This is a genomic window from Pectobacterium atrosepticum, from assembly GCA_019056595.1.
In the GTDB taxonomy this organism is placed as follows: Bacteria; Pseudomonadota; Gammaproteobacteria; order Enterobacterales; family Enterobacteriaceae; genus Pectobacterium; species Pectobacterium atrosepticum.
On the sequence record CP036163.1, the window covers coordinates 4,094,678 to 4,152,348 of the forward strand.

At 50.0% G+C, this 57,671-nt stretch carries 57 protein-coding genes and 1 other RNA gene (2 of these 58 running past the window's edge); 32 read left to right on the top strand and 26 right to left on the bottom strand.

All coding sequences use genetic code 11. The annotated features are described in order from the left end of the window. The 4 genes from DCX48_19240 to secF all read left to right on the top strand — a co-directional run. Positions 1-66, top strand: partial view of a tRNA guanosine(34) transglycosylase Tgt gene (locus tag DCX48_19240; GenBank protein ID QXE16456.1) — the 3' portion only. Its footprint begins 1,080 nt before the window's first position; the window shows 66 of its 1,146 coding nt (coding positions 1,081-1,146); the start codon falls outside the window, past its left edge; it ends in the stop codon at positions 64-66. Positions 67-175: 109 nt separating this feature from the next. Next, positions 176-508 carry a preprotein translocase subunit YajC gene (gene yajC, locus DCX48_19245; protein QXE16457.1) on the top strand — a complete coding sequence of 111 codons (333 nt, stop codon included), beginning with the start codon at positions 176-178 and terminating at the stop codon, positions 506-508. A 27-nt stretch (positions 509-535) separates the two neighbouring features. Continuing rightward, on the top strand, positions 536-2,383 hold the full coding sequence (gene secD, locus DCX48_19250) for a protein translocase subunit SecD (protein ID QXE16458.1): 1,848 nt from the start codon (positions 536-538) through the stop codon (positions 2,381-2,383). 10 nt (positions 2,384-2,393) lie between these two features. Further along, positions 2,394-3,362 carry a protein translocase subunit SecF gene (gene secF, locus DCX48_19255; protein ID QXE16459.1) on the top strand — a complete coding sequence of 323 codons (969 nt, stop codon included), beginning with the start codon at positions 2,394-2,396 and terminating at the stop codon, positions 3,360-3,362. A 197-nt stretch (positions 3,363-3,559) separates the two neighbouring features. Here secF and DCX48_19260 read toward each other — a convergent pair whose 3' ends face one another. Further along, positions 3,560-4,129 carry a DUF3251 domain-containing protein gene (locus DCX48_19260; GenBank protein QXE16460.1) on the bottom strand — a complete coding sequence of 190 codons (570 nt, stop codon included), beginning with the start codon at positions 4,127-4,129 and terminating at the stop codon, positions 3,560-3,562. A 342-nt stretch (positions 4,130-4,471) separates the two neighbouring features. On the opposite strand from DCX48_19260, the gene nrdR reads away from it, so the two are divergent. The 6 genes from nrdR (at position 4,472) to DCX48_19290 (ending at position 8,683) form a co-directional block, all read left to right on the top strand. Continuing rightward, positions 4,472-4,921, top strand: coding sequence for a transcriptional regulator NrdR (gene nrdR / locus DCX48_19265; GenBank protein ID QXE16461.1), 450 nt, complete (start codon positions 4,472-4,474; stop codon positions 4,919-4,921). Positions 4,922-4,983: 62 nt separating this feature from the next. Next, positions 4,984-6,093, top strand: a complete 1,110-nt coding sequence (gene ribD, locus DCX48_19270; GenBank protein ID QXE17315.1) for a bifunctional diaminohydroxyphosphoribosylaminopyrimidine deaminase/5-amino-6-(5-phosphoribosylamino)uracil reductase RibD — start codon at positions 4,984-4,986, stop codon at positions 6,091-6,093. A 109-nt stretch (positions 6,094-6,202) separates the two neighbouring features. Continuing rightward, positions 6,203-6,679 (top strand): 6,7-dimethyl-8-ribityllumazine synthase, encoded by a 477-nt coding sequence (locus DCX48_19275; GenBank protein ID QXE16462.1) that lies wholly within the window; start codon positions 6,203-6,205, stop codon positions 6,677-6,679. 24 nt (positions 6,680-6,703) lie between these two features. Beyond that, on the top strand, positions 6,704-7,123 hold the full coding sequence (gene nusB / locus DCX48_19280; GenBank protein ID QXE16463.1) for a transcription antitermination factor NusB: 420 nt from the start codon (positions 6,704-6,706) through the stop codon (positions 7,121-7,123). A gap of 68 nt (positions 7,124-7,191) precedes the next feature. Then, a complete protein-coding gene (locus DCX48_19285; GenBank protein ID QXE16464.1) occupies positions 7,192-8,172 on the top strand; it encodes a thiamine-phosphate kinase in 981 nt (326 codons plus the stop codon). Continuing rightward, positions 8,147-8,683, top strand: a complete 537-nt coding sequence (locus tag DCX48_19290) for a phosphatidylglycerophosphatase A (GenBank protein ID QXE16465.1) — start codon at positions 8,147-8,149, stop codon at positions 8,681-8,683. Before DCX48_19285 ends, DCX48_19290 begins: the two co-directional genes overlap by 26 nt. Before the next feature lie 51 nt (positions 8,684-8,734). On the opposite strand, the gene DCX48_19295 is transcribed toward DCX48_19290, so the two are convergent. The 3 genes from DCX48_19295 to xseB are packed head-to-tail and all read right to left on the bottom strand — an operon-like array spanning position 8,735 to position 11,775. Beyond that, positions 8,735-10,600, bottom strand: coding sequence for a 1-deoxy-D-xylulose-5-phosphate synthase (locus tag DCX48_19295; protein ID QXE16466.1), 1,866 nt, complete (start codon positions 10,598-10,600; stop codon positions 8,735-8,737). 18 nt (positions 10,601-10,618) lie between these two features. Further along, positions 10,619-11,530 carry a (2E,6E)-farnesyl diphosphate synthase gene (gene ispA / locus DCX48_19300; protein ID QXE16467.1) on the bottom strand — a complete coding sequence of 304 codons (912 nt, stop codon included), beginning with the start codon at positions 11,528-11,530 and terminating at the stop codon, positions 10,619-10,621. Continuing rightward, the gene (xseB, locus tag DCX48_19305) at positions 11,527-11,775 is read right to left on the bottom strand and encodes an exodeoxyribonuclease VII small subunit (protein ID QXE16468.1); all 249 of its coding nucleotides are present in this window, start codon (positions 11,773-11,775) and stop codon (positions 11,527-11,529) included. The genes ispA and xseB overlap by 4 nt, the downstream gene beginning before the upstream one ends. Positions 11,776-12,028: 253 nt before the next feature. Between xseB and thiI the strand changes: the two genes are divergently transcribed. After that, positions 12,029-13,477, top strand: a complete 1,449-nt coding sequence (gene thiI, locus DCX48_19310) for a tRNA 4-thiouridine(8) synthase ThiI (GenBank protein ID QXE16469.1) — start codon at positions 12,029-12,031, stop codon at positions 13,475-13,477. Positions 13,478-13,512: 35 nt separating this feature from the next. Here the strand turns inward: thiI and yajL are convergent, their stop codons facing one another. Both yajL and DCX48_19320 read right to left on the bottom strand, forming a co-directional pair. After that, positions 13,513-14,103 carry a protein deglycase YajL gene (gene yajL, locus DCX48_19315; GenBank protein ID QXE16470.1) on the bottom strand — a complete coding sequence of 197 codons (591 nt, stop codon included), beginning with the start codon at positions 14,101-14,103 and terminating at the stop codon, positions 13,513-13,515. Beyond that, positions 14,066-14,974 carry a 2-dehydropantoate 2-reductase gene (locus DCX48_19320; GenBank protein ID QXE16471.1) on the bottom strand — a complete coding sequence of 303 codons (909 nt, stop codon included), beginning with the start codon at positions 14,972-14,974 and terminating at the stop codon, positions 14,066-14,068. Before DCX48_19320 ends, yajL begins: the two co-directional genes overlap by 38 nt. Positions 14,975-15,162: 188 nt before the next feature. Between DCX48_19320 and DCX48_19325 the strand changes: the two genes are divergently transcribed. Further along, complete coding sequence (locus DCX48_19325; GenBank protein ID QXE16472.1) at positions 15,163-15,654, top strand: YajQ family cyclic di-GMP-binding protein; 492 nt, start codon at positions 15,163-15,165, stop codon at positions 15,652-15,654. A gap of 61 nt (positions 15,655-15,715) precedes the next feature. On the opposite strand, the gene DCX48_19330 is transcribed toward DCX48_19325, so the two are convergent. From DCX48_19330 to DCX48_19365, 8 genes are all read right to left on the bottom strand, one after another. Then, on the bottom strand, positions 15,716-17,080 hold the full coding sequence (locus DCX48_19330; protein ID QXE16473.1) for an MFS transporter: 1,365 nt from the start codon (positions 17,078-17,080) through the stop codon (positions 15,716-15,718). Positions 17,081-17,268: 188 nt separating this feature from the next. After that, on the bottom strand, positions 17,269-18,159 hold the full coding sequence (cyoE, locus tag DCX48_19335) for a protoheme IX farnesyltransferase (protein ID QXE16474.1): 891 nt from the start codon (positions 18,157-18,159) through the stop codon (positions 17,269-17,271). 14 nt (positions 18,160-18,173) lie between these two features. Then, positions 18,174-18,506, bottom strand: coding sequence for a cytochrome o ubiquinol oxidase subunit IV (locus tag DCX48_19340; GenBank protein QXE16475.1), 333 nt, complete (start codon positions 18,504-18,506; stop codon positions 18,174-18,176). Next, on the bottom strand, positions 18,507-19,121 hold the full coding sequence (locus tag DCX48_19345; protein ID QXE16476.1) for a cytochrome o ubiquinol oxidase subunit III: 615 nt from the start codon (positions 19,119-19,121) through the stop codon (positions 18,507-18,509). It abuts the gene before it with no gap. Next, positions 19,111-21,102: a cytochrome o ubiquinol oxidase subunit I gene (locus DCX48_19350; protein QXE16477.1), complete on the bottom strand. Its 1,992-nt coding sequence runs from the start codon at positions 21,100-21,102 to the stop codon at positions 19,111-19,113. Before DCX48_19350 ends, DCX48_19345 begins: the two co-directional genes overlap by 11 nt. A gap of 4 nt (positions 21,103-21,106) precedes the next feature. After that, positions 21,107-22,069 (bottom strand): cytochrome o ubiquinol oxidase subunit II, encoded by a 963-nt coding sequence (locus tag DCX48_19355; protein ID QXE16478.1) that lies wholly within the window; start codon positions 22,067-22,069, stop codon positions 21,107-21,109. Between the two features lie 424 nt (positions 22,070-22,493). Then, positions 22,494-23,981, bottom strand: a complete 1,488-nt coding sequence (gene ampG, locus DCX48_19360; GenBank protein ID QXE16479.1) for a muropeptide MFS transporter AmpG — start codon at positions 23,979-23,981, stop codon at positions 22,494-22,496. 59 nt (positions 23,982-24,040) lie between these two features. Further along, positions 24,041-24,619: a hypothetical protein gene (locus DCX48_19365; GenBank protein QXE16480.1), complete on the bottom strand. Its 579-nt coding sequence runs from the start codon at positions 24,617-24,619 to the stop codon at positions 24,041-24,043. Positions 24,620-24,920: 301 nt separating this feature from the next. On the opposite strand from DCX48_19365, the gene bolA reads away from it, so the two are divergent. The 9 genes from bolA (at position 24,921) to DCX48_19410 (ending at position 35,774) form a co-directional block, all read left to right on the top strand. After that, positions 24,921-25,235, top strand: coding sequence for a transcriptional regulator BolA (gene bolA / locus DCX48_19370; protein ID QXE16481.1), 315 nt, complete (start codon positions 24,921-24,923; stop codon positions 25,233-25,235). 302 nt (positions 25,236-25,537) lie between these two features. After that, entirely contained in the window at positions 25,538-26,842 is a 1,305-nt protein-coding gene (locus DCX48_19375) for a trigger factor (protein QXE16482.1), read from the top strand. Positions 26,843-27,368: 526 nt separating this feature from the next. Further along, a complete protein-coding gene (locus DCX48_19380) occupies positions 27,369-27,992 on the top strand; it encodes an ATP-dependent Clp protease proteolytic subunit (GenBank protein QXE16483.1) in 624 nt (207 codons plus the stop codon). 163 nt (positions 27,993-28,155) lie between these two features. Beyond that, positions 28,156-29,430 carry an ATP-dependent Clp protease ATP-binding subunit ClpX gene (locus tag DCX48_19385; GenBank protein QXE16484.1) on the top strand — a complete coding sequence of 425 codons (1,275 nt, stop codon included), beginning with the start codon at positions 28,156-28,158 and terminating at the stop codon, positions 29,428-29,430. Positions 29,431-29,621: 191 nt separating this feature from the next. Next, positions 29,622-32,003 carry an endopeptidase La gene (locus tag DCX48_19390; GenBank protein QXE16485.1) on the top strand — a complete coding sequence of 794 codons (2,382 nt, stop codon included), beginning with the start codon at positions 29,622-29,624 and terminating at the stop codon, positions 32,001-32,003. 198 nt (positions 32,004-32,201) lie between these two features. Next, positions 32,202-32,474, top strand: a complete 273-nt coding sequence (locus DCX48_19395) for a DNA-binding protein HU-beta (GenBank protein QXE16486.1) — start codon at positions 32,202-32,204, stop codon at positions 32,472-32,474. Between the two features lie 396 nt (positions 32,475-32,870). Next, positions 32,871-34,751, top strand: coding sequence for a peptidylprolyl isomerase (locus DCX48_19400; protein ID QXE16487.1), 1,881 nt, complete (start codon positions 32,871-32,873; stop codon positions 34,749-34,751). 138 nt (positions 34,752-34,889) lie between these two features. Continuing rightward, positions 34,890-35,255: a competence protein ComEA gene (locus DCX48_19405; GenBank protein ID QXE16488.1), complete on the top strand. Its 366-nt coding sequence runs from the start codon at positions 34,890-34,892 to the stop codon at positions 35,253-35,255. 120 nt (positions 35,256-35,375) lie between these two features. Beyond that, positions 35,376-35,774 (top strand): YbgC/FadM family acyl-CoA thioesterase, encoded by a 399-nt coding sequence (locus tag DCX48_19410; protein ID QXE16489.1) that lies wholly within the window; start codon positions 35,376-35,378, stop codon positions 35,772-35,774. A gap of 76 nt (positions 35,775-35,850) precedes the next feature. Here the strand turns inward: DCX48_19410 and queC are convergent, their stop codons facing one another. Then, positions 35,851-36,546, bottom strand: a complete 696-nt coding sequence (gene queC / locus DCX48_19415) for a 7-cyano-7-deazaguanine synthase QueC (GenBank protein ID QXE16490.1) — start codon at positions 36,544-36,546, stop codon at positions 35,851-35,853. A gap of 140 nt (positions 36,547-36,686) precedes the next feature. Next, on the bottom strand, positions 36,687-37,763 hold the full coding sequence (locus tag DCX48_19420; GenBank protein ID QXE17316.1) for a PLP-dependent cysteine synthase family protein: 1,077 nt from the start codon (positions 37,761-37,763) through the stop codon (positions 36,687-36,689). A 337-nt stretch (positions 37,764-38,100) separates the two neighbouring features. Here DCX48_19420 and DCX48_19425 point away from each other — a divergent pair, with 337 nt between their 5' ends. The 5 genes from DCX48_19425 to amtB all read left to right on the top strand — a co-directional run bounded on the left by DCX48_19425 (position 38,101) and on the right by amtB (position 44,203). Next, a complete protein-coding gene (locus DCX48_19425) occupies positions 38,101-38,562 on the top strand; it encodes an Lrp/AsnC family transcriptional regulator (GenBank protein ID QXE17317.1) in 462 nt (153 codons plus the stop codon). A gap of 78 nt (positions 38,563-38,640) precedes the next feature. Further along, positions 38,641-40,410, top strand: a complete 1,770-nt coding sequence (locus tag DCX48_19430) for a SmdA family multidrug ABC transporter permease/ATP-binding protein (protein ID QXE16491.1) — start codon at positions 38,641-38,643, stop codon at positions 40,408-40,410. Then, the gene (locus DCX48_19435; GenBank protein ID QXE16492.1) at positions 40,403-42,178 is read left to right on the top strand and encodes a SmdB family multidrug efflux ABC transporter permease/ATP-binding protein; all 1,776 of its coding nucleotides are present in this window, start codon (positions 40,403-40,405) and stop codon (positions 42,176-42,178) included. Before DCX48_19430 ends, DCX48_19435 begins: the two co-directional genes overlap by 8 nt. Positions 42,179-42,538: 360 nt before the next feature. After that, positions 42,539-42,877: a P-II family nitrogen regulator gene (glnK, locus tag DCX48_19440; protein ID QXE16493.1), complete on the top strand. Its 339-nt coding sequence runs from the start codon at positions 42,539-42,541 to the stop codon at positions 42,875-42,877. Between the two features lie 33 nt (positions 42,878-42,910). Beyond that, complete coding sequence (gene amtB / locus DCX48_19445) at positions 42,911-44,203, top strand: ammonium transporter AmtB (protein ID QXE16494.1); 1,293 nt, start codon at positions 42,911-42,913, stop codon at positions 44,201-44,203. A 117-nt stretch (positions 44,204-44,320) separates the two neighbouring features. Here the strand turns inward: amtB and DCX48_19450 are convergent, their stop codons facing one another. Continuing rightward, positions 44,321-45,184 (bottom strand): acyl-CoA thioesterase II, encoded by an 864-nt coding sequence (locus DCX48_19450; GenBank protein QXE16495.1) that lies wholly within the window; start codon positions 45,182-45,184, stop codon positions 44,321-44,323. Between the two features lie 212 nt (positions 45,185-45,396). On the opposite strand from DCX48_19450, the gene DCX48_19455 reads away from it, so the two are divergent. Next, positions 45,397-45,978: a hypothetical protein gene (locus DCX48_19455; GenBank protein QXE16496.1), complete on the top strand. Its 582-nt coding sequence runs from the start codon at positions 45,397-45,399 to the stop codon at positions 45,976-45,978. A gap of 19 nt (positions 45,979-45,997) precedes the next feature. Here DCX48_19455 and DCX48_19460 read toward each other — a convergent pair whose 3' ends face one another. Next, entirely contained in the window at positions 45,998-46,318 is a 321-nt protein-coding gene (locus DCX48_19460; GenBank protein QXE16497.1) for an MGMT family protein, read from the bottom strand. Positions 46,319-46,501: 183 nt separating this feature from the next. On the opposite strand from DCX48_19460, the gene ffs reads away from it, so the two are divergent. Continuing rightward, an RNA gene (gene ffs, locus DCX48_19465) (signal recognition particle sRNA small type) lies at positions 46,502-46,598 on the top strand. A gap of 463 nt (positions 46,599-47,061) precedes the next feature. Here ffs and hha read toward each other — a convergent pair. From hha to DCX48_19495, 6 genes are all read right to left on the bottom strand, one after another. Continuing rightward, positions 47,062-47,265: a hemolysin expression modulator Hha gene (hha, locus tag DCX48_19470; protein ID QXE16498.1), complete on the bottom strand. Its 204-nt coding sequence runs from the start codon at positions 47,263-47,265 to the stop codon at positions 47,062-47,064. 53 nt (positions 47,266-47,318) lie between these two features. Continuing rightward, entirely contained in the window at positions 47,319-47,687 is a 369-nt protein-coding gene (tomB, locus tag DCX48_19475; GenBank protein ID QXE16499.1) for an Hha toxicity modulator TomB, read from the bottom strand. Between the two features lie 598 nt (positions 47,688-48,285). Continuing rightward, complete coding sequence (locus DCX48_19480) at positions 48,286-48,429, bottom strand: 50S ribosomal protein L36 (GenBank protein ID QXE16500.1); 144 nt, start codon at positions 48,427-48,429, stop codon at positions 48,286-48,288. A 17-nt stretch (positions 48,430-48,446) separates the two neighbouring features. Further along, on the bottom strand, positions 48,447-48,695 hold the full coding sequence (locus tag DCX48_19485) for a type B 50S ribosomal protein L31 (protein ID QXE16501.1): 249 nt from the start codon (positions 48,693-48,695) through the stop codon (positions 48,447-48,449). A gap of 205 nt (positions 48,696-48,900) precedes the next feature. Beyond that, positions 48,901-52,029 carry a multidrug efflux RND transporter permease subunit gene (locus tag DCX48_19490; protein ID QXE16502.1) on the bottom strand — a complete coding sequence of 1,043 codons (3,129 nt, stop codon included), beginning with the start codon at positions 52,027-52,029 and terminating at the stop codon, positions 48,901-48,903. Between the two features lie 28 nt (positions 52,030-52,057). Further along, positions 52,058-53,251 (bottom strand): efflux RND transporter periplasmic adaptor subunit, encoded by a 1,194-nt coding sequence (locus DCX48_19495; protein ID QXE16503.1) that lies wholly within the window; start codon positions 53,249-53,251, stop codon positions 52,058-52,060. Between the two features lie 165 nt (positions 53,252-53,416). On the opposite strand from DCX48_19495, the gene acrR reads away from it, so the two are divergent. Next, a complete protein-coding gene (acrR, locus tag DCX48_19500) occupies positions 53,417-54,058 on the top strand; it encodes a DNA-binding transcriptional repressor AcrR (GenBank protein ID QXE16504.1) in 642 nt (213 codons plus the stop codon). A gap of 54 nt (positions 54,059-54,112) precedes the next feature. Here the strand turns inward: acrR and DCX48_19505 are convergent, their stop codons facing one another. After that, positions 54,113-54,283 (bottom strand): DUF2496 domain-containing protein, encoded by a 171-nt coding sequence (locus tag DCX48_19505; protein QXE16505.1) that lies wholly within the window; start codon positions 54,281-54,283, stop codon positions 54,113-54,115. A gap of 37 nt (positions 54,284-54,320) precedes the next feature. Continuing rightward, complete coding sequence (locus DCX48_19510) at positions 54,321-54,857, bottom strand: prephenate dehydrogenase (protein QXE16506.1); 537 nt, start codon at positions 54,855-54,857, stop codon at positions 54,321-54,323. Between the two features lie 189 nt (positions 54,858-55,046). Between DCX48_19510 and DCX48_19515 the strand changes: the two genes are divergently transcribed. From DCX48_19515 to DCX48_19525, 3 genes are all read left to right on the top strand, one after another. Next, complete coding sequence (locus tag DCX48_19515) at positions 55,047-55,442, top strand: DUF454 family protein (GenBank protein ID QXE16507.1); 396 nt, start codon at positions 55,047-55,049, stop codon at positions 55,440-55,442. Positions 55,443-55,656: 214 nt separating this feature from the next. Then, positions 55,657-56,214 (top strand): adenine phosphoribosyltransferase, encoded by a 558-nt coding sequence (locus tag DCX48_19520; GenBank protein QXE16508.1) that lies wholly within the window; start codon positions 55,657-55,659, stop codon positions 56,212-56,214. 74 nt (positions 56,215-56,288) lie between these two features. Next, positions 56,289-57,671: the 5' portion of a DNA polymerase III subunit gamma/tau gene (locus DCX48_19525; GenBank protein ID QXE16509.1), read on the top strand. It continues 693 nt past the right edge of the window; 1,383 of the gene's 2,076 nt are visible here — the first part of the coding sequence; its start codon is at positions 56,289-56,291; its stop codon lies off the right edge, out of view.

Here is a 57,671-nt window from a genome sequence, read left to right on the forward strand (position 1 = left end):
TTTTACCAACGGATAGGCAAACCCATTCCGCCGCTTGCTGAAAAAGACGTTGCCGCAAGCAACTGAAAACCCATTCGCTATGAATAGCATTGTGCTGTGAAGCGTTTTTACTATTGTAATGTTGATAATTTATCTTTTTGATAGCTTATCTTTTGACAAAAAAGAGGATATTTAAATGAGTCTTTTCATCTCCGATGCTGTAGCTGCGACTGGCGCTTCGGCTCAGGGAAGCCCTTACTCTCTGGTTATTATGCTGGCCGTTTTTGGTCTGATTTTCTACTTTATGATCCTGCGTCCTCAGCAAAAACGCGGCAAGGAACACAAAAAGTTAATGGATTCCATCGGTAAGGGTGATGAAGTCTTAACGACTGGCGGTCTGGTTGGTCGCGTGACCAAAGTGTCCGACACTGGCTATATTGCGATTGCGTTGAACGAAACCAATGAAGTGGTTATCAAACGTGATTTCGTGGCTGCCGTGCTGCCAAAGGGCACGATTAAGGCCCTGTAATTTTTGATTTTCCCGAAGGGAACTGCCGTGTTAAACCGTTATCCTTTGTGGAAGTACCTGATGCTGGTCGTGGTGTTGTTTGTCGGCCTGCTCTATGCGCTTCCTAACCTATATGGTGAGGATCCGGCGGTACAAGTTACTGGCGCGCGGGGAACCGCCGCCAGCGAAACGACGCTGATCCAAGTCCAGAATGTCTTAAAAGAACAAAATATCACCAGTAAGTCGATTGCATTGGAAAACGGTGCGATTCTTGCTCGCTTCTCTAACCCTGACATTCAGCTCCGCGCGCGTGAAGCGCTCGTTAATGAGCTGGGCGAAAAATTCGTCGTTGCACTTAACCTTGCACCTGCCACGCCAACCTGGCTGCGAGTGTTGGGTGCTGAGCCGATGAAATTGGGGCTTGACCTGCGCGGCGGCGTTCACTTCCTGATGGAAGTGGATATGGATACGGCGCTGGGCAAACTGCAAGAACAAACAATGGACTCTTTGCGCAGCGATCTGCGTGAGAAGAACATTCCTTATGCCGCCGTGCGTAAGGTTGATAATTACGGCGTCGAAATTCGTTTCCGTGATGCTCAAACGCGTGATGACGGCCTCAACTATTTGACGTCCCGTCATCGCAATCTGGTTCTCAGCAGCAGCGGCAGCAACCTGCTACGTGCAGCGATGTCTGACGAACGTCTGCGTGAAGCGCGTGAATACGCAGTACAGCAGAACATCAATATCCTGCGTAACCGTGTGAACCAACTTGGCGTTGCCGAACCACTGGTACAGCGTCAGGGGGCTGACCGTATCGTCGTTGAATTACCGGGTATTCAGGACACAGCACGCGCGAAAGAAATTCTTGGTGCAACCGCTACGCTGGAATTCCGTCTGGTCAACAGTGATGCTGATGCGACAGCGGCGGCGAATGGCCGCGTGCCGGGTGATTCTGAAGTGAAGAACATGCGTGACGGTTCACCCGTTGTGTTGTTCAAACGCGTCATTCTGACGGGCGACCACATCACTGACTCCACATCAAGCAATGACGAATACAATCGTCCTCAGGTGAATATTTCTCTGGACAGCGCAGGTGGCAACACCATGTCCAACTTCACCAAAGACAGTATCGGCAAGCTGATGGCAACGCTGTTTGTGGAATACAAAGACAGTGGCAAGAAAGATGCTACGGGTCGTTCGATACTGGAAAAACACGAAGAAGTGATCAATGTGGCGACGATTCAGTCGCGACTGGGTAACAGCTTCCGTATTACCGGTATTGATAATCCGAACGAAGCGCGTCAACTTTCTCTGCTGTTACGTGCGGGTGCGCTGATTGCTCCAATCCAGATCGTGGAAGAACGTACCATTGGGCCAACGCTGGGGATGCAGAACATCACCCAAGGACTGGAAGCCTGTTTGTGGGGGTTGATCGCATCAATTCTCTTTATGGTCTTCTTTTACAAGAAGTTTGGTGTCATCGCGACCAGTGCGTTGGTCGCTAACCTGGTATTGATTGTCGGCGTGATGTCGTTGTTACCTGGGGCTACGCTGACCATGCCGGGTATCGCCGGTATCGTGCTTACCCTGGCGGTCGCCGTGGATGCTAACGTATTAATTAACGAACGTATCAAGGAAGAACTCAGTAATGGCCGTTCTGTTCAACAGGCTATTCATGAGGGCTACAAAGGTGCATTCAGTTCCATTGTTGATGCGAACGTCACGACGTTGATTAAAGTCATCATCCTGTATGCGGTTGGTACCGGTTCTATTAAAGGGTTTGCTATCACCACTGCTATTGGGATTGCGACCTCAATGTTTACGGCGATCGTCGGTACTCGTGCCATCGTTAACCTGCTTTACGGCGGTAAACGCATCAACAAGCTGTCTATCTGAGGAGTGCGTTGTGGCACAGGAATACAACATTGAACAACTAAACCATGGGCGTAAAGTCTATGATTTCATGCGCTGGGACACATTGGCATTTGTGATTTCCGGTCTGCTGATCATTATCTCTATCGCGATTATGGGCGTGCGTGGTTTCAACTGGGGGCTCGACTTTACCGGTGGTACGGTCATTGAGATTAACCTTGAGAAACCTATCGATCTCGATGTACTGCGTAGCTCATTGGAAACCTCTGGGTTTTCCGAGCCGCAGGTGCAGAATTTCGGTAGCAGCCGTGACGTGATGGTGCGTATGCCACCCGTTTCTGGCAGCGAAAACGAAGCGCTCGGTAACAAAGTGCTGACGGTGGTGAATGATACCTTCCAGCAGCATGCAACGGTAAAACGTATTGAGTTCGTCGGGCCGAGCGTGGGTAGCGATTTAGCACAGGCTGGCGCACTGGCGCTATTTTCTGCGCTGGTTGCTATCCTCATTTATATCGGCCTTCGCTTTGAATGGCGTCTGGCTCTGGGGGCTGTGTTGGCGCTAGGGCATGATGTGATCATCACGATGGGTCTGCTATCTCTGTTCTACGTTGAGGTTGATCTAACGATAATTGCATCACTGATGTCGGTAATTGGTTATTCGCTTAACGATAAAATCGTTGTGTCTGACCGTATTCGTGAGAATTTCCGCAAGATTCGTCGTGGAACACCTTACGAAATTACCAACATTTCCCTGACGCAGACGCTGCACCGTACCATTATCACGTCAGCAACCACGCTGGCGATGATTTTGATTTTGATGGTCTTCGGTGGCGCGTTATTGCATGGCTTCTCGCTGACGATGTTTATCGGTGTCATCATCGGTACTATCTCTTCTATCTATGTTTCTTCCGCTCTGGCTCTGAAACTGGGTATGACGCGCGAACACCTGCTGATTCAGAAAGTGGAAAAAGAAGGGGCGGATCAACCGTCTATCCTGCCTTAATCTACTGGCTGTAAACATAAAAAACCCCGCGTTGCGGGGTTTTTTGCATTTTAGCGCTAGGAAATGTGTTTATATCCTAAATAATTCGAGTTGCATGCAGGCGGCGACACAGTGAATCCCCAGGAGCTTACATAAGTAAGTGACTGGGGTGAGCGAGGAAAGCCAACGCACATGCGGCTTGAAGTATGACGGATATATTAGGGGGACTCGGTTGCGGCAACAGGCGGAGGACTTTGTATTTCCTGAACCTGATGCACACGAACAAAACCAAGCTCTTCCGGTGACAGGCTGCTCAGACGTAATTCAATAATGGCTTCTGTTTTCGGGAGAAGCGTAGGCGAGACGACAAAGGACTGTGTTTGCGTGTCTCCAGCCAAAGGTTTCCCGCTCACGGGATCGAGTCTTCCCCAATCAAGCTGTGCGCCAAAGGCTGGCAGCCCTTTCGCATCAAGCGTGCGAATGTGCAGTAATGCACTTGTTCCATTCGCTTCTGTCTCGATATTGCGTAGCGATACGCTGAGCCTGCCAATACTGCTTTCCAGCATGGTGCTGGTTTGCGCAGCAGGCAATAAATAAACGCCGGAGGCAGATTGAGCGTTCAACGCATTTTGTCGTTCTAACGCCGTGGCCTGATCGGTCAGCGTTTGTAATTGCTGATTTAGCTGACCTATCTGATTCTGTAATTTTGGCATCTGGCGCTGTTCGGCGCACCCTGCAAGCAAAAGCAGTGCTGGCAGGAAGGTCAGTACGCGATATCGGGTTCTCATATCTGTGTTTCCCCTTTCGATGTTTTATACCCGTCATACTTCAAGCCGCATGTGCGTTGGCTTCGTTCAGTCACCCGAATCACTTACTCAAGTAAGCTCATCGGGATTCCCTCGCTTGCCGCCTTCCTGCAACTCGAATTATTTAGGGTATATTCATTGATCCGTTAATCCCTGTTGCTGAGTTTAGCTGTGATTAAGCCTAAGTCATAGGTGAGGCAGCTTTTTTCATCCTGCTACCGGAAGAGATGCGAAACCCTTCGCAACGCGGATCAGGAGTTTTGGTTAGTCCGTTAATTCAGGGTAAACTGTCTCTACGTTAAGGATTACTGGTCAGGACACATCATGCATTGCCCGTTTTGTTCCGCTGTTGATACCAAAGTGATTGATTCCCGTCTGGTCGGCGAAGGTTCACAAGTCCGTCGTCGTCGGCAGTGTCTGGTTTGTCATGAACGTTTCACCACGTTTGAAGTGGCTGAACTGGTGCTGCCGCGAGTCATCAAAAGCAATGAAGTGCGCGAGCCTTTTAATGAAGATAAATTGCGTAGTGGCATGCTGAAGGCGCTGGAAAAGAGGCCTGTGAGTTCTGATGACGTCGAAATGGCGATTAATCACATTAAATCTCATCTTCGCGCTACCGGAGAGCGTGAGGTTACTACCAAGATGGTAGGAAATTTGGTGATGGAAGCCTTGAGAAAGCTGGATAAAGTCGCTTATATCCGGTTTGCATCGGTGTATCGCAGCTTTGAAGATATTCGTGAATTTGGCGAAGAGATTGCGCGTTTGCAGGATTAAGTCGTGTCTATTCGACAGAGATAAGAGGGGCGGGAATGAGTGTTTTTCAGGAAAACGGCCAATTGCCGCAGGATGAATTATACATGGCGCGTGCGTTCGAGCTGGCGCGCCGTGGCCGTTTTACGACGGCACCCAACCCCAATGTCGGCTGCGTGATCGTGCGTGATGGCGAAATTGTCGGTGAAGGCTACCATTTCCGAGCTGGTGAACCTCACGCAGAGGTACATGCGCTGAGAATGGCCGGGGAACGCGCTCGTGGCGCGACTGCCTATGTCACGCTGGAGCCGTGCAGCCACCATGGCCGAACGCCGCCTTGCGCCGATGCGCTGATTACTGCTGGCGTTTCTCGTGTGGTTGCGGCGATGCAGGATCCAAATCCGCAGGTTGCTGGTCGTGGTTTACATCGCTTACAGCAAGCAGGGATTACCGTTAGCCATGGCTTGATGATGGCCGAAGCTGAGAAAGTCAATGTAGGCTTCCTGAAACGCATGCGGACGGGTTTTCCTTACGTGCAACTCAAAATGGCGGCGTCTTTGGATGGTCGTACTGCGATGGCGTCGGGAGAAAGCCAGTGGATAACTTCACCGCAGGCGCGGCAGGATGTGCAGCGTTTTCGCGCTGAGAGCGCGGCGATTTTGAGCAGCAGTGCGACGGTATTGGCCGATGACCCTTCTCTCACTGTACGGTGGTCAGAACTGGATGCTGATGTCCAGAAACACTACTCAGAAGCAGATCTCAGGCAACCAGTCAGAGTGATTGTGGATAGCCAGCAGCGCGTAACACCGCAGCATCGGATTATTAGCCAACCGGGTGAGACCTGGCTGGCGCGCGTGCAGGCCGATGAGCAAGCATGGCCACAGAACGTTGAGCACCTCATGCTACCGCAGCACAATGGTGGTGTTGATTTGGTGGCGCTGATGATGGTGCTGGGGAGACGCCAGATTAACTCCGTCTGGATTGAAGCGGGTGCCAGTCTGGCGGGAGCATTGCTCAATGCTTGTGTGGTTGATGAGCTTATTGTTTATCTTGCCCCCAAACTATTGGGTGAAAATGCCCGTTCGCTGTGCCTCTTGCCAGGGCTGAATCAGCTGTCTCAGGCACCGGAATTTGACATCGTAGAGGTTCGCCAAGTTGGCCCCGATTTGCGATTACGCCTGAAACCCAAATTCTGATGTGTATGTAAATACGTGGTGCGGGTTCGACGAAACCGGATACGTGCCAACAAAAATTATGATAGAATCCGCCCCCCTACGGGGCATAAAGACCAGATAAAGGAAAGCTATGAACGTTATCGAAGGTGTTGTTGCTACTCCTGATGCCCGTGTGGCGATTGCGATTGCGCGCTTTAACCATTTTATTAACGACAGCCTGCTGCAAGGTGCGATTGATGCTTTGAAACGCATCGGTCAGGTTAAAGACGAAAACATCACCGTTGTCTGGGTGCCGGGTGCTTACGAACTGCCATTAGCGGTTCGTGCGCTGACCAAAAGCGCGAAAAATGGCGGGTATGATGCCGTTATTGCTCTCGGAACGGTCATCCGTGGTGGAACAGCGCATTTTGAATTTGTTGCTGGTGAGTGTAGCTCAGGTTTGTCCTCTGTTGCGATGGACAGCGAAATCCCTGTCGCTTTCGGCGTTCTGACGACGGAAAGCATTGAACAGGCGATTGAGCGTGCTGGCACGAAAGCGGGGAACAAAGGTGCAGAAGCTGCTTTGACCGCGCTAGAAATGATTAATGTATTGAAAGCGATTAAGTAAGCCTGATTAAGTAAGGGGAATTCCGTGAAACCTGCTGCTCGTCGCCGCGCTCGTGAATGTGCGGTTCAAGCGCTTTACTCCTGGCAATTATCTAAAAATGATATTGCCGATGTTGAACACCAATTCCTGAGCGAGCAGGATGTCAAAGATGTCGACATTACCTATTTTCGTGAATTGCTAGCGGGTGTTGCCACTCAGGCTGAGAAGCTGGATCAACTAATGGCACCTTTCCTGTCTCGCCGGATTGATGAATTGGGACAGGTTGAAAAAGCGATCCTGCGTTTGGCGATGTTTGAGCTGAGCAAGCGCGAAGATGTTCCTTACAAGGTGGCGATTAACGAGGCCATCGAACTGGCTAAAATCTTCGGTGCTGAAGATAGCCATAAGTTTGTGAATGGCGTGCTGGACAAAGCTGCTCCGAGTGTACGGAAAGGCAAAAAGTAAAATGAATCGAATCAGGGCCGGATATCCGGCCCTGATCGCTTTTGAATGATAGGTTGGCTGGAAAGGTTATGGTTGAAGGTGAGTTTGACCTTATTGCCCGCTATTTTAATCGGGTTCGAAGTTCACGTCGCGATGTTGAATTAGGCATCGGTGACGACTGTGCGTTACTGACAGTGGCAGATAAGCAGATGTTGGCGGTGAGTACCGACACGCTGGTATCTGGTGTTCACTTCCTACCTGATATCGATCCCGCCGATCTGGGTTACAAATCTCTGGCGGTCAATTTAAGCGATCTGGCTGCAATGGGCGCCGATCCTGCCTGGCTTTCTCTAGCGATTACCCTACCTCAAAGCGACAGCCAGTGGCTGTCCGCATACAGTGACAGCCTATTTGAACTGCTTGATTATTATGGCATGCAGTTGGTCGGCGGTGATACGACGCGCGGCCCGCTGAGCCTGACGCTGACTATCCACGGTCTGGTGCCTGCTGGCCGCGCGTTAACGCGTCGTGGAGCCAGAATTGGCGACTGGATTTATGTTACCGGCTCATTAGGCGATAGCGCTGCTGGTCTGGCTATCCTCCAGAATACATTGCACGTTGATGATGATGAAGCGCGGCAGGGGTTACTTCAGCGTCACCTTCGTCCTCAGCCCAGAATCCTGCAAGGGCAGGCGCTGCGCGATCTAGCCAGTTCGACTATCGATCTTTCTGACGGCCTCATCTCCGATTTACAGCATATACTTAAAGCCAGCGAATGTGGTGCGCGTATTCATCTGGACGCGATTCCACAATCTCCTTGGCTACGGAACTGTACTGACGAAGAACAGGCCTTGCGCTGGGCATTATCTGGTGGTGAAGACTATGAGTTGTGCTTTACCGTGCCGGAAATTAACCGCGGTGCACTGGAACTTGCCTTGGGGCATCTCGGCGCAGCCTATACCTGTATCGGGCAAATCGGGCCTTCATCCGAAGGGTTGCGCTTTTTCAGGGATAATAAAGCGACCGAGCTGAACTGGAAGGGGTATGACCATTTTAGCGAGCAAAACTGATTCCGTGAATAAGGCGAAAGGCGCTGAAGTTGCAAAACGCCGCTTACGGCTGAGCAACGTGTGGCACTTGCTGGCGACAGGGTTTGGTAGCGGATTATCTCCCTGGATGCCAGGTACGGTAGGATCGCTGGCGGCGATTCCACTGTGGTATCTGATGTCGTTCCTGCCGCTTGAATTGTATTCGCTGTTGGTGATGCTGAGTATTTGTATCGGTGTTTACCTGTGTCACCAGACGGCAAAAGATATGGGTGTTCACGATCACGGCAGCATCGTCTGGGACGAATTTGTCGGTATGTGGATTACCCTGATGGCGATTCCAGTGGATAGCTGGCAATGGGTAGCTGCGGGATTTATCGTCTTCCGCTGTCTGGATATTTGGAAGCCTTGGCCGATTCGCTGGTTCGATCGCAACGTGCATGGCGGCATGGGGATCATGATCGATGATATCGTCGCGGGGGTGATCTCTGCGGGAATTATCTATTTTATCGGCCATCACTGGCCGATATTCTGACGTTACTGCGTTATTGAACCGGGGCCATGAGCCCCAGTTTACGTTAGTCGCTTATTCCATCCACTGTGTGATTCTGCGCTCAATGCCAGCGGCATCCAGCCCCAGGTCTACACGGATTTCTTCCTGCGAACCTTGCGGGATAAATACGTCCGGTAGCCCAATGTTTAGTACCGAGACAGCAAGGCGTTTCGCCATCAGGAATTCATTCACACCGCTTCCGGCGCCGCCCATAACCGCATTCTCTTCCAGCGTCACAAACGTGCTATGAGATTGTGCCAGCTCTTCAAGCAACGCCTCATCCAGCGGTTTCACAAAACGCATGTCTACGAGCGTGGCGTTTAATTTTTCTGCCACAGCCTGTGCTTCTGGCAATAGCGTACCGAAGTTCAGAATAGCGACCGTTTTGCCCTGACGGCGCACTACACCTTTACCGATTGGCAGCTCTGATAGTGGTGTCAGCTCAGTACCCGTACCGTTTCCACGTGGATAGCGTACCGCCGTAGGGCCTTTCTGGTAGTGATAGCCCGTGTGCAGCATCTGACGACACTCATTTTCATCGCTGGGCGTCATGATGATCATATTCGGGATGCAGCGTAAGAAAGAGAGATCGAATGCACCCTGATGCGTTTGCCCATCGGCACCGACAATACCGCCACGATCGATAGCAAACAGAACCGGTAGACTCTGGATTGCCACGTCGTGGATAACCTGATCGTAGGCACGTTGCAGGAAAGTAGAGTAAATGGCGACGATCGGATGATAGCCACCGACAGCCAGACCCGCAGCAAACGTTACGGCGTGCTGTTCGGCAATAGCCACGTCAAAGTATTGCTGCGGATAGTCGCGTGAGAACTGCAACATGCCGGAACCTTCGCGCATCGCAGGCGTGATCGCCATAAGTTTACTGTCTTTGGCGGCCGTTTCCTGTAGCCATTGACCGAAGATTTTGGAATAGGTGGGTTGCGCGCCTTCTTTGCTTTTTGGCAATGTACCGCTGGCTGGATCGAATTTTGGCACCGCGTGCCAGCTGATCGGATCTTGTTCGGCGGGGGCGTAACCCTTGCCTTTCTTCGTCATGATGTGCAGAAGCTGCGGGCCTTTCAGACTGCGCATGTTCTTCAACGTATGCGACAGCGCCTGAACGTCATGACCATCGACCGGACCAATATAATTAAAGCCCAGTTCTTCAAATAGTGTACCCGGTACAACCATACCTTTAAGGTGCTCTTCGGTACGTTTCACCAGCTCTTTGATGGGAGGCAGGCCAGATAAGACTTTTTTACCGCCTTCGCGCAGGCTGGCGTAGAGCTTGCCGGATAACAGCTGTGCTAGATGGTTGTTCAATGCGCCGACGTTTTCCGAAATCGACATTTCATTGTCGTTCAACACCACCAGCAGATCGGATTTGATGTCGCCTGCGTGGTTCATCGCCTCAAAGGCCATACCTGCGGTAATCGCGCCGTCGCCGATCACACAAACCGTACGGCGACCTTTGCCTTCACGCTCGGCCGCAACGGCCATACCCAGACCGGCACTGATTGAGGTGGACGAATGTCCGACGCTTAATACGTCATATTCGCTTTCATCGCGCCACGGAAAAGGGTGCAAACCACCTTTTTGGCGGATCGTTGAAATACGATCGCGACGGCCTGTGAGGATCTTGTGCGGGTAAGCCTGATGGCCGACATCCCACACCAGATGATCAAAAGGCGTGTTATAGACATAGTGCAGCGCAACCGTTAATTCAACCGTCCCTAACCCTGAAGCAAAATGTCCGCTTGAACGGCTGACGCTGTCCAGCAGATATTGGCGCAGCTCATCGCAGAGCTTTGGCAGGCTCTCTTTCGGTAACAACCGAAGTTCATCCGGTGTTTCCACTAACGCCAATGTAGGGTACTTCGCGGTATCAAAACTCATTAGAGACTCATTAAGTAATTACTTATCGCGTTCAACGATGAAATTCGCCAGCGCTTGTAGTGGCGCAATATTCAGGGGGATCGGGCTGGATGCGACGAGATCGTCCAGCGATGCCAGTGATTCCTGATAGAGCTCCTGTGCTTTTTTTCGTGCATTATCTAACCCCAGTAAACTGGGATAGGTGCTTTTACCTAACTGCTGGTCTGCACCCTGACGTTTGCCTGTTGTCGCGCTGTCGCCAACAACATCGAGAATATCGTCCTGAACCTGGAAGGCGAGCCCAATCGCGTTAGCGTAGCGATCCAGATAAGGTAAGGCGTCGCGGCCAGCGTCACCGGCTGCCAGTGCGCCCAGTCGAACGGCGGCGCGGATCAAGGCACCTGTTTTGTGGCGATGAATTCGCTCTAATGCAGCCAGATTGACCTGATGGCCTTCTGCTTCCAGATCGAAAGCCTGACCGCCGCACATACCTGCTACGCCACTTGCCTGCGCTAATTCTGAGATCATTGCCAGCCGATCGCGGTCAGAGACCTGCGTCATCGGTGCGTCGGCCAGAATAGAGAATGCCAGCGTTTGCAATGCATCGCCCGCGAGAATGGCAGTGGCTTCACCAAATTTGATGTGGCAGGTCGGCTGTCCACGGCGTAAATCGTCGTCGTCCATCGCCGGCAGATCGTCATGAATCAATGAATAGGCATGGATACATTCTACAGCAGCAGCAGGGGCGTCCAGGCTCTCTAGCGGCATATCAAACAGTTCGCCTGTAGTATAAACCAGAAACGGACGCAGGCGTTTGCCCCCTAAGAGTGAGCCATACTCCATCGCATTGACTAGTGGACTACTCTGAAAGGGGAGGCTGGTGATGAAATGCCCCAACATACGGTTAGTGCGTTGATAATGCGCATTCAGTTGCGCGCTGAAATCGGTCATAGCGTGTCATTATCCGGCGTAAACGGTGACAGCGGCGCATCGGGATCGTCGCTCAGCAGGATTTGTACGCGCTGTTCGGCCTGTTGCAGTTTTTGCTGCCCTTGACGAGCGAGCTGGATGCCATGCTCAAACTCATTTAGCGCATCGTCCAGCGGCAGTTCACCTGATTCGAGGCGGGTAACGATTTTTTCCAGTTCGTTCAGTGAGCTTTCAAAGCTGACTGGCTGCTCGGTCTTCTTAGGCATAGTAGTTTCGGAATCCTGGTGTTATACGCCGTTGGCTTGTGGCGGCAAAGCGTGGTGTTGCGTTTGGTCATCCGTGGATGACGCGACGATTATACGGTTAAAACGCACAGTATATCTTCATATAATGATATACTCCGCGCCCTGGATGCTATTGGTAAAATCATCTCTGTTCTTGCTGATTTTACCGATAACGTGATTTTAGTGCTCAGGGTAAATTTATTTACACCTTTCTGACCAAGTAACGACAGCCACCATGAAGTTTATCATTAAATTGTTCCCGGAAATCACCATCAAGAGCCAATCTGTTCGGTTGCGCTTTATCAAGATTCTAACCGGAAACATTCGCAACGTATTAAAACACTATGATGAAACGCTGGCGGTTGTCCGTCACTGGGATCATATCGAAGTTCGGGCTAAAGACGAAAATCAGCGTGAAGCGATTCGTGATGCGCTGACGAGAATTCCGGGTATTCACCATATTCTGGAAGTTGAGGACCATGCCTATACCGACATGCATAACATCTTTGAACAGGCGTTGGCGTTGTATCGTGAACGGTTGGAAGGCAAGACGTTTTGTGTGCGGGTAAAACGCCGCGGTAAGCACGAGTTTAGCTCACAGGACGTAGAGCGCTATGTTGGTGGCGGTTTGAACCAGCATATTGAGACTGCGCGAGTCAACCTCACTGCGCCGCAGATCACCGTGCATCTGGAAATCGAACAGGATCGCCTGCTGCTGATTAAAAGCCGCAATGAGGGGATCGGCGGCTATCCGATTGGCACGCAGGAAGATGTGTTATCACTCATTTCCGGTGGTTTCGATTCCGGTGTATCCAGCTATATGTTGATGCGCCGCGGCTGTCGCGTGCATTACTGCTTCTTCAATCTTGGCGGTGCTGCACACGAAATTGGTGTGAAACAGGTGGCACATTATTTGTGGAACCGTTTTGGTAGTTCGCATCGTGTTCGTTTTGTTGCTATCGATTTCGATCCCGTTGTCGGTGAAATTCTGGAGAAGGTCGATGACGGCCAGATGGGCGTCGTATTGAAGCGCATGATGGTGCGTGCCGCCTCCAAAATTGCCGAGCGTTACGGTGTTCAGGCGTTGGTGACCGGTGAAGCGTTAGGGCAGGTTTCCAGCCAAACGCTGACTAACCTGCGCTTAATCGACAATGCCTCCGATACCCTGATTTTGCGCCCGCTGATTTCTCATGATAAAGAACACATTATCAAACAGGCACGCGAACTAGGGACGGAAGATTTCGCCAAAACGATGCCGGAATACTGCGGTGTGATCTCCAAAAGCCCGACGGTGAAGGCAGTGAAAGCGAAGATTGAGGCCGAAGAAGGCCACTTTGATTTCTCTATCTTGGATCGTGTGGTGAGTGAAGCGCGGAATATTGATATTCGTGAGATCGCCGAGCAGACGAGTCAAGAAGTGGTTGAAGTCGAAACGGTTGCATCATTTGTACCAACCGATGTACTGCTGGATATCCGTGCGCCAGATGAGCAGGATGACAAGCCGCTTGCGCTGGATCAGGTCGAAATCAAATCCTTACCGTTCTATAAGCTGGGTACGCAGTTTGGCGATTTGGATCAGAGTAAAACCTATCTGCTTTACTGCGAGCGTGGCGTGATGAGCCGTTTGCAGGCGCTATACCTACGTGAGCAAGGTTTCAGCAACGTAAAAGTATATCGTCCGTAATATAGAAAGGCGCGCAAGCGCCTTTCTCGTTGGTCTTAATCGTGATAGTTATAAATCCCCGGCGGCAGGATGATCTGCGCGGCGACCTCGGCGGCTTTTTCTTTCCCCAGCAGCAAATCAATGATCTTCAGAGCGAAATCCATACTGGTGCCAGGCCCTTGTGTGGTTAGCAAATTCACGCGTGGATCGTAGACGACGCGCTTTTCCATCCATTTCTCTGGCGCGATGCTATCTTTGAATGTTGGATAGCCCGTCATGTTTCCCACGGGGAACAACTGATGATATTCAAGCACCAGTGCAGGCGTTGCACACATCGCGGCGACAATTTTTCCTTCCAGATGCGTTTGTCGAACGCACTCCACCAGAATTGGGCTATCGCGAAAGCATTCGGCGCCTTTTAGCCCACCCGGTAACACCAGCACATCGAAAGACCGATCGGCGACCATAGCTAGTGGCGCATCGGCCAGCAGCCTTACCCCACGTGAGCAGACGATTTCAAGATTGCCATCGCTAGCTACGCTGGCGAGTGTCACTGTTATGCCCGCACGGACAAGCAGATCTATGGTGGTGACGGCTTCAATTTCTTCACTACCAGGCGCCAGACACACCAGTGCTGATGCGGTCATAATCACTTTCCTTTTGCTTAATGTAGTCAAACAGACGAGCATTTTCGGGGAGTGTCAGGCCGTGGAGACGCGCACGGCGCAGTAAATACCCGGTAATGTAGTCAATCTCGGTATGTCGCTGAGCGATGATGTCTTGCAACATTGATGAGGTGTTTGCCGCAGTGTTCTGAATAATTTGATTAACGTAGATAAGCAGGCTATCTCGCGATGTATGGAAGCCTTCCCGTTCCATGACGCTGACCACTTCCTGGCAAAGTGAGGCAATAAGCCCCGGGTAGGCAGAAAGCTCGCCATTGGTGCAGTGATATTTCACCGTTAGCGGATTAATGACGCAGTTAGCGGCCAGCTTCAACCAACAGGTGGCGCTAATGTTGGTATGCCAGGCAACATCAGGCAAAGCCTGATGCAGCATTTCAGCTAAATGGCTTTGACTGCTGTCGCCGTTAAACGTACCGATGTGTGTCGTGCCTGCGGCAACGTGCACAACGTTGGTTGTGTCGCGCCGTGCTGCATGGGTGGTGATACCGAGCACCAACGGCTGTTGTAGCGACGGTAATTCTTCCCGCGTGCCCATCCCGTTATGTAACAGTAGAATTGTGCAATGCGGGTTGAGTTGGGGCAACAGTACCGTAACGGCATCGGAAACTTGCCAGGCTTTTAGCGTGACCAGCAGCAGCTCGCTCTGGGCAAGATGATCGGGATCGTTAGCTGTCAGGTTGAGATTGCAGTGCTGGCCGTCCAGCTGGGTGACATTGACCGAACAATACGGTTGCGGAATGCGCAGCCATCCTTGGACATCATGCCCTTGTTGATGCAACGCGGCGAGCCAAAGTTGGCCCAGCGCGCCACAGCCAAGAACGGTGATTTTCATGTGCGTCTCCCTTGTTTGATGCGGGCGCTGTCGATCTCTTATCTTAGGCTATCATTCACATCGTGATCTTGTGCTATTCGGCCTGTTTACCTGATGCAGAGTAAAAATCGGGATCGTGTCTGGCATCTTGCTTATCGCAGAAGAGCGGTTATTATGCTCGCCAGCCAAATTTGTCAGGAGAGCGAATTATGCCATCTTTCGATATTGTTTCGGAAATTGATATGCAGGAAGTCCGTAACGCGGTAGAAAATGCGACGCGCGATCTGAGTACCCGCTGGGATTTCCGTAATGTTCCGGCCAGTTTTGAACTGAATGAAAAATCACAGAGTATCAAAGTGGCCAGCGAATCTGATTTTCAGGTACAGCAGCTAGTTGATATTCTGCGTGAAAAGCTGGTTAAGCGGGGTATTGAAGGCGGTGCGTTGGAGATCCCTGAAGAGATGGAACACAGCGGTAAAACGTACAGTGTGGAAGCGAAGCTGAAGCAAGGTATTGAAACTACGCTGGCGAAGCAACTCATCAAGCTGATTAAAGACAGTAAGCTGAAAGTGCAGGCGCAGATTCAGGGTGAACAGGTACGCGTCACCGGCAAAGCACGTGATGATTTGCAAGGTGTGATGGCGTTAATTCGTGGTGGTAATTTGGGGCAGCCGTTCCAGTTTACCAACTTCCGCGATTGATGCTTTTTAGCCATCCGCCGATGAATAGAAAAGGCCAGCGAAAGCTGGCCTTTTGCTTAATTTAGGCTTGACTTACTACTTGTTCTAGCTGCTGTCGATTGGTTTTTTTGTTGTCGATCTTCACATAGACGCTGAATTCATCCGGCACGATAACCACTTCGGCAACGCCGGGCTGGGTGCGAATTTTCTGTTCCAGCTCACTATCCTGTAATGCTAAATCGGACAGTGCGATTCTCAGGCTGCTCAGGTAGGGCGGTTCCTGCATGGTGAAGCTGACAAACAGCCAGATTGCTGCAATGGCTGCGCCAGCCATAAACACGGTTGATGCGCCATAAAGCTCAAACAGCCCGCCGCCGAGACTTCCTCCAATTGCTACACCGATAAACTGTGTGGTGGAGTAAACGCCCATCGCTGTGCCTTTATATCCCGCAGGTGATTCTTTGCTAATCAGCGATGGCAACAGCGCCTCCATGACGTTGAAAGCTAGGAAGAACAGCTGTACGCCGATGATAATTTGCCAGAGGTGATTATCTGATGCCCACAGAACAATCTCTCCCGCTATCAGTACCACGATGCAGCCGATGAAGACCTGCTTCATCCGTCTTTTCACTTCAGCATAAATGATGAAGGGCACGACGCCGGCAAAGGAGACCAACATCGTAACCAGATAGACTTTCCAGTGTTCCTGCGGTGCCAGCCCTGCTGATTCCATTGCGCGGGGTAGGGCAACGAAACTCGACATTAATAAAATATGCAGACACATGATGCCGATATTCAGTTTCAGCAGACGGCTATTGCCGAGTACTTTGCGGAAACTGCCACGCACCATCGCTGATTCTCGGTTTAGGACGTGTTCAGGAGCGGAAGGAATCAGGGTCAGCGTGATGGCAATGCCCGCGAGTGACAGAACGGCGATGCCCCAGAAGAGCGCTTGCAAACCGAAGGCGTGAGTAACGATAGGGCCAACGACCATAGCGATGGCAAAGGTGACGCCAAAGCTCACGCCGATAAATGCCATAGCTTTGGTTCGGTTCTGTTCACGAGTGAGATCGGAAAGCAGCGCCATGACGGCGGCGGAGATGGCCCCTGCGCCTTGCAATGCCCGGCCAAGGATAATGCCCCAAATAGAATCACTCAGTGCAGCAATGGCACTGCCGAATGCAAAAATCAGCAGCCCCCCGACGATCAGCGGCTTTCTGCCGATACGATCGGAGACTAAGCCGAAGGGGATCTGGAAAATAGCCTGCATCAGGCCATAGATACCAATCGCAATCCCGATCAGTGCTTCACTGGCACCTTGTAATGCCATACCGTAGGTGGTTAGAACGGGTAACACCATGAACATGCCAAGCATGCGTAGTGAAAAAACAGCGCCCAAGCCCCATGTGGCGCGTAATTCGCCTGAGGTCATTTTATTATCGTTCATTCATTACCTCTGAAAACAATTGGCGCTATTTTAGTGTGTTATTGGCCAGACAGTAAACGATAGGTTTGTTACGTGATTTGGCGGTGGAGGAAATAGGGGAGCGAAAAAGAAAAAACACAGGGCGCAGTCATAAAAAAACAGGCGGACGAGCCGCCTGTTTTTCTTAATGCATAGAACGCAGCTTATAATTAACGCAGGTAGGTCAGCAGAACTTCATGCGCTGGAGCCATTGAATCCACAGACATCATCACGCTTAGTGAGGTAATCGCGACGATGGAGAAAACAAACAGCTTTCTTGCCCATACACGGTCATCGATCGCATTTTTATAGCCTGACAACGCCATACCCAACCACCACACGCTGACTGCTGCGGCAACGATCAGGTATTTGTAACCTGCATAACCGCCGAGAGACAGCATCAACGTTGCTATCGCAAACGCTACGATATAGAGCGTGATGTGGTTTTTCGCAACGGAGATACCTTTCACAACGGGCAGAACCGGGATGTTGGCTGCCTGATAATCCTTGAAGCGGAAAATCGCAATCGCGTAGGAATGCGGCATCTGCCACAGGCTAAAGATTAACAGCAAAATCAACGCACCAGCATCAAACTGGTTGCTGACGGCACAGTAACCGATAACCGGTGGTGCTGCGCCGGACAGGCTGCCAATTAGCGTGCCATAAACAGAATGTCGCTTCATGTACAGGCTATACACACCGACATACACGACGAAGCCCATCACCGCCAGCCACATAGCCAGCGGGTTGGCTGCGACGTACAGCAGAGCAAAGCCCGCAATACCTAACAGCGATGCGTAAACCAGCGTTACCTTCAGCGAAATCAGTCCTTTTACCAGAACCCGATTTTTGGTTCTCTCCATTTTCTTGTCGATGTCGCGGTCAATGACGTTGTTAAACACGCAGCCAGACGCAACGACTAACGACACACCCACGAGGGTGGCGAGAAACAAGGGATAATCAATGCGGCCTTGTGCCGCAAGGAGAAACCCACCGATAACGGAAATCAGATTTCCGAAAATAATTCCTGGTTTAGTAACTTGCAGGTATTGCTTAATCATCTTTTACGGCTCTGTTACTGGATCATCATGTTGTGGTGTGCGCTCATCATAATCCAGATGGAGCCCACGACAACAATCGCGATAATCAGGACGGCAAACACAAGAGCCACTACGTTCCAGCGCTCTTCTGAGGACGTATTCAGGTGCAGGAAGTACACCAGATGCACCAGAATTTGAACCACTGCACATCCCACCACCGTGAAAAGAATGGCGTTATGCGAGGCCGTGCCGCTCATGACCATACTGAAAGGAATGACTGTCAAAATAACGGACAGAACAAAACCTATCACATATGACTTAACGCTACCGTGGCTGGCACCTGCATGATCGGTTGTTGAATGACTCATTTAGATTGCCCCCAGCAGATAAACAACGGTGAAGACACAAATCCACACCACGTCAAGGAAGTGCCAGAACAGGCTCAGGCACATCAGACGCGTTTTGTTGGTTGCAGTCAGGCCACGTTTGGACACCTGAATCATCATGATGACCAACCAGATCAGACCGCCCGTTACGTGGAGCCCGTGGGTGCCGACTAGCGCGAAGAAGGCAGACAGGAACGCACTGCGATCCGGGCCATAGCCTTCAACGATCAGGTGATGGAATTCATAGATTTCCATCCCGATAAACACCAGACCGAACAAGAAGGTCACACCCAACCAGGTATTAACCTGAGATTTGTTGCCCTTGTTCATGGCGATCATCGCCATGCCGTAGGTAATACTACTGAACAACAGCGCGAAGGTTTCTACCAGCACGAAGGGCAGTTGGAAAATGTCCTTCCCGCTTGGGCCGCCTGCAGTACCGTTAACCAGTACGGCATACGTTGCGAACAGCGACCCGAAAATGATCAGGTCGCTCATCAGGTAGACCCAGAAGCCGAATACCTTATTGGCTCCTGTGTCGTGGTGCCCATGCTCAGCATGGGCAGTATTGTGGTTAGTCAGAGTTTCAGTTGACATGTTTCACGCCTGCCTTACTGAGTTGATCAAAATTCTGATTCTCAATTTGCTCAATTTCTTTAACCGGCACGTAGTAATCCACGTCCTGATTAAAGCTGTGCACAATCCAGGTCACAATTATGCCGGCGAAGCCAGCGATGGCCAGCCACCAGATATGCCAGATCATCGCAAAACCGAATACCAGACTGAATGCAGAGATAATCACACCTGCGCCGGTATTCTTCGGCATGTGAATCTCTTCATAGCTGGCAGGACGTTTGTAAGCTTCACCTTTCTCTTTCGCTTCCCAGAAAGCATCACGCTCGTCAACATGCGGCACGATAGCGAAGTTGTAGAACGGCGCAGGAGAAGAGGTTGCCCACTCCAGCGTGCGTCCACCCCACGGGTCGCCCGTCAGATCGCGGTTCTGGTCACGGTCACGGATACTGACGTAGAACTGGATAACCTGACACAGTACACCGATACCGATCAATACTGCACCGATGGATGCCACAACCAGCAAGGCGTGGAATTCAGGGTTGATTTGCTGGCTCAAACGACGCGTCATGCCCATGAAGCCGAGGACGTACAGCGGCATAAAGGCAACGAAGAAGCCGATAATCCAGAACCAGAACGCGCGTTTACCCCAGGTTTCGTTCAGGGTGAAACCAAAGGCTTTCGGGAACCAGTAAGTAATTCCCGCGAAGCAACCAAACACCACGCCACCGATGATCACGTTATGGAAGTGAGCAATCAGGAACAGACTGTTGTGCAGGACAAAGTTTGCGCCCGGTACGGCCAGCAGTACGCCTGTCATCCCACCGATGGTGAAGGTGATGATGAAGCCTGTGGTCCACAGCATCGTGGAGTGAGGCTGAATACGACCTTGGTACATGGTGAACAGCCAGTTGAAGATTTTAACCCCGGTTGGGATTGAAATAATCATAGTGGCTATACCAAAGAAGGCGTTGACGTTTGCGCCGGACCCCATGGTAAAGAAGTGGTGCAGCCAAACGATGAACGACAGAACCGTAATCGCAATGGTTGCCCATACCAGTGAGGTGTAGCCAAACAGACGCTTTCTACAGAATGTGGCAACCACTTCGGAATAAACACCGAATATCGGCAGTACCAGAATGTAAACCTCAGGATGACCCCATGCCCAAATCAGGTTGATGTACATCATCATGTTGCCACCCATATCATTGGTAAAGAAATGGGTGCCGAGGTAACGGTCAAGCGTCAGCAGCGCAATGGTAACGGTTAATATAGGGAATGCGGCAATGATCAGCACATTGGTACACAGTGCTGTCCAGGTAAATACCGGCATTTTCATCAGCGACATGCCCGGTGCGCGCATCTTCAGAATCGTCGCGAAGAAGTTAACGCCAGTCAGCGTGGTACCTATACCGGATATCTGTAGACTCCATATCCAGTAATCGACCCCGACGCCGGGACTGTACTCCTTTCCTGAAAGTGGCGGATAGGCCACCCAGCCAGTCTGTGCGAACTCACCGACCCCGAGAGAGAGGTTGATCAAGATAACGCCAGCCACAAACAGCCAGAAGCTGAGGGAGTTCAGGAATGGGAAAGCAACGTCACGCGCACCGATCTGCAAGGGAACCGCAAGGTTCATCAAGCCAACAACGAACGGGGTTGCCACGAAGAAGATCATGATGACACCGTGTGCGGTGAATATCTGATCGTAGTGGTGAGCGTTTAGGAAGCCTTCTTGCCCGGCAGAGGCAAGAACCTGCTGACCGCGCATCATGATGGCATCGGCAAAACCACGTATCATCATCACCAGTCCGACGATGATATACATGATACCGATTTTCTTGTGGTCTACGGAGGTGAACCACTCGGCCCACAGCCATTTCCACTTACCGAAATAGGTTATTGCCGCTAGCAGCCCAAGGCCGCCAACGATGATTGCCGCCACGGTGACCATAATAATGGGTTCGTGGTACGGAACCGCATCAAGTGTAAGTTTTCCGAACATCGTATTATCCCTCGGCTCCTTTGTGCGAGCTATGCTCGCCCATGTTCATACCCTCACCATGTTGCATGTTTTCATCGGGCTTCATGCCTTCACCATGATGTTGCATGTTCATGTCGTTGCCTGTGAATTTGCGAATAATATTATTGAACAAATCCGGCTGGACAGTGGAGAAGTATTCGACAGGATGGAATTCACTTGGCTTAGCCAACGTATTGAATTCATCCATGGTGTTCAGTGTCTTGGCGGACGCACGAACGTTCGCAACCCACTGATCGAATTCCTGTTGGGTTGGCGTGGCAATCGCGGTGAACTTCATACCAGAGAAGCCTTTACCACTATAGCCGCCGGAGATACCGTCATATTTGCCCGGTTCATTAGCGATTAAGTGGAGCTTCGTCTGCATTCCGGCCATGGCGTAAATCTGTCCACCAAGACGAGGGATGAAGAAGGAGTTCATCACGGAGTCGGATGTGATCTTGAATGCAACAGGCACGTTGGCAGGAAAAGCCAATTCGTTAACCGTAGCGATACCAAGGTCCGGGTAAACAAACAACCATTTCCAATCAAGCGAAACAACTTCGACATTGATAGGTTTGACGTCTGATACCAGCGGCTTGTACGGATCAAGCGAGTGGGTCGTCTTCCAGGTAATCGTGCCAAGAATAACGATAATGATAATTGGTACAGTCCAGACTACAGCCTCTATCTTGTTGGAGTGTGACCAGTTCGGGGTATATTTTGCCTTTTCATTAGAAGCACGGAACTTCCAGGCAAAAGCTATCGTCATAACGATAACGGGAATCACAACGATCAACATCAGCCCGATGGCAGTCAGTATTAGCGATCTTTGTTCTAACCCGATCTCTCCTTTGGGGTTCATCAGCGCCATATCGCAACCGCTCAGTAGAACAGTGGCTGCAAATAAAGACAGCATCCCAAAAATTTTATTGTATTTCTTGAGTCTCATCTAGCGACCTCAATAACAAGGGCTCTATTGTCATTTCATGCGAGCGGGCATTTTACGGGAAGGTTACTGTACTGTAAACATGATTAAGGTTATGTCAGCCGATTGTTGCTGTTTTTTGCCCTTAGTGTCACAAAGATAGCCAAAATAAAAATGGTATTTAAAAACAGCAAATTAAGTGGCTACCCAGATGAGAGTATGGATGGATAATAAGAAATTACAACTCACCATAACGCTTATTTTCTATTTTTAGTTTGGTGAGATTTTTTGCCCAGCATGTGTTTTTGATAACGAATGAAATTAGTTCTGGAGATATTTTACTAGGAAATAAAATTCCCTCTAGCAAGATAATTATGAAAAAAATAATTAAATAAAGGAATGATGTAATAGGTTCAGGCAGCAGATGTCGCTACCTGAACGAATATCGTCAATGTACGGACGGCTTAGACGCTCGCCTGAGTGACAGATAGTCCAGCAAGCTACCGAAGAAAATGCCTAACAGCGCGAGCGTACAGCCTGCGGTGAGTAGATATTCTGCCAACATATAAAATGAAGACCATTCCAGAGCATTGCTGATGAGCAGAATGAGCCACAATACCAGCAATATGACACCCAACCCCAACACACGTAAGGCTTTTTTGTAATAATTCTGGAAGTTTGTGCGTAACTGAAAAGTATCTGTTTTCTGGGTAAATTCCAGCGTTTCACGGCAAATCATCAGGATTGCCAGGCCTGGTAATGCGGCAAAAATCGAGAACAGATAGAACCATGCCCAACCGTAGGATTCGACAAACCAGCCTGCGATAGGGCCAACGTAAACTCGTCCGACGGCCGCAAGGGCAGAAAGCAGGGCAAACTGTGTGGCTGAGAATGATTTGTTACACAACGTCATCAACAGTGCGACAAAGGCTGCTGTTCCCATACCGCCGCAGAGATTTTCCAGAAAAACAGCGCTGGCCATGGTGAACAGATTTTTGTCAGTGATTGCCAACAACCAGTATCCCGCGTTGGAAACGGCCTGAAGGAGTCCAAACAGCATCAGCGCTCTGAACAATGAGAGCCGCTGCATCAATAATCCGCCGTAAATCGCCCCCACGATGGTAGCGAATAGTCCAAGTGTTTTGTTGACCAAGCCGACATCACCCGCATTGAAACCAACGCCGCGTATCAGGAAAGTTGTTGTCAAACTGACCGCAAAGGCGTCGCCGAGTTTGTATAACACGATCAACAGAAGAATGAGCCAGGCATTGTTGCGTTCGAAGAAATCGCGCAGAGGAGCAACAATCGCTTGCTCCATGGTGCGAGGCGCAGGCTGACTATTGAGTGGTTCTGGTGCTAACAGGGTGGCGAATACACCGATCAGCATCAATCCTGCCATTAACCAATACGTTGCCTGCCAGCCGAAATACCGGTCGGCCATCCACAGCGCCAGTCCACCTGAAACCAGCATGGCAAGCCGATAGCCTAATACAGAGGTAGCCGCGCCCGTACCACGTTCTTCAGGGGGAAGTAAATCCGTCTTATAGGCATCAAAAACAATATCCTGAGAAGCGGAGCAGAACGCGACCAAAACCGCTAGCGTCGCCAGCCACAAGAGATCGCGCGTTGGGTTCATAAACCCCATACCAATAATGGCAACAATCAGCAGAAGTTGACTGAGGATCAGCCAGCCGCGGCGTCTGCCAAGAAACGGTGGGGTGTAACGATCCATCAGGGGGGACCACAGAAATTTGAATACGTAGGCTTGGCCAACCAGAGAGAAAAAACCAATGGTTTTTAGATCGACATTCTCAATGGTCATCCAGGCTTGCAATGTGCCGGATGTCAATGCCAGTGGTAAACCGGAAGCGAAACCAAGCAACAGCATAAAAAGTGAGTTGCGTTGGCTGAACAACGTAATGATGCGACTAAACATGGCGAGTCCTTTCCCTTGCTCCGTGAGACGTAAGGAGCAAGGGAAGCGGCGTACAGAAATTAACGAGCGTTTTCTTTGATAAAGCTACTTACGCTGGTGTCTTGCGCCATGTCGTTGATGACATCGCCTAACACGGTGTTAACCGCATTGGTAATATTTTCATTATTGGCGGTAAATGCGCCCTGAACGCTATAGGTTGAGCGGTAGTTTTTCATCTGCTTGTTGCCATTTGCCGCTTGAGAAATGATGGAGATATCTGCTTTGGTCGTGATGCTGTAGCGCAGGTTGCCTTCAGAGACATCGGCGTACAGGTGGTTAACTACGATCTGCAAAGCTACTGGACCACCGGTTCCAATCATATAACCACGCGCGGTCATTTGCTTTTCCAGTGCTTCTTGCAACAGGAAACGCAGATCGCGGGAAGGTGTCAGCGTAATCAGTTGGCCATCGCGATTCACTTTCGCCAGAGCCTGATCGGCGCGCTGATCTGCGCCATTGATGCTAATTGTTACGCCCATCAAGGTCGGATCCTGAGCAGGCACGCCAATTTTTGGGCTGATGTTCAGTGTGTTGCTTTTTGCTGCACATCCTGCAAGCAGGATGATGGCCAGAAGAGGGAAAAATAATTTTTTTAACATTCGTATTTTCTCAATAATGATTAGTGTGGTGAGCTGACAAATATTGTTGATATCATATCATCGCCACTGGCAGGGAAAAGAGCCGATAGCAGGTAAATTGTCCTGAAATCCATCTTTTTCATGCTTTTGACCTGGAAAAACCGTTTTTATCACATCAAGCCTGTCGCTGACATATCAATTTATTGCGAGCGTTTTTCTTCTTTCTATGCCGTTTTTACGCATAACCGATTGAAAAACGCTAAGGTTATAACAGTCATGTCGCGTTGATATCCCATTTTCCCCAAGCCGAAAGGGTAGCCGTATGATGCGTGAAACGATAGAAGAGAAGTTGCGTGTGGGTTTTGAACCCGCTCATTTAGAGGTAACTGACGAAAGCTATCGGCACAACGTGCCTGCTGGAGCGGAAAGCCATTTCAAAGTTGTGCTGGTCAGCGATAAATTCACGGGTGAGCGCGTGATTGGGCGACATCGTGCAGTTTATGCCGTATTGGCTGCGGAGCTCGCGGGTTCGGTGCATGCGTTAGCGCTGCATACATATACGACCAAAGAGTGGATCAGCTTGCAAAACGCCGTCCCTTCTTCACCTCCCTGTGGTGGTGCTGGTATCCTTTCTTAAGTCATGAATATGACCCGTTCCTGACATATTGGAGTGGGTTACTGACAAAAAGTGTGAATCTGTTGCTGTAATAGTCTGCCCGCTGTTCTCGACTCATCCTCTCTATATCGCTATAATGCTGCGTCTATTTTTCCTGAATGTATTCGGGACGCTTCTGACTACAAGGACGGGGTTGGCAATTTCCCGGTTCTGCGAGGTTGAGTCGAGCTGTGTGCCTTAGATGGCGGCAGTCTGAATAAGCCTTGCTGTCGTGAGAATAGTTTTGGGGTTGACCGATCACTGTGATTTTTTGAGGTAACAAGATGCAAGTTTCAGTTGAAACCACTCAAGGTCTGGGACGTCGCGTAACGATTACCGTTGCTGCTGACATCATTGAGAGTGCGGTGAAGAGCGAGCTGGTCAACGCGGCCAAAAAAGTACGTATTGACGGTTTTCGTAAAGGCAAAGTGCCGATGAATGTTGTTGCTCAGCGTTATGGTGCCTCTGTGCGTCAGGACGTATTGGGTGACCTGATGCAGCGCAACTTTGTTGACGCTATCATCAAAGAAAAAATTAATCCGGTTGGCGCGCCTAACTATACCCCCGGCGAATATGCCGTAGGTGGCGACTTCACTTACACTGTAGAGTTTGACGTGTACCCGGAAGTCGAACTGAAAGGTCTGGAAGCAATCGAAGTTGAAAAACCGGTTGTTGAAGTGACTGATGCTGACGTTGATACCATGCTGGATACGCTGCGTAAGCAACAGGCGACTTGGAAAGAAACTGACCGTGCTGCGACAGCCGAAGATCGTGCAACGATCGATTTCACTGGCTCTATCGACGGTGAAGTCTTCGAAGGCGGAAAAGCGTCCGACTTCGTTCTGGCAATGGGCCAGAGCCGCATGATCCCAGGTTTTGAAGATGGTATCGTTGGGCACAAAGCGGGTGAAGAATTCACTATCAACGTGAATTTCCCAGAAGACTACCACGCTGAAAATCTGAAAGGAAAAGCGGCTCAGTTCGTTATCGTCCTGAAGAAAGTTGAAGAGCGTGAGCTGCCTGAACTGACTGAAGAATTCATCAAACGTTTCGGCGTGGCTGATGGTTCTCAGGAAGGTCTGCGTGCTGAAGTCCGTAAAAATATGGAACGTGAGCTGAAAGGCGCGGTGCGTAACCGTGTGAAAACTCAGGTTCTGGATGGACTGATCAACGCCAACGACATCGAAGTGCCAGTTGCACTGATCGATGGCGAAATCGATGTTCTGCGCCGTCAGGCTGCACAGCGTTTTGGTGGCAACGAGAAGCAAGCGCTGGAATTACCGCGTGAACTGTTCGAAGAGCAAGCTAAACGCCGCGTTGTTATCGGTTTATTGCTGGGCGAAGTGATCAGCAGCAACGAGCTGAAAGCTGACGAAGCACGCGTTAATGTACTGATCGAAGAGATGGCTTCTGCTTACGAAGATCCGCAGGAAGTTATCGAGTTCTACAGCAAGAATAAAGAGCTGCTGAACAACATGCGTAACGTCGCACTGGAAGAGCAAGCGGTTGAAACTGTGCTTGCTAAAGCGAAAGTCGTTGAGAAATCAGTAAGCTTCAACGAACTGATGAATCAAACGACTACGGCGTAAACGTTGTTGATATCAACATTGTTTATTGCGTAGCGGGGTGCTTCCCTATCAAAGCCCGTGCCTTATGGCGCGGGCTTTTTGCTTATAGCTTTGCGTAATCGTAGTGCCGATGATGACCGGTGAGGCGATCTTTTACCTCCGGTGTTGGACGCCTCCGTTCCTGTCAGACAATACGCAAGGAATGGTCACCTGAAATTGCACTATTATTAAGTCAGGCGAGAATTTATTAGGTCGTGCAAAGAGTTAAACCACAGATTTGCCGTGCCGATAACGTGTTAATAATAAAATAATTGGCTCTTTAATAGAGAGCGATTGATAGTGTAAGCTTGAAATACAATGCACGTGCCCCCACTCACTGAAGAGGAAAGGCCGGCACAGCAGTTAAGGATTCTCGGCCGTTGGGTTGTTCAACAGTGACGGGGGCAGGGTTCCATAGTCATCCCCCCCTATCTCTAGTAGAATTGAGCTATGCAATGATTGAACAACGCAATAAGAGTGCCGGACGCATTTTATCTAGGAGACGTGAATGTCATACAGTGGCGAACAAGAAAGACAAGCACCTCATATGGCGTTAGTGCCGATGGTGGTTGAACAGACTGCGCGTGGGGAACGTTCTTACGATATCTATTCCCGTCTACTAAAAGAACGGATAATCTTTCTGACCGGTCAGGTGGAAGATTACATGGCGAATTTGGTTGTGGCACAGATGCTGTTTCTGGAAGCCGAAAACCCAGAAAAAGACATTTATCTGTACATTAACTCTCCAGGTGGCGTTATTACTGCTGGTATGTCTATTTACGACACCATGCAGTTTATCAAGCCGGATGTCAGCACGATCTGTATGGGACAGGCTTGTTCAATGGGCGCGTTCCTGTTGACTGCGGGTGCTAAAGGTAAACGTATTTGCTTACCTAACTCGCGCGTTATGATTCACCAGCCGTTGGGTGGTTTCCAGGGGCAGGCAACGGATATTGAAATCCATGCCAAAGAAATACTGAAAGTAAAAGCCAAAATGAATGAGCTGATGGCGAAACACACGGGGCAACCTCTTGAAGCGATAGAGAGAGACACAGAGCGCGATCGTTTCCTCTCTGCTAGCGAGGCAGTAGAATACGGTTTGGTAGACTCCGTATTCACTAACCGTGGGTAATAATTCGCCATATTAGCGGTCTGGTGTGGCTAAAAATCAGTGTTCGACCGATAGTCTGTTGTGCGGGGTTATTTTACGCGTATTGGCTATAAGTATCGGCGTTCGTTGTAGCGATATCGCTGTGGTTGGCCTGCGGGCAAAAGACGAAGAAGAGGTTTAACTCATGACAGATAAGCGCAAAGACGGTTCAGGAAAGTTACTGTACTGCTCTTTTTGCGGCAAGAGCCAGCATGAAGTGCGTAAGCTGATTGCCGGGCCGTCGGTGTATATCTGCGATGAATGTGTTGACTTGTGTAACGACATTATTCGCGAAGAAATTAAGGAAGTAGCGCCACATCGTGAGCGCAGTGCGTTGCCGACGCCACACGAAATTCGCCGCCACCTTGACGATTACGTCATTGGTCAAGAGCAGGCCAAGAAGGTGTTGGCTGTTGCGGTATATAACCACTATAAACGCTTGCGTAATGGTGACAGCAGCAACGGAATCGAGCTGGGTAAAAGTAACATCCTGCTGATCGGTCCGACAGGGAGCGGTAAAACGCTGTTGGCTGAAACCCTGGCGCGTTTCCTGGATGTTCCGTTCACCATGGCGGATGCTACCACGCTGACTGAAGCGGGTTATGTCGGTGAAGACGTTGAAAACATCATTCAGAAGCTGTTGCAGAAGTGTGATTACGATGTGCAGAAAGCGCAGCGTGGGATTGTCTATATCGATGAAATCGACAAGATTTCTCGTAAGTCAGACAACCCATCGATCACCCGTGATGTATCTGGTGAAGGCGTGCAACAGGCGCTGTTGAAGCTGATCGAAGGGACCATCGCAGCGGTGCCGCCGCAGGGTGGACGTAAGCATCCGCAGCAGGAGTTCTTGCAGGTTGATACCTCCAAGATCCTCTTCATCTGTGGTGGGGCGTTCGCGGGTCTGGACAAAGTGATCGAGCAGCGTACCGATACGGGACGCGGTATTGGTTTCAACGCGACAGTTAAAGGATCGGCTGAAAAAGCGACCGAAGGCGAACTGTTAAGTCATGTTGAACCGGGCGATTTGATCAAGTTTGGTTTGATTCCTGAGTTCATCGGACGTCTGCCGGTTGTCGCAACGCTGAGAGAATTGAGCGAAGACGCATTGATTCAGATTCTGCGTGAGCCGAAGAATGCACTGACCAAACAATATCAGGCGCTGTTCAATTTGGAAGGCGTTGAGCTGGAATTCCGTGATGAAGCGCTGACGGCGATTGCGAAAAAAGCGATGGTTCGTAAGACCGGCGCACGTGGTTTGCGTTCCATTGTTGAAGCCGCGCTGCTGGAGACGATGTACGATCTGCCATCGCTGGAAAGTGTGGATAAAGTTGTTATTGACGAATCCGTGATTGCTGGGCATTCAGAGCCATTATTAATCTATGGTAAGCATGAAACACAGCAGGCTTCCGGCGAATAATTAATCAATTAAGCCGTATCAAGAAATAAAAATGGGGGATTTTATCCCCCATTTGTTTTTTACACGCATGCTGGTCGTTGAATGTGAGACATTTATCCCCATATACTCAAATACCTATTTGATGAAACGGTGAAAACCGCGTTTCACGAGATTCCCATAACCTGGCGGAAACGAAACTAAGAGAGAGCTCTATGAACCCTGAGCGTTCCGAACGCATAGAAATCCCCGTATTGCCATTGCGCGATGTGGTGGTTTATCCGCACATGGTCATTCCGTTGTTTGTTGGTCGGGAGAAATCGATTCGGTGCCTTGAAGCAGCAATGGATCATGACAAGAAGATCATGCTGGTGGCACAGAAAGAAGCCTCAACGGATGAGCCAAGTATTAACGATCTTTTCTCGGTAGGGACAGTAGCCTCAATTCTTCAAATGCTGAAACTACCTGACGGCACGGTAAAAGTGCTGGTCGAGGGGTTACAGCGTGCGCGTATTACGACGCTCTCTGACAGCGGTGAGCATTTCGCTGCACACGCAGAATATCTTGATTCTCCGGCGATTGATGAGCGTGAGCAGGAAGTTCTCATGCGCACGGCGATCAATCAGTTTGAGGGATACATCAAGCTGAACAAGAAGATTCCGCCGGAAGTTCTGACCTCTCTGAACAGTATTGACGATGCCGCGCGCTTAGCCGACACCATTGCCGCGCACATGCCGTTGAAATTGACTGACAAGCAGTCTGTACTTGAAATGTTCGACATCACTGAACGCTTAGAGTACCTGATGGCGATGATGGAATCCGAAATCGACCTGTTGCAGGTAGAAAAACGGATCCGCGGCCGCGTTAAGAAGCAAATGGAAAAAAGCCAGCGTGAGTACTATCTGAATGAGCAAATGAAAGCCATTCAGAAAGAGCTGGGAGAGATGGATGATGCACCTGATGAACACGAAGCGTTAAAGCGTAAAATTGAAGCGGCGAAAATGCCGAAAGACGCGCGTGAAAAAGCCGAGGCTGAGTTACAAAAGCTGAGGATGATGTCGCCGATGTCGGCTGAAGCGACCGTGGTGCGCAGCTATATCGACTGGATGGTGCAGGTGCCATGGAATGCGCGTAGCAAAGTGAAGAAAGATTTGCTGAAAGCGCAGGAAATGCTGGATACCGACCACTACGGTCTGGATCGCGTGAAAGAACGTATCCTCGAATATCTCGCAGTACAGAGCCGTGTTAGCAAGATAAAAGGGCCGATTCTGTGTCTGGTTGGGCCTCCTGGCGTGGGTAAAACCTCACTCGGTCAGTCTATCGCTAAAGCGACTGGACGTCAGTATGTGCGCATGGCGTTGGGTGGTGTGCGTGACGAAGCCGAAATCCGTGGGCACCGCCGTACCTATATCGGTTCAATGCCGGGCAAGCTAATCCAGAAAATGGCGAAAGTCGGTGTAAAAAACCCACTATTCCTGCTGGATGAGATCGATAAAATGTCTTCCGACATGCGTGGCGATCCGGCTTCTGCCTTGCTGGAAGTACTCGACCCTGAGCAGAATGTCGCGTTTAACGATCACTATCTGGAAGTCGATTACGATCTGTCCGATGTGATGTTTGTTGCTACGTCTAACTCTATGAATATTCCGGCACCGTTGCTTGACCGTATGGAGGTTATTCGTCTTTCCGGCTATACCGAAGATGAAAAACTGAATATTGCCAAGCAGCACTTGCTGCCGAAACAGATTGAACGTAATGCGCTGAAAAAGGGCGAGCTGTCGGTAGAAGACAGTGCGATTGTTGGTATTATCCGTTATTACACGCGTGAAGCGGGCGTGCGTAGTCTGGAGCGTGAAATTTCCAAACTGTGCCGTAAAGCAGTAAAAACGCTGTTGATGGATAAATCCACTAAGCATATCCAGATTTCGGGCGATAACCTTAAAGATTTCCTTGGGGTACAGCGCTTTGACTATGGTCGCGCGGACGATGAAAATCGCGTAGGGCAGGTGACCGGACTGGCCTGGACGGAAGTTGGTGGTGATCTGCTGACGATTGAAACCGCCTGCGTACCGGGCAAGGGTAAACTGACCTATACCGGCTCGTTGGGTGAGGTCATGCAAGAGTCGATTCAGGCTGCGCTTACCGTGGTTCGTGCCAGAGCGGAAAAATTAGGCATCAATGCTGATTTTTACGAGAAGCGTGATATCCACGTTCACGTTCCTGAAGGTGCAACGCCAAAAGACGGGCCGAGTGCAGGTATCGCTATGTGTACTGCGCTGGTTTCCTGTCTGACCGGTAACCCAGTGCGTGCCGACGTGGCGATGACGGGAGAGATTACCCTGCGTGGTCTGGTGCTGCCGATCGGTGGTCTGAAAGAGAAACTACTGGCCGCACACCGTGGTGGTATCAAGACGGTATTGATTCCAGATGACAACAAGCGCGATCTGGAAGAGATTCCACAGAACGTGATTGCCGATCTGGAAATCCATCCGGTGAAGCGTATCGAGGAAGTGTTGGCGTTAGCGTTGCTGAATGCGCCTTCTGGCATCCAGGTGGTCTCGACCCCTAAAGCCAAAGCCAAGGCTAAGGCAAAATAGTGACCTGTCGCAAAAACCCTTGATAAAATCAGGGCTGGTGAGTGAAATCGTGCTTGCCAGCTTTTTTTTGTACCGCTAAGTTAGAGCACTGTTAGTTTTAGCCGTAACTGGCTAAGACATGACAGTATTGATTATAAATTACGTGTCGCGTCTTGGGACATTGAAGCGCGATAAGAGAATTCCAGAGGGGATGACAGAGTGAACAAGTCACAATTGATCGACAAAATTGCCGCAGATGCTGATATTTCCAAAGCGGCAGCAGGGCGTGTGTTAGATGCAATTATTGGTTCCGTTACCGAATCCCTGAAAGAAGGGGATGATGTTGCTTTGGTTGGCTTTGGTACTTTCTCAGTACGTGAACGTGCTGCTCGTACCGGTCGTAACCCGCAAACTGGTAAGGAAATCAGTATCCCTGCGGCAAAAGTACCAGGATTCCGTGCTGGTAAAACGCTGAAAGACGCCGTTAACTGATTATTACGTCACAGGTTTGGCTGATAACCACTTCGGGTTGCCAAACAATACCTGACGCAATGATATTGGTAGGGTAAGATACGGGGCGCATCATTTTATGATGTGCCTTTTATTTTATTAGGACTATACCCCAAATAATTCGAGTTTCAGGAAGGCGGCAAGGGAAGGAGTCCCGATGAGCTTACTCAGGTAAGTGGTTCGGGTGAGTGAACGCAGCCAACGTACATGCAACTTGAAGTATTACCGGTATATACATACCCGACACATTGCAGAACGTGGCGGGCAATAAGCTTAAGTGCGCCCTAGCCTTGTATTGGGCTATAGCAATCGCAAGGATGCATGGCTCCGGCCAGCGCAGGGAGTTTTATCCATTCTACAGCGGAGTGTTGTCACATTATGATGGACAATTTACGTACGGCTGCGAATAACGTCGTGCTCAAAATTATTCTTGCTTTGATCATCGCATCATTCGTTTTAACTGGCGTTGGTGATTATCTTATTGGTGGTTCAGGAGATTACGCTGCAAAGGTGAACGGGCAGGAAATTACCCGTGCTCAGCTTGAGCAGGCGGTACAAAACGAACGCAGTCGTCAACAGGAAACTCTGGGTGAGAATTTCTCTCTTCTGGCGAGCAATGACGGTTATATGCAGCAACTGCGTAGGCAGGCACTCTCCCAACTGATTGATGAAACCTTGCTGGATCAGTATGCCAACAAGCTGGGACTAAACATCAGTGATGCGCAAATCAAACAGGCGATCTTTGATGTTCCCGCGTTTCAGACAAACAACCGTTTTGATAATGAAAAGTATCTGGATCAGGTTCGTCGCCTTGGCGTAACGCCGGATATGTATGCTCAGATGCTGCGTAAGCAACTGACGTCACAACAGCTGATTCGCGGTTTTGGCAATACGGCGTTCCTGCTGCCGCAGGAGATCGATAATCTGGTGAAACTGGCTGCGCAGGATCGTGTTGTCCGTGTGGCAACCATTGATATCGCTGCCAAAGCGAAAGCTCAGACCGTTGCTGACGATGAAGTCCAGAGTTATTACGATCAAAACAAAGGGAATTTCATCGCACCGGAAGAATTCAAGGTCAGCTATATCACGCTGGATGCGGCAAGCATCATGGATAGTGTGAAAGTGGACGATAAAGCTATCAATGATTTCTACGAGCAGAATAAGAACGACTATTCTCAACCTGAGCGCAAAAAATTCAGTGTCATTCAGGTGAAGAATGAGGCTGAGGCCGCATCTGTTCTGGATTCGCTGAAGCAAGGTGGCGACTTCGCTGCTCTCGCGAAAGAAAAATCAACGGACATCATCTCGCGTCGCAACGGTGGCGATCTGGGATGGATGGACGAAAACAGCATGATTGATGAGCTTAAACAGGCAAAACTGACGGAGAAAGGTCAGGTTTCCGCAGCGATTAAATCATCTGTGGGTTATCTGATTGTGCGTCTGGACGATGTTCAGCCACAGCAGGTCAAACCGCTGAGCGAAGTGCGTGCCGAGATTGCTGAGAAAGTGAAGCACGAGAAAGCGCAGGATGGTTACTATGCGCTGCAACAAAAAATCAGCGAAGCAGCTAGCAATGACAATGAATCTCTTGCTTCAGCTGAAGAGGCTGCCAGTGTGAAAGCAGCGCAGACAGAGTGGTTTACGCGTGAGAAAGTTCCAGCTGTACTGAACTTCCAACCGGTAACGCAGGCTATCTTTAGCGGTGCGTTGCTGGGTGAGAACGGTGCTGCTGGCAACAACTCTGATGTTATTAACGTTGACGGTGACCGTGCTTTTGTTCTGCGCATCACTGAGCATAAGCCTGAAAGCACTCGCCCTCTGGATCAGGTTCGTACCGAGATCGTAGAGGCGTTGAAGCGTCAGAAGGCTGAACAGCAGGCTCGTGTGGACGCTGAAAAAATTCTGGCTGAGCTGAAGCAAGGCAAAGATGACGCACTTAAAGCTGCTGGGTTGAGCTTTGGGGAAGCAAAAACGATGTCTTCTATCTCTCAAGGTGATGCAACGGCTGAGGCGATTTTTGCGATGCCACATCCACAGAAAGATAAGCCGTCTTATGCGATTACGCAGGATCAGGCGGGCAACATCGTGCTGGCTGCGCTAGATAGCGTGACGCCACATCAGCTAAACGATGAGCAGAAAACACAGTTTGCCAGCCAGGTTCAGCAAGGTTCTCTGGGTGCGCTGTTTGATTCTCTGCTGTCCAGCTTGCGTAGTGAAGCGAAAATCAAGATGGGCAATGCGGCGCAAGAACAGCAATAAGCTCCGCAAAAATTTGCAAATCGTTGCAACAACTAAAGGCCGCTTTCGCGGCCTTTTCCACATTTAAATTCTGCTGTTTGCGGTGTTGATGGGTCTGCGGCAAGGTAGCCGTGCTGTCACACACAAGGAGGAAACAGCATGAAAAAATCAGGAATAAAAGCACTGTGCTTGATAATTGGAATGAGTTTGTCTGGGCTGCCATTACTGGTTCAGGCGGCATCTAAAGCCGCTGACAGTACTGTGACGGCGGTGAAGTCTGCGCCAGCAGATCAGAAGGCGGAAAAAGCAACGCTTCCTGATGGTGATGAGGATAAGGTAAGCATTAATACGGCGAACGCTGTTGATTTGGCTGAAATAATGAACGGTGTCGGCCTTAAAAAAGCGGAAGCGATCGTTAACTATCGCGAGCAAAATGGCCCTTTTACCCAGGTCGATCAATTAACTGAGGTCCCAGGAATTGGGGCTGCATTAGTTGAACGTAATCTCTCTCGTTTAAAACTGTGACGTTTTTAAAATTGTGACGTTGGTCGCAGCCCAGTCGAGCACTTCCTCGGGGCTGCGAACCTCTGCTAGGCTAATTATCAGGTCGTACCAGTTGCTGATTGTCACAGGAGCATTAGCGTTATGCAGACTTTCATTACCGTTCGTGGTTATCACATTGATGTTTATCAGCATGTTAATAACGCGCGCTATCTGGAGTTTCTGGAAGAGGCTCGTTGGCAATGGTTGGAAACGTTACCCGCTTTTGGCTGGATGCGTAGCAACAATATTGCTTTCGTGGTGGTGAACATCAATATTAACTATCGCAAACCTGCCGTTCTCGGTGATGTGCTGCGCGTTGATAGCGGATTACTGCAGATGAATACGAAAAGCGGCGTGATCAGTCAAAAGATAACCCGAGTGTCTGATGAAAGTGATGTGGCGGATGCTATGCTGACGTTTGTCTGCATTGATTTATTGACGCAAAAAGCGTTGCCGCTGGAAGGAGAACTGCTGGAACACTTAAACGCGATTCGCCGTTAACATGAAGCAGCATGCCGTTTCTGTACGAAGTGACATGCCGTTTTTACTTTGAGTGACATCTCTGCGAGTCGAAGTCTCAGCGTAACCCGACTTTCTGCTTCAGTGAAGCCATGACCGTCGCTGCGTCTTTTTGATATTGTGCGAGTCCGTTTGCGCGTAAATGGCAGGCGGCACACTGGCCACACCCATCACCCTTGATGCCGTTATAGCAGGTTAACGTGTGGTAACGAACCGTATCGAGCTGCTGATAATAGTCCGCTAGCGCCCAGGTTTCGGCCTTATTGAGCCACATCAGCGGAGTTTCAAAACGGATATCACGTGCAATACCTAAAACAATGGCCTGATTCAGAGCCTTTACGAACTCGTCGCGACAATCTGGGTAACCAGAAAAATCGGTCTCACACACGCCGGTAATGACGGCTTCTGCACCAACCTGATAGGCGTAGATAGAAGCGAGTGTCAGGAAAAGAATGTTTCTTCCCGGAACGAAGGTGTTGGGGATGCCTTGTGCATTGGCATCGTAATCAGGAACCGGGATGCTGTCGCGCGTTAAGCTGCTGGTGGCGAGTTCATTCAGTAAGCCGACGTCCAGAACCTTATGTGCCGCTGCGCCCAATTTCTGGCTGAGTTCTTGGGCGACTTCAATTTCCGCGCGGTGGCGTTGTCCATAATCGAAGGTGATGCAGTGGACGTCATCATAATCTTGCAGAGCCTGAATCAGGCAGGTTGTGGAATCTTGTCCACCGCTAAAAACGACAACAGCACGTTTCATTCTTCATTCACCTTAGCGTGATGTTAGCCGCAAAACGTCTGTAACGCAGTGCGGTGCAAAGTCGCTATGTTACCTGAAACCATGTTACCTGAAAAATAGCCCGTATTCAGCGTTGCGGCTGCGCGCTGAATACACCAGCCTCACGCCAGACTGGGTTCCGGTATGAGAAAGGACATCTCCGGGTTGTTCAGGGCGTTGAGGTAAGGGCTAATGTCGCCGATGTTTTTTTCTACCCAGCTACTGTTGTAGTAGGTGTCCAGATAGCGTTCGCCGCTGTCACATAACAGGGTCACAATCGCGCCTTTTTGGCCATGGTTAACCATTTCTTTGGCCAATTGCAGCATACCCCAAACATTCGTGCCAGTAGAGGCGCCTGCTTTGCGGCCTAATACGCTTTCCAGCCAGTACAGCGTTGCGATGCTGGCGGCATCCGGCACTTTGATCATGCTATCAATGACGCCTGGAATAAAAGAAGGCTCGGCACGCGGGCGGCCGATACCTTCTATCCGACTGCCGCATGGGCCAATGATGGAACGATCCTGTTTCTGATAGCAGTCGTAGAAGACCGAGTTTTCTGGATCGACGACGACCAGTTGCGTATCCAACCCCTGATAGCGAATGTAGCGACCGAGCGTTGCTGACGTGCCGCCCGTACCGGCACTCATCACAATGTAGTCCGGTACGGGATGGGGTTCACGTGCCATTTGACGGTAAATGCTGTCGGCAATATTGTTATTGCCACGCCAGTCGGTAGCGCGTTCCGCGTAGGTGAACTGGTCCATATAGTGGCCGTTCATCTCTTGCGCCAGCTGTTCGGATGCAGCATAGATTTGTCCCGCCTGCTCAACAAAATGACAGCGCCCGCCATAGAAAGCGATTTGCTCTATTTTTCTTTTTGCGGTGCAGGACGGCATGACGGCAATAAACGGTAAGCCAAGCAAGCGTGCAAAATAGGCTTCTGATACGGCGGTACTGCCAGATGACGCTTCGATAATTGGCGTACCTTCTTTAATCCAACCGTTGCACAGCCCGTAGAGAAACAAGGAGCGCGCCAGGCGATGCTTCAGGCTACCGCTGGGGTGTGTGCTTTCATCTTTGAGATAAAAATAGATACCGGGATAATCCGGCAGGGTCAGACGTATAAGATGCGTATCAGCCGAACGCTGAAAATCTGCTTCGATAGCGCTGATGGCATTTTTAACCCAGGCATTGGTCATCATGAAAACTCGGTTAGTTATTATGCGAATAGATTAACGAGTTTTTAGGATAAAAAAATTACCTTTTTATCTCTTAATATTCAGTTTAAGGGAAATATTTACTCTTTATTGATTTATATGGGGATGTTTTTACTATCGAGGTGCATGAAGTGTCGCTATTCTAAAAATCATGGGGCGGTGATGGTATTGCAGAAAAAGTCATTAAGGTCATCAGCTATACTGATGGCACCAACAATGCTATCCCACCCTTTTTTTGGTGGAAAGAATATTGCTTTTATCTCTTAATAGAGGATGGTTGGGAAAGTTTTTCTATCGAGCGGCTATGTTGGGTAAAATTATGCTGGATAAAATTGATCGTACACTGCTGAATATGTTGCAACAGGATTGCACGCTTTCGCTTCAGACGCTGGCTGATGCAGTTAATCTGACATCCACGCCGTGCTGGAAACGTCTGAAGCGTCTGGAAGAAGAGGGAATCATTCGGGCTCGGGTGGCGCTGCTGGATAATGAACGTCTCGGGTTAGGGCTAACTGCGTTTGTCTTACTGAAGACGCAACAGCACAATCGTGACTGGTATCAGACCTTCACTCGCGTGGTGTCCGACATGCCGGAAGTGCTGGCTTTTTATCGCATGGCGGGAGAATACGATTATCTGATGCAGGTTCAGGTCGCTGATATGAAAAGCTATGATGATTTCTATAAGCGGTTAGTGAATGGTATTCCCGGGCTGGTAGATGTAACATCTAGCTTTGCTATGGAACGAATCAAACATACCACGGCACTGCCTTTATCCCTGTGATTCATCGTCCATCCATCTTTTGTATAATCACTTTTCTGAGTCTGTCATGACCCGTCTGCCTATTGGAATGAAAACCGCGTGAGACTGTTTGCTCAACTGAGTTGGTATTTTCGTCGTGAATGGCGGCGTTATCTGGGTGCTGTCGCGCTATTGATTGCGATTGCCATTCTGCAATTACTCCCCCCAAAACTGGTCGGCGTTATTGTCGATGGAGTGACGCAACACGGCATGTCGATGGCCGAAATGATGCAGTGGATTGGCGTGATGCTGCTTACCGCCGTCATGGTGTATCTACTGCGCTACGTGTGGCGAGTATTCCTGTTTGGAGCGTCATACCAATTGGCGGTCGAGTTACGAGCAGATTTTTACCGTCAACTGAGTCGTCAACATCCTGCATTTTATCAACGCCACCGTACCGGCGATCTGATGGCACGCGCTACAAACGATGTCGATCGCGTGGTATTTGCCGCCGGAGAAGGCGTGCTGACGCTGGTCGATTCGATGGTGATGGGCTGTGCCGTACTGATTGTCATGTGCACGCAAATCAGCTGGGAACTGACCCTGTTGGCGCTGCTCCCAATGCCGGTCATGGCGATTTTCATCAAACGCTACGGTACCCAACTGCATAACCGCTTCAAATTCGCCCAGGCTGCGTTTTCTTCGCTTAACGATCAGGCGCAGGAAAGTTTGACCAGCATTCGGATGATTAAAGCCTTTGGGTTGGAAAACTACCAATCCGCGCGTTTCGCGCAGGTTGCGGCGGATGCCGGTGCTAAAAATATGCACGTTGCCCGAGTCGATGCCCGGTTCGATCCCACGATTTATATTGCCGTCGGACTGTCGAATTTGCTGGCGATTGGCGGTGGTAGTTGGATGGTGATTAACGGTTCAATAACGTTAGGGCTGTTGACGAGTTTTGTCATGTATCTGGGATTGATGATCTGGCCGATGCTGGCGCTGGCCTGGATGTTTAATATTGTTGAACGCGGTAGCGCGGCATATGGCCGCATTCGTCAGCTACTTGCGGAAGAGCTCGTGGTGAAAGACGGTGAGGAATCATTGCCTGCCAAGCGGGGTATATTGGAGGTGAATATCTCTGCATTTCGCTACCCAGATAATACTCGTGATGCTTTACAGCATGTTCAGTTTACGTTGGCACCGGGCAATATGCTGGGATTATGCGGGCCGACGGGATCGGGGAAAAGTACGTTGTTGGCGTTAATTTTGCGTCATTTTGATAGCCAATCGGGAGAAATTCGTTATCACGATCGTCCATTAGACGCTATTCGGTTGGATGAACTGCGCAACCGCTTTGCTGTCGTGGGACAAATGCCTTTTTTGTTTTCGGACACGGTGGCACAAAACATCGCACTGGGCCGGCCTGATGCCACACAACAAGAGATTGAACAGGCTGCGCGGCTTGCGAGTGTCCATGATGACATTCTACGTTTGCCTAAGGGTTACCAGACGGAGGTTGGCGAGCGCGGCGTGATGCTATCGGGCGGTCAAAAACAGCGAATTGCGATTGCGCGTGCGCTATTGCTTGATGCTGAAATTTTGGTGCTGGACGATGCGCTGTCTGCGGTTGATGGGCGAACGGAGCACCAGATTTTGCAGAATCTCAAAACATGGGGCGAAAAGCGGACGCTGATCATCAGCGCACATCGCCTGTCAGCCCTAACCGAAGCGAATGAAATCGTGGTGTTGCAGCAGGGACAAACAGCGCAGCGTGGCACACATAGAGCGTTGGCCGCAGAGCCCGGCTGGTATCGGGATATGTACCGTTATCAACAGCTGGAGGCGGCGCTGGATGATGTGCCGCAGTTGGAAGGAACGAAAAATGAATAGCCCTCAACAGTTTTGGCCAACCCTGAAGCGTCTGTTGGCCTATGGTTCTCCCTGGAGAAAACCGCTGATACAAGGCGTACTCATGCTGTGGGTTGCTGCTATCGCTGAAGTCTCTGGTCCCGTGCTGGTGAGCTATTTTATTGACGATCTGGTGGCAAAAGGTCAGTTTCCGCTGGCGATTGCGGCTGGCTTGGCAATGGTCTATATCCTGCTGCAAATTCTGGCGGCCTCGCTGCACTATTTCCAGACACTGTTGTTTAACCGGGTCGCAGTGGGTGTCGTTCAGCAACTGCGTATTGATGTGATGGATGCCGCTTTGCGTCAGCCGCTTAGCACATTTGATACACAGCCTGTTGGGCAGTTGATTTCACGCGTCACCAATGACACCGAGGTAGTGAAAGATCTGTATGTCATGGTGGTGTCAACGGTATTACGCAGTGCGGCGTTGGTTGGTGCGATGCTGGTGGCGATGTTCAGTCTGAACTGGCAGATGGCGCTCGTTGCGCTGATGATTTTCCCTGCGGTCGCGACGGTCATGGTGCTCTATCACCGCTTTAGTACGCCGACTGTGCGCAAGGTGCGAAGCTATCTGGCGGACATTAACGATGGTTTCAACGAAGTGATTAATGGCATGGGTGTCATCCAGCAATTTCGCCAGCAGGCACGCTTTGGCAAGAAGTTGGGTGCAGCCAGCCATGAGCATTATGAAGCCCGTATGAAGGCCTTGCGTCTGGAAGGTTTTCTGCTGCGGCCTCTGCTGAGCTTATTTGCCGCGATGGTACTGTGTGGTTTGTTGATCCAATTTGGTTTTAGCTCGATGGGGTCGGTTGGCGTTGGGGTTCTGTACGCGTTTATCAACTACCTTGGCCGCTTAAATGAACCACTGATTGAGCTGACCACCCAGCAATCCATGTTACAGCAGGCGGTCGTCGCCGGTGAACGTATCTTTGAACTGATGGATGGCAAAAAGCAGACCTACGGCAATGACGAGCGCCCCCTGAGTACCGGGCGCGTTGATATTGACGATGTCTCTTTTTCTTATGGTACAGAAACACGCGTGCTACAGAATATTTCCCTGACGATACCTGAGCGCGGTTTTGTCGCCTTAGTGGGGCATACCGGCAGTGGGAAAAGTACGCTAGCCAGCCTACTTATGGGGTATTACGTGCCAGATGAGGGTGAGATTCGGCTTGATGACCGGCCGCTGTCGACGCTCTCTCATACCGTTTTGCGCCAAAATGTGGCAATGGTTCAACAGGATCCCGTTGTCCTGGCGGAGTCGATGTTCGTGAATGTGACTTTGGGACGTGATATCAGCGAAGAGGCCGTCTGGCGTGTGCTGGAAGTGGTGCAGCTTGCTGAACTGGTTCGGGATTTTCCTGAAGGGTTGCATACGCGCATTGGTGAGCAAGGGAACAACTTGTCTACCGGACAAAAACAGCTGTTAGCGATTGCGCGGGTCTTGGTGCAAACGCCTAAAATCCTGATTCTCGATGAGGCTACTGCGAATATTGACTCTGGCACGGAGCAGGCGGTGCAAAAGGCGTTGCGCATCATCAGGGAACAGACGACCTTGATTATCATCGCCCATCGGCTTTCCACTATCGTTGAGGCCGACACGATTATGGTGCTCCATCATGGGCAAACCGTTGAGCGGGGAACGCACGAGCAACTGCTGCAACAGCAGGGCCGCTATTATCAAATGTATCAATTACAACTGGCCGGAGAGGATCTCGCTGCCATTAGCACGGAATCTTGCCCTGCATAACGCGATTATCTGTAATGCCACGGTCTGCACCGCCTCATATGGTGCAGACCAACAGTCTGCGTATAGCTTCGCACCATCAGCAAGCATTGTGATTCTGGTTTTTACTTGCCCTGCACTGAAAGTACTCTTACTGCACCAACTTAGTGCAATTATTGCCCCGGATTCTTGATTATTCCATTCCTATCGCGTTTGCTTTTTGCGCTTTTCTATCTCTAATCGCGTTCTCCTTCCTGATTTATGCCAGATAAATCATTTATGGCACACCGTTTGCTTTAATCATGACGTAGACCTACTTCATAGAGCACGTAATCGAACAAGTGGCGGGCGAAAGCCTGAACGTAATGGCTAGGGGGAAGATAAATGAAACTGGTTACTGTGGTGATAAAACCATTCAAGCTGGAAGATGTACGTGAAGCGTTATCTTCTGTTGGCATCCAGGGGCTAACCGTCACTGAGGTGAAAGGATTTGGTCGTCAGAAAGGGCACGCGGAGCTATACCGTGGCGCAGAATACAGCGTTAACTTTTTACCTAAGGTAAAAATTGATATCGCGATTGCAGACGACCAACTGGACGAAGTGATCGACGTCATCAGCAAAGCCGCGTACACCGGAAAAATTGGTGATGGCAAAATTTTTGTCGCCGAGTTGCAAAGGGTTATCCGTATTCGTACGGGTGAAACTGACGAAGCCGCACTTTAACAACACCTAGCGTAGATACGTAAATAGGGATGGATGAAAATGAAAAAACTACTCTCTTCATTAGGTCTCGGTGTGGCGGCATTACTCCCGTCCTGGGCAATGGCTGCGACACCGACAATTGATAAAGCGGATAACGCTTTTATTATGATTTGTACCGTGTTGGTACTTTTTATGACTATACCAGGCATCGCACTGTTTTATGGCGGCCTGATCCGTTCGAAGAACGTACTGTCCATGATGACGCAGGTGAGTGTAACGTTCGCGATGGTCTGTATCTTGTGGGTGGTTTACGGATATAGCCTGGCCTTCAGTGAAGGTAACGCCTTCTTCGGTGGTTTCAGTACGTTTATGCTGAAAGGCATCGGGATTGAGTCCATCAGCGGTACCTACTATCAGTTTGTGCATGTGGCTTATCAGGCTTCCTTCGCCTGTATCACCGTTGCGTTGATTGTCGGGGCGATCGCTGAGCGTATTCGTTTCTCTGCGGTGCTGATTTTTGTTGGGCTGTGGCTGACGTTCTCCTACCTGCCGATGACGCACATGGTATGGGGCGGTGGCTATCTGGCTATGGATGGCGCGTTAGACTTTGCTGGCGGTACGGTCGTTCACATCAACGCCGCGGTTGCTGGGTTGGTTGGTGCTTACCTGCTGGGCAAACGTGCTGGCTTTGGTAAAGAAGCCTTCAAACCGCATAACCTGCCGATGGTGTTTATTGGTACGGCGATTCTGTATATCGGCTGGTTTGGTTTCAATGCGGGGTCTGCGGGTGCTGCTAACGGTGTCGCCGCTCTGGCTTTCCTGAACACTGTTGTTGCGACTGCTGCTGCGATTCTGGCATGGGTTGGTGGTGAGTGGTTGGTACGCGGTAAACCTTCTCTGCTGGGCGCGTGCTCTGGCTGTATCGCAGGTCTGGTGGCAATTACCCCAGCAGCGGGTACGGTTGGCGTGGGTGGCGCCTTGATCATCGGTCTGGCTGGTGGTGTTGCGGGCCTGTGGGGCGTAACAGTACTGAAAAGATGGCTGCGTGTGGATGACCCGTGTGATGTGTTCGGTGTTCACGGCGTGTGCGGTATCGTTGGTTGTATCTTGACGGGGGTATTCACGTCGGCATCGCTGGGTGGAACAGGCTATGCTGAAGGTGTGACAATGGCGCACCAGGTTTGGGTACAGCTGTTCAGCGTGATTGTTTGTCTGGTGTGGTCTGGCGTGGTGGCATTTGTCGCCTTCAAGGTTGCGGATATGATCGTTGGTCTGCGTGTACCTGAAGAGCAAGAGCGCGAAGGTCTGGACGTTAACAGCCATGGCGAGAGCGCTTACAACCAATAAGTAAGACCGTTCAGATACAGTGAACAGGCGTGGAGGAAACTCCACGCCTGTTTTGTTTTACGGCTAACGTTGTTTAAATTGCGTTGTTGCAGCGATGTAATTCTTTTGTCAGCAGATTTACTGCTGGCGGCGACGCATGACTCCTTCCTGCACGCTAGATGCAACCAGCACACCTTCTCGGGTATAGAATTGTCCGCGTACGAAGCCACGGGCGCCGGATGCGGATGTGCTTTCCACGGTATATAACAGCCAGTCGTCTAGCCGGAAATCACGGTGGAACCACATCGAGTGATCGATCGTGGCGACCTGCATACCCGGTTCCAAAAAGCCAACGCCATGAGGCTGCAAGGCCGTGAGTAGGAAGTTGCAGTCAGACGTATAGCCAAGCAGATATTGGTGGATATGCTTGTCGTCCGGCAGCGGGCTGCTGGCACGGCACCAAACGTGTCGTATTGGCTCGTCCACTTCGCCCTTTAGCGGGTTATGGAATTTAACCGGGCGCATCTCAATCGGGCTGGCCTGAATAAATTTATCGCGAAAGCGGGGCGGCAGAAGATGCTGCATGTCTTGTGCGATTTCCTGCTCAGATTTCAGCACCTCTGGCGGTGCGACGTCTGGCATCACATTTTGGTGCTCAAACCCTTCCTCATGACTTTGAAATGAGGCAGTCATATAAAAAATGGGGCGACCATTTTGGATGGCACTAACGCGGCGAGCGCTGAAACTGTTGCCATCGCGCAGGTTTTCAACGTCATAAATAATCGGTTTTTGACTATCGCCGGGTAACAAAAAGTAGCTATGAAAAGAGTGAATGTTGCGCTCGGCAGGAACGGTCTGCTTAGCGGCCGACATGGCTTGGCCGACAACTTGCCCACCAAATACCTGGCGCAGCCCCAAATCATCGCTTTGTCCGCGAAATAGCCCTTCTTCGAGTTTCTCTAAACGCAGGAGGTCGAGAAGGGGTTGTAGTGATTCACTCATGGTATCGGCCTCAATGGATGCGAATGGATAATTATCTATTTGTTTTTTAAGGTGTAAAATATCTATTTGTGGATTTTAATTATACTGAATGTGCGGTTTTCAGGAAAATATCAGAATTTTGCACCATCATTATTGTGTTTATTGAATCATACTATTTATGAGTGCCGGTCTTCGATGCCGGTAGTCTGACAATAATAAAGGAGACTGACCGAATGAAATTATGGCATATCTTAGGCGGTATCACGTTATCGATGACTCTGGCTGCATGTGCACAGAGGGGGGATTATGGCGTTTCTCCTCAGACTGGTGCACCTGTCACCAGTGTTTCCTCCCAGCGTCCGGCTGTCGCAATGCCAGCGGTAACGGGTACGGTTAATATTCGTCAGCGCATTGCGCTACCTCACAACGCGGTTTTGACCGTTACGGTGTCTGATGCATCGCTGGCAGATGCGCCTTCAAAAGTGATTGCTCAACGCGTGACGCGTACGGAAGGAAAGCAGGCTCCTTTCCAATTCGAGTTGCCGTATAACCCGGCTGATATTCAGCCCAACGCGCGTATCTTACTCAGCGCAGCGGTTGCGATCGATAATCGTATCGTAATGGTGACGGAGAACGTCTTACCGGTCATTAGCAACGGGGTAAATAACGCCGATTTGGTGTTGGTGCCTGTCGCTTCTGTTCCTTTACCAGCGAAAAATCAGGAATCAATGATATCTAACCCGACGAATCAGACCCCTCATATGCTTCAGGGACAGCCTGCATCGTCATCTATGGCTCCGCAGCCAGTTTGGTAATTCATCTGGATACGCGCCGTTATGGCGCGTATTGCCAGCGATATTTAGCAAGATCAATCTTTCCCTGCCGATTGAAAATGATGCCTTCCGCCTGTAGTGCAGACTTCTGGCGTACATAATCTCCACCAACCAGCGATATTTCTCCTTTACGATTGATTACCCGATGCCAGGGGAGTTTGCTGTCTTTCGGCAGGCGTTTTAACACCCCACCGACCTGCCTCGATGCTCTGGGGGAGTCGGCAAGCTGCGCGATGTCGCCATAGGTCGCTATTTTCCCATAGGGAATCGCCGCGACAATTTGAAAAACGCGTTGGCGGAAATTATCGTTTTTTTCTGACATCCGCGGATGTTCCTGCTGTTTCTAAACCGATTGAACATCATAGTGGCATAGTGAAGTGAGTAAGAAAACAACGGTTAGTATGGGTTAGCTTGCAATTGCCTATCTCATCGCCGATAATGCCCACCGCTTTGTGACACGCTGTAGTTATCATGCAAACTGTTATGAAGTCGTCAATGGAGGCCCTGTCGGTTCTCCCGCAACACTATCCTGTGGACTCGGTCAGATCCGGAAGGAAGCAGCCGCAGCAGGAGACGTGTGTGCCGGGATGTAGCTGGCGGGGCCTCCACCAATTTAGCGCCTGTATAACCGCTCCATCGTCAGAGCGAGCTTTGTTTTCTTCCCATAGATCCAATCGTCAGCCATATACCCCAAATCTCTAGCCATACATACGCTTTGAGCCACCATTCTTGGCTCGATTGATGTCATTTTCCGTTCTCAGCTTTTCGGAAAGATTACCCGTGCATCTTTGCTTAGAGAGTAATAATCGCGGTAATTATTACATCCTCTGTTTTCATCACAGGATATACTATTAGTGATGTTATCGATGCGATTGTTATAAATGATAAGTGGTGGGGGAATAAGCGTGAAGTGAGGGAGGACTTTCATTTTTACTTAATATTAAAAATACAATTTGTTACAAGTCTTACTTAATTAATGCGTTAAAAAGATAATAAAAACAAAGGCCGATAATATTATCGGCGCAGTGTATTTAATGTCAGTTTTTGTATGCGTGCCGTCAGAAATTAACGTACGTAGCGCCATACTGCGGTAGGGATTTTGTCGTAGAGTTTGTTCATTGTCAGTTCAGCCAGGCGATGATCGGCTGCTGAAAAGAACATCTCCAGTTCATCATTGGAGAGCTCATACTTGTTTTTTTCAATAACACGTTCGAGTGTGTCAATGGTTGTGCATTTACGCAAACGCATCAAATAGTCGATTTTTTTCATAATGGCCTATGCAAACAGTACCTGGTGGTTAAAAAATATAAATAAATTATTGCTTAAGTTTTAGCAGGCGTACAGATGTTCTCCCCTGAGAACATTCCGAATAATTTTGCTTTGGATTTCTGCCAGCGTCGTAGTTCAGCATCATTAATGCCATAGTTGCTAAACAAGACGTAAGTATCATCCAAATACTTTTCAACCTGCTCTGAAAGCTCACTTTCGTTAGGGTATTTTATTTTAAATGTGAGAATAAACGTAGCGATATGCTCAATAAGTTCATTTAATTGGAGATTGATCGCAGATGTTGGATCATTGACCCAGCCGTGACTGCTATCGCCTAACGTTGCTATGCTTTCGTCACACAGATTCTCACATAAGAATCTGAGTTGGGCAATATCATAATGTTTCGGTGTGTACTCATCCATATCAATCCCTCCGTTAAGCCGTTATTCAGTGTTACTGCGGTTAACACCTGGTAAACAGGTAGACTGATGAAGCTTGCAAGATAAAGACATTAGCATTCTTTCGTATTCATGCTGTTACAGGCAATGCATTGAGCCATTGTGATTTGTTCAGCAATGAATGAAACAACTGAGATTTTCTTACCTCCTAGTATCTACTATGTCGCGAAATAGGGTTGGCGTAAATACCAACATATCATGACTTAACCTTAAGTATAGCTCTACCATGTTGGTTACGATTACGTCATTCTATATATGACTATAGCAAAAGCGTTGGTAAAATTCGCGGATAATAGATAAGGTTTTTATTGCTATTTATTTTGATTAAGCCTCAGGTTTTTTGTTGTTACTATGAGCATAGAATAAACTTGGCTGCGGATTATTTAATTATTTCTATCTGAAAATATGAGAAATGGCAGAAGTAACGCGAGGAGGTTTTTCAGTTCATAATGTGAGGGGAGGATCGTTATCTTATTGTTTCAGCTGTTTTTTCATAAAAATAATCCCGTACAGCCTTGTTAGCGTTATGACGTAGGCTGTATCGGGATGAGCTAGGGAAAGATTAACCTTTTTTCTTTTTTCCGCCTTGTACGGCCTTAAAGCGCGGATTGGATTTACATATAACGTAAACTCGCCCACGACGGCGGACCACAATACAATCTTTATGGCGATTTTTTGCTGAACGCAGCGAACTAAGAACCTGCATTTAATAACCCTCTCTGATTACTTGAAGAAGTTCCCGAAACGCTGATGGAAGCGTGCCGTGCTGCCTTCTTTGGAATATTCTTTTTGCTTCCCGGTGTAATAGGGATGCGATGCCGAAGAAACTTCGATGATGACGTAAGGGTAGTGGGTACCCTCAAGCTCAATGGTTCGATCGGTTTTAATGGTTGACCCAGTCCTGTAATAGACATCCGCGCTGGTATCATGAAATACCACTGTGCGATAGTCAGGGTGAATACCCGCTTTCATAGCTACCTCAATTGTTATGTTATAACATATCTTTCATGTTGCGCTTTTTTAGCATACGGATCAACCATTATGTTGTTGTGAGGTGAGTATTCTCTAAATTGCTGTAGATACGGATAAGATGAGAAAACAGTACGGTTACCTGGGAAGTGAGGATAGGGGCGTAAAAAAGGCCGCTAGGCGGCCTTTTAGAGGATATATAGGTAGGTTAGTGAGCTGTTGTATCGTCCACTTTCTTGCTGAAACGACGGCGGACAACAACGAAGAACACCGGAACGAAGAAGATAGCCAGCACGGTTGCCGTAATCATCCCGCCCATTACGCCAGTACCAACGGCGTTCTGTGCACCGGAACCCGCACCACTACTAATTACCAGCGGCATTACACCGAGGATAAAGGCCAGTGATGTCATCAGGATTGGACGCAAACGCATACGAACAGCATCCAGCGTTGCTTCAATCAGTCCTTTCCCTTCTTTTTCCATCAGATCTTTAGCAAATTCGACGATCAATATGGCGTTCTTCGCCGATAGCCCTATGGTTGTTAGCAGGCCCACCTTAAAGTAAACGTCATTTTCAAGACCCGTCATATTCGCTGCAATCAATGCACCGATGATCCCCAATGGAACAACCAGCATGACGGAGAACGGAATTGACCAGCTCTCATAAAGCGCCGCCAGACACAGGAACACGACAATCAATGAAATGGCATAGATTGCAGGAGCCTGGTTGCCTGATAACCGCTCTTGATAGGACATTCCCGTCCATTGGTAGCCGATACCTTGCGGTAATTTGGTGACGAACTCTTCCATCAACGCCATGGCGTCACCGGAACTCTTACCTGGAGCCGCTTCGCCCTGTATTTGCATGGATGGCTGGCCGTTATAACGCTCCAGACGCGGTGAACCGTATTCCCAGTGACTCTGCGTGAAGGCGGAGAATGGCACCATCTGTCCGTTACTACCGCGGATGTACCAGTTTTTGATGTCATCTGGCAGCATACGGAAAGGCGCGTCGGCCTGAACGTAAACTTTCTTCACGCGACCGCGATCGATAAAGTCATTCACATAAGAACCACCCAGCGTTGTTGCCAACGTTGAGCTGATATCTGACAGTGACACGCCAAGCGCTTGTGCTTTTTCCTGATCGATATCAAGACGGAATTGCGGTGTATCTTCCATCCCGTTCGGACGAACTTGCACCAGCGTATCAGGGCGTTGTGCTGCCATGCCCAGTAACTGATTACGTGCTTCCGTCAGTTTTGCGTGCCCAAGGTTAGCTTGGTCAATCAACTGGAAGTCGAAACCTGTTGCAGTACCCAGTTCGATAATCGCAGGAAGGTTGACTGCGAAAACCATAGCTTCTTTATACTGGCTAAAGGCCGCGTTTGCTCGGCCTGCAATCGCCATAACTTTATTTTCTGCGCCGCTTCGTTCACTCCAGTCATTCAAGCTGGCGAAAGCCAAACCGGCATTCTGCCCACGACCAGAGAACCCGAAGCCCGTCACGGTAAACACAGACTTAACGTTACCTTTCTCATTGTCGAGATAGTATTGCGTCATTCTGTCCATGATTTTCTGGGTGTTTTCCTGCGTTGCACCTGAAGGTAACTGAACAATGTTCAGGAGAACCCCCTGGTCTTCGTCCGGCAGGAAAGACGTTGGCAAACGTAAGAACAACAGTGCCAGACCCACAACTATCAACAGATAGATGACCAGATAACGGCCAGTGCTGCGCAGGATATTCGCCACGCTGTCGGTGTAGTGCTGCGTGCTCTTCTCAAACAGCCGGTTGAACCAGCCGAAGAAGCCTTTTTTCTCACCATGATCGCCTTTGGCGATGGGTTTCAGCAGTGTTGCACAAAGTGCTGGTGTCAAAATCAACGCAACCAGAACCGACAGCACCATCGCCGAAACGATTGTGATGGAGAACTGGCGGTAGATTGCCCCTGTTGAACCACCGGTAAACGCCATCGGGACGAATACGGCGGACAGCACCAGTGCAATACCGACCAACGCGCCTTGGATCTGCTCCATGGATCGTTTGGTTGCTTCTTTAGGCGGCAGACCTTCTTCCGCCATTACTCGTTCCACGTTTTCCACGACGACGATGGCGTCATCCACCAGAAGCCCGATGGCGAGAACCATCGCGAACATCGTCAAGGTGTTTATGGAATAACCAAACGCGGAGAGGATAGCAAATGTCCCCAGCAAGACGACCGGCACCGCGATTGTTGGGATCAGCGTGGCACGGAAGTTCTGCAGGAACAGGTACATCACCAGGAATACCAGTACGATAGCTTCCACCAGCGTTTTCACTACTTCGTTGATCGAGATCTTAACGAAGGGCGTTGTATCGTACGGGTAAACGACTTTCAGGCCTGAAGGAAAGAACTCTTCCGCTTTGGTCAGTGCATCTTTTACTGCGTTTGCCGTATCCAGCGCGTTCGCACCTGTTGCCAATTTGATACCGATACCGGCAGCGGGTTTCCCATTGAAACGAGCTATAACGTCGTAGCCTTCTGCGCCCAACTCAACGCGTGCGACATCTTTAAGGCGAACCTGAGACCCATCGGCGTTGACCTTCAGCAGTATTTTAGAAAACTCCTCTGCTGAATTCAGACGGGTCTGCGCAATGATCGAGGCGTTCAACTGCTGGCCGGGAACCGGTGGAGCGCCCCCCAATTGTCCTGCGGCGATCTGGTTGTTTTGAACACGGATTGCTGCGCTGACGTCACCTGAAGTTAACTGATAGTTGTTCAGCTTGTTCGGATCTAGCCAGATACGCATGGCGTACTGGGAGCCAAATAGCTGCGCGTCGCCTACGCCGGATGTACGACTGATAGGGTCTTTAACGTTAGCGGCCACGTAGTCAGCGATATCTTCCTGTGACATTTTACCGTCTTCACTAATGAAGGCGGCAACCATAAGGAAGCTGCTACTTGATTTCTGAACGTTCACCCCTTGCTGCTGTACTTCCTGCGGCAGCAACGGCATGGCCAGTTGCAGCTTGTTCTGCACCTGAACCTGCGCGATGTCCGGATCGGTACTGGCCTCAAAGGTCAGCGTAATCTGGACCGTACCTGAGGAGTCACTGCTTGATGACATGTACATCAGGTTATCGATACCGTTCATATTCTGTTCGATAACCTGCGTAACAGAGTCTTGCAGTGTTGATGCATCGGCCCCAGGATAGTTTGCTGTTATTTCAATCGCGGGTGGCGCGATTGTTGGGTACTGGGCAATGGGTAATTTAACAATTGCCAGCAACCCCGTCAGCATCACCATGATGGCGAGTACCCATGCAAAAATGGGTCGATCTATAAAAAACTTAGCCATGAATTGTACCGGCTCCTGTTAGAACGTCTTAAGACTTCGCGGGTTCTGCTGACGCTTGCGGCGCCTGCTGATTTTCTGGAGCGACTTCTTTAGCTTTCACCTGCGCACCGGGTCTGATTTTTTGCAGACCAGTGAGGATAACGCGATCGCCCGCTTTCAAGCCTTCGGCAACCAACCATTTGTCACCGATTGCTTTACTGGTTTTAAGCGTGCGAGGTTCCACTTTATCGCCTTCCCCAACAACCATCGCTGTGGCCTGACCACGCGGATCGCGGGTTATACCTTGTTGAGGAACTAACAAAGCCGTTGGGTTAACACCGGAATCGAGGCGAGCTCGTACAAACATTCCGGGGAGCAGGTTATGCTGTGGGTTTGGGAAAATAGCGCGCAGCGTGATGGAGCCCGTGGTTTCATCTACCGTTACATCAGAGAATTCCAATGTACCCGCTTCGGTATATTCGGTACCGTTTTCCAACAGCAGGCGAACATTCGCTTTGCCTTCATTTTGTTTCAGCGTGCCGTTTTCCAGCTCTCTCTTCAGTTGCAGGAAATCATTACTGGACTGCGTGACATCCACATAGATTGGATCAAGCTGCTGTAAGGTCGTTAATGCCGTTGCTTGGCTGGTGCCCACCAATGCGCCTTCCGTTACCGTGGATTTACCCACGCGGCCTTCGATTGGTGCATTAACTTTGGTGTAAGCCAGATTGATTTGCGCAGTGTCAACCGTCGCTTTAGCAGCCTGAACCGCTGCATCAGCCTGACGAGAGGTGGCAACTGCCTGATCGTAATCCTGCTTGCTGACGTAGTTGGTGCCCAGCAGCGGTTTATAGCGGTTAACCGTCAGGCGGGCAATTTCTGCCTGAGCCTGTGCCTGAGCAAGTGAGCCTTTGGCGCTATTATAGTTTGCCTGATATGTCGCCGGATCGATCTGATACAGCGATGCACCAGCTTTAACGTCGGAACCTTCAACGAAGTTGCGTTTGAGGATAATACCGCCAACCTGTGGGCGAACCTCTGCAATACGGTAAGCACTTGTACGGCCCGGCAGCTCGGTCATAACATTCAGTGCTTCCGTTTTCAACGTAACAATACCCACTTCAGGCATCTGCTGCTGTGCGCCACCTTGCTGATTGTTGCCGTCATCACATCCCGCAAGCATTAAGCCGCCAGAAAGCATCAGAACTGCCGCCAGAGGCGTTAGCCCTCTGTTTTTGTTCATAGATAAACCTCAAGTGTCCGATTTGAAATTGACCAATGGATCACAAGCTTAAAAACCCATTGCTGCTATAGTCTTATGTTCATGCTATGTTACATACATACTTGAATGTATGTAAATCTCACTTTCCTTCAAATACAGCGATATGGCACGAAAAACCAAATTATCATGGCACGAAAAACCAAAAAACAGGCTCAGGAAACTCGGCAACAGATACTGGATACTGCGTTAAGAGTGTTCTCTGAGCATGGTGTGTCTGCGACTTCATTGTCTGATATTGCGACTGCTGCTGGTGTGACCCGCGGTGCTATTTATTGGCATTTTAAGAACAAAGCCGAAATTTTTGATGAAATCTGGGCTCTGGCAGAGTCAAAAATCAGTGAGTTTGAAATAGAGTATCAGACAAAATTCCCTGATAATCCACTCCGTGTGATGCGTGAATTATTGATTTATATGCTGCGTTTAACCGTTAGCGACACTCACTGGCGTTCCATTATGGAGATCGTTTTTCACAAATGTGAGTTTGTCGGTGAAATGCTGCAATCGTATAATGCACGAAAAGAGCTTTATCTTTCCTGCTATGTGGATATCGAAGAAAACCTGATTGAGTGCATTCGTATGGGGATGTTGCCGACGGACATTCATCCCCGTCGGGCAGCGATTGCGCTGCGTGCCTATTTCTCCGGTGTGATGGAGAACTGGTTATTTATGCCGGAAAGTTTCGATCTCGATCAGGAAGCCCCGGCGCTGGTAGATGCCTTTATCGACATGTTGCATTTTAGCCCTGCGCTGCGTAAACCTGCTGAGTAAGTAGTGGTTCATCCGCGTTAACACCTCTTACCTTTAAGTGCAGAGCTATTCGCTTTAAGAGGAAGATTTAGCGTCATTTTTTTCTTGCGAGAGCTTTTTCTCAAAATCGGCCTGTACCATTGCCAGTGCGGCGAGTGCGATACGGGGTTCGATTTGGTTTTCTTCCAGCAGCATAATCAAATCGACCGCCAGCTTGACTTCGGGTGGCGCGTTTTCAAGTGACATGAGTCATTTCCTCTTCTTTCTCGGCGAAGCCGCCGCGCTACAGTCCTTGTTCCCGGCGTTCAATCTGACGTTCTAAGCGTGATAGAGCCTGACGGCAGCGTGACAACCGTCCTTCCAGCGCGGCCAACTCTTTTTGCAGCCGCTGTTGCTCGCTGAAAAGCGTCTGTGTAATGAGCAGACTTTCTCTATCCTGAATCATGGAAAGCAAACGGCGCTCATAATCCTGATGCTCCGCCAGTTTGTGATACACATCTTCCTGCGGTGGTGCGGCATTTTGCTCCTGCCTGCGCAATGATTGTGTCGCCAGTTCACGTTGCAGAGCGGCTATCTGGCTAACCAGTTTTTCAGCTAGAAACGCCACGCGATCGGTGCGCTGTTCGGCAACCAGCTGTTTTATTGCGCGCAGGTTTTGTTCAACTTCGGCGCGATAATCACGTAGCCGAGTGCCGTAACTGCTAAAAAGCTGACGATCAAAGCGCGATTGCGGTACAGCTTTATCCGCCAGCGGTTCAAGCTGTTTCGCCAGCGTGTTAATTTGTTGTTCAAGTGCCAACAGCAATTGATGCGTGTTCACTTTTTTCCCTTACGGTAAGGCTGATAATTCAGCGGGCCGACGTTGTGTAGTATGTCAGCGTGATTGATCTACGTCGCCTTATGTATTGCATGAGGATATCTTAATTAATCCATCGGGCAAGGTGGTGATAAAGTGTGATGGACATTGTAGACAAAACATATTGGTAGTGAACAAAGCGTAAAGGTGAATATGTATCGCGTGTTGCTGATTATACTGGGGTGGATTTCTGTTGTGCTGGCAACGTTGGGTGTCGTATTGCCTTTATTACCGACCACACCTTTCTTGTTACTGGCCGCTTGGTGTTTTGCCCGCTCCTCCCCGCGTTTCCATAACTGGTTACTGCACCGCTCTTGGTTTGGCAGCTATCTGCGCCATTGGCAGCAACATCGGGCGTTGCCGCCAGGAGCAAAGTGGAAGGCTGTCACCATGATTCTGCTGACGTTTGCGCTTTCGCTCTGGTTAGTCAAGCTGGTTTGGGTCAGGATCTTGCTGTTGGTCATTTTAACTATTTTGCTGACCTTCATGCTTCGTTTACCCGTGGTTGATCCAGAACAACAAACGCAGGGCGCGGATCCGAAAAGATAGCGCAAACGGCGGTCTCCGTGACGGGCAGACAAAAAATATCCACCTAGAGTGCGGATGGTTGCATTTATCCGTCACTTTGACTAGATTTGAGCGTTTTCGTGCACGGGTCGCCATTTTCCTCTTTGTCATAATGCTTATTCATCACATCATGCGATGATGAAAGCCTTGTGGCGACCGGCATTTGTATGTTCAGAACGTTTTATCAGGCACAACTATGACGACCGTAACAGCGCAGCAGCAGGCAGAATTAATTAAAAACAGTATCAAAAGCATCCCCGATTATCCGAAGCCGGGCATACTGTTCCGTGATGTCACCAGCCTGCTGGAAGATCCTGTGGCCTATGCGGCCAGTATTGACATGCTGGCGAACCGTTATCGCAACACCGGTGTGACGAAGGTTGTCGGCACCGAAGCGCGTGGTTTTCTGTTTGGCGCCCCTGTTGCGCTGGCGCTGGGTGTGGGTTTTGTTCCCGTGCGTAAACCGGGCAAACTGCCGCGTCCAACGATCAGTGAAAGCTATGAACTGGAGTACGGTTCAGATACGTTGGAAATTCATGCGGATGCGATCTCTGCTGGCGATAATGTGCTGGTGATCGACGATCTGCTGGCAACGGGCGGTACGCTTGAAGCCACGGTGAAATTGATCCGTCGTCTGGGTGGCACGGTAAACGATGCCGCTTTTATCATTAACCTGTTCGATCTGGGTGGCGAGCAACGCCTGACTGAGATGGGTGTAACCTGCTATAGCTTGGTTGACTTCCCCGGACATTAATCATAACAGTCTCGCCGATAGCGGCGTGGCTGTGTTAGCATGATTGCCTCAATAACTCGACTGTTGCGGTATTGATGAGCTATCAGGTTCTTGCCCGTAAGTGGCGTCCCCAAACCTTTACCCAAGTTGTCGGTCAGGAACATGTCCTGACCGCGTTGGCTAACGGCCTTTCCCTAGGTCGAATCCATCACGCTTATTTGTTTTCTGGCACCCGCGGTGTCGGGAAGACGACGATTGCCCGTTTGCTGGCAAAAGGGCTGAATTGCGAACAGGGTGTAACGGCAACGCCGTGCGGCCAGTGTGATAATTGCCGAGAAATCGAACAGGGCCGTTTTGTCGATTTGATCGAAATCGACGCCGCTTCTCGCACTAAAGTCGAAGACACGCGCGATCTGTTGGATAATGTGCAGTATGCCCCCGCGCGTGGGCGATTCAAGGTGTACTTGATTGACGAAGTACACATGTTATCGCGCCACAGCTTTAATGCGCTGTTAAAAACGCTGGAAGAGCCACCTCCGCACGTCAAATTCCTATTGGCGACTACCGATCCGCAGAAACTGCCGGTGACCATTCTGTCGCGCTGCCTGCAATTTCATCTCAAAGCGCTGGATGTCGAACAGATTCGTGCGCATTTGGAACAGGTACTACAGGCGGAGAATCTCGCCAGTGAACCACGGGCACTGCAACTTCTGGCGCGTGCTGCCGATGGAAGCTTACGTGATGCGCTGAGCTTGACCGATCAAGCTATTGCCATGGGGCAAGGGCAGGTGACAACCGCTTCAGTCAGCCAAATGTTAGGCACGCTGGACGATGAACAACCGCTGGCACTGATTGAAGCGTTGGCGAAAGGCGATGGCGGGCAAGTCATGTCGCTGCTAGATCAGGTTGCTGCACGAGGTGTGGATTGGGAATCGTTATTGGTAGAAACCCAAACGTTGTTACACCGTATTGCGATGGTTCAACTGCTGCCTGCGGCGTTGGGCGATGATTACGCGGCTGTTGAAGCGCGGATACGAGAGTTGGCGCGAGCTTTGCCACCGGCTGACGTGCAGCTTTATTACCAGACGATGCTAATTGGCCGCAAAGAGCTGCCTTTCGCGCCGGATCGTCGGATGGGTGTTGAAATGACGCTACTAAGAGCGTTGGCGTTTCATCCCAGTCAGATTATTGCCGAACTGGTTGCACCAGTAAGCGCCGCGCCTGCTCAGGCTGCGCGTGCGCCCTCTGTCAAGCCGCCTGCGCAGCCGCAACCTACGGCAACAACATCGGCGGTGGCTCGTGCGCCAATGCCGCAAAACAGCGAATCTCATGACGACGTGCTGCCGTCATCATACTCTCCCGAACCGCCGATGGATGCCTCTGCCTATGCGCCACCGTTAGGGGAAGCGACTGTTACGGCCGGTTCTGCGGATCAGCATGGTGTGAGTGAATTACCTGATGCGACTTCTCAGCTGTTA

What these genes read in the sequence shown, in the direction of transcription:
- DCX48_19485 (QXE16501.1), bottom strand. Translation starts at nt 48,695, where the DNA reads ATGAAAGCGGGTATTCACCCTGACTATCGCACAGTGGTATTTCATGAT.
- DCX48_19435 (QXE16492.1), top strand. Translation starts at nt 40,403, where the DNA reads ATGAATAGCCCTCAACAGTTTTGGCCAACCCTGAAGCGTCTGTTGGCC.
- bolA (QXE16481.1), top strand. Translation starts at nt 24,921, where the DNA reads ATGATGCGTGAAACGATAGAAGAGAAGTTGCGTGTGGGTTTTGAACCC.
- tomB (QXE16499.1), bottom strand. Translation starts at nt 47,687, where the DNA reads ATGGATGAGTACACACCGAAACATTATGATATTGCCCAACTCAGATTC.
- DCX48_19295 (QXE16466.1), bottom strand. Translation starts at nt 10,600, where the DNA reads ATGAGTTTTGATACCGCGAAGTACCCTACATTGGCGTTAGTGGAAACA.
- cyoE (QXE16474.1), bottom strand. Translation starts at nt 18,159, where the DNA reads ATGATTAAGCAATACCTGCAAGTTACTAAACCAGGAATTATTTTCGGA.
- DCX48_19390 (QXE16485.1), top strand. Translation starts at nt 29,622, where the DNA reads ATGAACCCTGAGCGTTCCGAACGCATAGAAATCCCCGTATTGCCATTG.
- glnK (QXE16493.1), top strand. Translation starts at nt 42,539, where the DNA reads ATGAAACTGGTTACTGTGGTGATAAAACCATTCAAGCTGGAAGATGTA.
- DCX48_19320 (QXE16471.1), bottom strand. Translation starts at nt 14,974, where the DNA reads ATGAAAATCACCGTTCTTGGCTGTGGCGCGCTGGGCCAACTTTGGCTC.
- DCX48_19355 (QXE16478.1), bottom strand. Translation starts at nt 22,069, where the DNA reads ATGAGACTCAAGAAATACAATAAAATTTTTGGGATGCTGTCTTTATTT.
- DCX48_19275 (QXE16462.1), top strand. Translation starts at nt 6,203, where the DNA reads ATGAACGTTATCGAAGGTGTTGTTGCTACTCCTGATGCCCGTGTGGCG.
- DCX48_19480 (QXE16500.1), bottom strand. Translation starts at nt 48,429, where the DNA reads ATGCAGGTTCTTAGTTCGCTGCGTTCAGCAAAAAATCGCCATAAAGAT.
- DCX48_19420 (QXE17316.1), bottom strand. Translation starts at nt 37,763, where the DNA reads ATGACCAATGCCTGGGTTAAAAATGCCATCAGCGCTATCGAAGCAGAT.
- thiI (QXE16469.1), top strand. Translation starts at nt 12,029, where the DNA reads ATGAAGTTTATCATTAAATTGTTCCCGGAAATCACCATCAAGAGCCAA.
- DCX48_19340 (QXE16475.1), bottom strand. Translation starts at nt 18,506, where the DNA reads ATGAGTCATTCAACAACCGATCATGCAGGTGCCAGCCACGGTAGCGTT.
- DCX48_19260 (QXE16460.1), bottom strand. Translation starts at nt 4,129, where the DNA reads ATGAGAACCCGATATCGCGTACTGACCTTCCTGCCAGCACTGCTTTTG.
- DCX48_19380 (QXE16483.1), top strand. Translation starts at nt 27,369, where the DNA reads ATGTCATACAGTGGCGAACAAGAAAGACAAGCACCTCATATGGCGTTA.
- ispA (QXE16467.1), bottom strand. Translation starts at nt 11,530, where the DNA reads ATGACCGATTTCAGCGCGCAACTGAATGCGCATTATCAACGCACTAAC.
- yajC (QXE16457.1), top strand. Translation starts at nt 176, where the DNA reads ATGAGTCTTTTCATCTCCGATGCTGTAGCTGCGACTGGCGCTTCGGCT.
- DCX48_19410 (QXE16489.1), top strand. Translation starts at nt 35,376, where the DNA reads ATGCAGACTTTCATTACCGTTCGTGGTTATCACATTGATGTTTATCAG.
- DCX48_19400 (QXE16487.1), top strand. Translation starts at nt 32,871, where the DNA reads ATGATGGACAATTTACGTACGGCTGCGAATAACGTCGTGCTCAAAATT.
- acrR (QXE16504.1), top strand. Translation starts at nt 53,417, where the DNA reads ATGGCACGAAAAACCAAAAAACAGGCTCAGGAAACTCGGCAACAGATA.
- DCX48_19505 (QXE16505.1), bottom strand. Translation starts at nt 54,283, where the DNA reads ATGTCACTTGAAAACGCGCCACCCGAAGTCAAGCTGGCGGTCGATTTG.
- DCX48_19290 (QXE16465.1), top strand. Translation starts at nt 8,147, where the DNA reads ATGACCATTTTAGCGAGCAAAACTGATTCCGTGAATAAGGCGAAAGGC.
- xseB (QXE16468.1), bottom strand. Translation starts at nt 11,775, where the DNA reads ATGCCTAAGAAGACCGAGCAGCCAGTCAGCTTTGAAAGCTCACTGAAC.
- hha (QXE16498.1), bottom strand. Translation starts at nt 47,265, where the DNA reads ATGAAAAAAATCGACTATTTGATGCGTTTGCGTAAATGCACAACCATT.
- DCX48_19425 (QXE17317.1), top strand. Translation starts at nt 38,101, where the DNA reads ATGCTGGATAAAATTGATCGTACACTGCTGAATATGTTGCAACAGGAT.
- DCX48_19520 (QXE16508.1), top strand. Translation starts at nt 55,657, where the DNA reads ATGACGACCGTAACAGCGCAGCAGCAGGCAGAATTAATTAAAAACAGT.
- DCX48_19350 (QXE16477.1), bottom strand. Translation starts at nt 21,102, where the DNA reads ATGTTCGGAAAACTTACACTTGATGCGGTTCCGTACCACGAACCCATT.
- DCX48_19405 (QXE16488.1), top strand. Translation starts at nt 34,890, where the DNA reads ATGAAAAAATCAGGAATAAAAGCACTGTGCTTGATAATTGGAATGAGT.
- DCX48_19345 (QXE16476.1), bottom strand. Translation starts at nt 19,121, where the DNA reads ATGTCAACTGAAACTCTGACTAACCACAATACTGCCCATGCTGAGCAT.
- DCX48_19385 (QXE16484.1), top strand. Translation starts at nt 28,156, where the DNA reads ATGACAGATAAGCGCAAAGACGGTTCAGGAAAGTTACTGTACTGCTCT.
- DCX48_19495 (QXE16503.1), bottom strand. Translation starts at nt 53,251, where the DNA reads ATGAACAAAAACAGAGGGCTAACGCCTCTGGCGGCAGTTCTGATGCTT.
- DCX48_19490 (QXE16502.1), bottom strand. Translation starts at nt 52,029, where the DNA reads ATGGCTAAGTTTTTTATAGATCGACCCATTTTTGCATGGGTACTCGCC.
- DCX48_19455 (QXE16496.1), top strand. Translation starts at nt 45,397, where the DNA reads ATGAAATTATGGCATATCTTAGGCGGTATCACGTTATCGATGACTCTG.
- ampG (QXE16479.1), bottom strand. Translation starts at nt 23,981, where the DNA reads ATGTTTAGTCGCATCATTACGTTGTTCAGCCAACGCAACTCACTTTTT.
- DCX48_19365 (QXE16480.1), bottom strand. Translation starts at nt 24,619, where the DNA reads ATGTTAAAAAAATTATTTTTCCCTCTTCTGGCCATCATCCTGCTTGCA.
- amtB (QXE16494.1), top strand. Translation starts at nt 42,911, where the DNA reads ATGAAAATGAAAAAACTACTCTCTTCATTAGGTCTCGGTGTGGCGGCA.
- DCX48_19375 (QXE16482.1), top strand. Translation starts at nt 25,538, where the DNA reads ATGCAAGTTTCAGTTGAAACCACTCAAGGTCTGGGACGTCGCGTAACG.
- DCX48_19460 (QXE16497.1), bottom strand. Translation starts at nt 46,318, where the DNA reads ATGTCAGAAAAAAACGATAATTTCCGCCAACGCGTTTTTCAAATTGTC.
- nrdR (QXE16461.1), top strand. Translation starts at nt 4,472, where the DNA reads ATGCATTGCCCGTTTTGTTCCGCTGTTGATACCAAAGTGATTGATTCC.
- yajL (QXE16470.1), bottom strand. Translation starts at nt 14,103, where the DNA reads ATGACCGCATCAGCACTGGTGTGTCTGGCGCCTGGTAGTGAAGAAATT.
- DCX48_19450 (QXE16495.1), bottom strand. Translation starts at nt 45,184, where the DNA reads ATGAGTGAATCACTACAACCCCTTCTCGACCTCCTGCGTTTAGAGAAA.
- DCX48_19330 (QXE16473.1), bottom strand. Translation starts at nt 17,080, where the DNA reads ATGAACGATAATAAAATGACCTCAGGCGAATTACGCGCCACATGGGGC.
- DCX48_19515 (QXE16507.1), top strand. Translation starts at nt 55,047, where the DNA reads ATGTATCGCGTGTTGCTGATTATACTGGGGTGGATTTCTGTTGTGCTG.
- DCX48_19325 (QXE16472.1), top strand. Translation starts at nt 15,163, where the DNA reads ATGCCATCTTTCGATATTGTTTCGGAAATTGATATGCAGGAAGTCCGT.
- DCX48_19285 (QXE16464.1), top strand. Translation starts at nt 7,192, where the DNA reads ATGGTTGAAGGTGAGTTTGACCTTATTGCCCGCTATTTTAATCGGGTT.
- queC (QXE16490.1), bottom strand. Translation starts at nt 36,546, where the DNA reads ATGAAACGTGCTGTTGTCGTTTTTAGCGGTGGACAAGATTCCACAACC.